A 57,671-nucleotide genomic window follows, 5' to 3' on the forward strand; every position below is an offset into this window, starting at 1 on the left:
TCAGGATATATCTAACCGGGGGGGAAATGAAAACCGGTGATACGGAAGACCGTCGCTACGCAGACAATTGCCTGAGCGACCAGAGCACCAATCCAGAAAGTCTGCTGTTTGAGAGGGGATGGAAGCTGTTCTTGAGAAACCTCAAACTGCTGCTGGCGAAGCTGCCAGGCTGGAATGGTCATCAAGAGGAACCAGGGCAGAAAGATGAGCCAGAGGCGAGCGGCTTCTCCCATGTTTTTGCCAGAGAGCCAGAGTAGTCCGAGCACAAGCAGGCAGGAGTATAACAGGGGATACACGGAGGTCGCGTGGTGTGATCCTGTGTTGAGATCTGGATCAGGACGCCGACACAGTGACTTGAGTACCAGCCAGATAACAGGTAGCCCGATTGACAGACTGATCTCCAGGGGATTTAGCAACAGCCACTTCCAGTATGTGCGGGGATATTCATCATAGAAGCCGGCATGGTTTTGGAGATTCAGAATCCAGACCCGAGGTAGATTGAGCTGAAACAGAACCGCACACAGGATCAGCGGGACAGCAAATCCCAATAGGCTCCAGCCTGCCGCTGCAAACAATCGTTTCCAGGGGAATTGATGTGGAGTTGTTTCTGCTCTCTGTTTCCATGCGGAGAGTAGTGAATAAAGAACGGCACACAGCGCAACAGGTAGAAAGGCGAGCGTGAGAAACAAACCACTCCAGATCAATAGTCCCGCCAGGATAAAGCAGGCTACAGACTTCCGACGCCAGGCGGCAACCCAGCAGTAAAGAAACGATATTGCCAGAACGGAATAAAGTGCATCTGACTTAGGTTGAAAGATCAGTGCTGCAGGTATCAGTGGCCAGAATGCAACAACCTGCCAGCTGATTCTGCGCGAACAGAATTCGTGGGCAAGTAGAAACAGGGGAATTACGGTCAGTGCAGAAGCGAGCAGGGTAATCAGGGTTGCCAGCCAGAGCACGGCCCGATCCCGGCTGGTCAGTGGATCAGGAGTGACCGCGGTCGTCTCAGCAATAATTTCACAGGCGATCTGAAAGGACGCAGGTTGCGATTCGATTAAAAGGGACTGTAGCCCTGGCCAGGTGTCACAGAGCCAGATCAACGATCGGTAGAACAGGGGCAGCCCGGGAGGGTGCGTCCCTTCGTGCAGTACGTCTCCTCCCTCCATTTTGGTTTCGTATTCAGAGAGGTAGGTGGCAACGTCTTTGATATTGGTATTTGCTTCTGTGAAGTATCCGGAAGATCCTTTGTAGTACAACACGAAAGGAGCCTTGGAGAGAGAGTATTCCGCCGGGGGGCTGTCCTGCAGGTAGAATGACCAGGTCAGGCTGGCGATGACCAACCCTGTGAGCCAGGCAATCAACTCGCCACGACGGCAGTTACTGATACGCGTATGGCCCCAGACAACCAGCAAGAGATATGCGGCGAGAATCAGGCCGGCGACTATGGCACCGAACAGGACGCTTGGTCCTGTGAAAGGGATTCGTTGCCAGCTCCATTCTCCGGGGATACCCAGTGAGATGGAATCAGAATAAAACAGACCCAGTGTAAGCAGAATGGCGATCAGAAACGGGATGAAGGATCGAACTCGCATTGATCAGCCAGATTGAAAACAGGGCGTCGACGAAAAGGGCTCCGTTGCCGCTGCCGGATTCAAACCGGCATTTCTGAAAGGGGATGTCAGCTGACGTGCAGCACAATACAGGTGATGTTATCTTTCGAGCCACCTTCCTGGGCCGACTTGACAATTTCTTCAGCCGCCTGTTGCGGGTCGTCATACTGACTGAGCAGTTCCTGCAGTTTCTCGTCGGGAATTCCGTCGGTAACACCATCCGAACAGAGAATGATGCGATCCTGTGGCTGCGGTGCCAGTTGCTGGGCCTGGGTTCCTGCACTGCCATCTTTGGTTCCCAGGTACCGATAGAGCACATTTTTATAACGGTGCGTTAATGCTTCTTCCGGGGTGATTGTGCCTGCATCGACCAGTGCCTGGGTCAGCGAATGGTCGGTAGTAAGCTGATGTAGCTTTCCTTCTCGGAGCAGATAAACTCGACTGTCACCAACTCCGCCGATAAAGAGTTCTCCGCCAACCTGAACCACGAAGACAATCGTTGTCCCCATGCTGCGACAATTGGGATCCAACTCGCCCAAAGCCATGATCTCACCATTGGCATGCGCGACAGCTTTATCGATCGACTGCACAACCTCTCCGGTGGGAGTGGAATTAAAGTCGATGAGTTCGTCCAGTCGTTTGGGAATCAACTCGACTGCTAACTGGCTGGCTTTCTCTCCGGCACACTGTCCGCCCATACCGTCGGCAACCAGAAAATAATTCCGCGATTCATCAATGAAGAAATTATCTTCATTGTTCTCCCGGAAATTTCCCGTGATACTGACTTTGCCGTAACGAATTTCAACCATTAATGGGCCTGTATGTGCGTCGATGAAAAATCAAAAAGTGGCTACTCAATTCCGATGTCCGTAGGGGACACATGTGCGATTTCTGATAGTATCATAACATCTTTTTATGACGATGGAAATTTTAATAATGCCGTATCTGCTGGTTTTTTAGTGTCTTATGAAGCATTTCAGGGGCAGACCGTTTGCACCAGATCCCGGACTCCCAGGGTCGTGGCACAGATGAAGAGTTCACCTGCTTCAAAACCGGCACTGGTGCCGACCAGCCTGTTCTGGCTCTCGACCAGGCGGTAGACACGTTTCTTTTCTGGGGGAAACTGCGACTGATAGGCGCGAATCGATTCCAGCTTCTGGTCCATGGTCTCGGAAATATCGACCACGAACTGCCCGCTGCCTTCCGGGTAATTCAGTGAGCCGAAACCAAGGGGGTACCAGACCTGCTTCTGAATGGTATGCGGCTCCGTGTGGCTGAAGTGCTCATTCCATTTTGTCAGACGCGAATAGAACACTGCAGCGTCCGTGATTTGCATCGCCTGCCAGTGATCAGGGGAGGCCATGGGGGTTTTACCTGCCAGGCCCAGAACGACTTTGGGACGGTATTTGCGAAACAGCGTTGCCAGCGCGACACGATTTTCAAAACTGTCAAACAACCGCCGGTTGGTCAGTTCCAGGGTTTCCCGGACATGAATTCCCAGAATCTCTGCAGCCTTTCGGGCTTCCTCGAGACGGTGTTCCGGCCCGGGACTGAGAGGAGTGGGTTCACCATCAGTCAGGTCGATAATGCCGACCCGGTATCCCTGCTGGACCAGTTTGGCCAGAGTACCGCCACAGGCTATTTCGACATCATCGGGGTGGGCACCTACGGCAATCACGTCCAGAGGTTCAGGCAGTTCTACGTTCATGGCGGTTATTCTTTATCACGTTCAAATATGATTGATGTTGACCGTTTATTTCTTTGCCCGCTATTTTTCTGGAAGGGGCGCCCTGTACAGAACTTGATTGTGAGAATGGTTTCAGACAGGGGCGAAAGTTCGAGCAGTGAAAACTATTCTTTGTGCTGGAGACAGATTCGTCAATGATGTCTGTCGGATTATCTCAGGAAACGGATCAATCGAGTTCCGGACAGATTTCGATGTGACTGCAAGATGAATTTCAGCTGAATCATCAGGATGCAGAGAACCGGCTGAGCTCACTGGTGACGAATGTTACTGTTCTGCGACCCGTTTTTCCGCTTCGATGATCACCTGTCTGGTCTCCTGAGGAGTGCTTGCCTCGCGCAGCAGATCGACAAAATCGGGAAGTTGCAGCATTCGTCCCAGTCGCGCCAGAACAGAGAGGTGTGTTGCTGTGTCGGAGCAGATCACCAGGAAAAAGATGTCTGTCAGTCCGCCTCTGTCTGAGCCAAAAGGGATTCCCGTGAGTGTTCTGCCATAAGCGATGACCGGTTCTCCGACGGCATCGGAGAGTGGATTACGGGGGTGGGGGATTGCAACACCGTTATCAAAGGCGGTCGGGTACGCTTCTTCACGTTCCTGGACAGCGGTCAGGACCGCTGACGGTTCCCAGATCTGCCAGGTTCGGCCGGCAATTTCAATCAGACTTTCCAGAACGGAGCGTTTGGTGCGGGCATCCAGGGGGACTTCCATCAACTCTTCAGGCATCAGGCTGCTGATCAAGTGCTCTGAATCCAATTGAGTCGTGGGGTGGGTCTGTTCTACACGTTCCAGCTCGGTGGTGGAGTAGCTCCGCATCTCCTGTTCCAGCCAGTGTGTGATTTCGGTCGAGTTGAACAGCCATTCTCCGTTAACCTTACGGCCGGGAATTCTGCCCCGGCTTACCAGTTTTTCCAACTCGCGTTTGTCACGACCTAGCTGTCTTGCTAGATCATCCAGGCTGTAAGATTCATGCTCCATCGCTGGTTACCATGTCTGTGAGGAGTTCCGAGACGGACTGATTCGGCGTATTTCTTCACCGCGTACCGGAGAGCGGGGAATTGCGTCAACTCATGAGACATTCTGCTTACCAACTTAAGCAGGGAGTATGCGGGGAGGAATATACTGGCTGGATTTTAGAAGTTGGTGTGCTGCATGTGCAGATCGTCTCTGTCAACCATGGTAAACCAACAGGGAGTCCGGAATCAATCTACAGACGCGATGATTCGCAGCAGTTCCGGGGAATGGAGGCCGAGTCAGTGTGTGACTATTCGTAGCGGGAAGACTCTGCCTGTGTGAGTTGTCGCACTCGACTCAACAGAGATTCGTAGTCGGATTGCCAGATTTCTTCGGACCAGATTTCCAGGTCGTAGAAACCTTTGTAGCCTGAATCATGGATCATCTCGAGCAACTGGTACTGCGGGAACTCGTCCGTCAGTTCTTCAGAGATGTCCCAGTCAGAAACTTGAACTGAGGCAATGAGTGGCATGATTTCGGAGAGTAACTGCTCAGGATTTTCTTCGTTGAGCAGCAATGCCGGTTCCAGTGCCAGGCCAACTGCAGGATGCCCACAAGCATCAATCAGTTCCAGGTTCGCGTGCAGAGAATTCAGAAATGTCCAGTGGCGGGACTGCGGGGATCGCATTGTTTTGAGTGCCAGCCGGGTCCCGGTGAGTGAAGCAACATCCCCCAGTCGTTTGAGAGCTTCCGTGGTCAAGTCACGGGCGTGATTGAGTGTGTGTCCCGCTCGAGGTCCACTGGCGATCTGGATGGCGGAGGCATTAACCTGACCACCGAAGCAGATCAGTTGGATCGCATCAGCAATGGCGTCTTCAAACGCATATTCATTGCAGCCTGTAAATCCTCCAGCAAGGGAAACTGTGGAGACTTTCATTCCGGAATCGATGACCAGTTCAGCTGCCTCTGCAGGTTCGAGGTCCAGAACTTTTCGATTCCACAATCCAATCGCAGGGATGCCTGCCGAAAGTAGACCGTTCAAACTTTCTTTGAACGACCAGTGGTAGGTAGTTATCTGGTTGATCGAAATACGCTCTGACAGCGAGAGTGTTGGGCTGGCATGATCTGGTTTTATTGAGGAAGCTGGAGTTGAGAACGAACTGACTTTTTGCTGTGAGAGAAGCTCTTTAGTCACTCGGTCACCTGCTGTCTGGAGAGTAGATCAGGTCTATATTTACAATCAGAAAAAAGATTCCGATTGTGAATAACAAAAGTATCTGCCAAGGCTGCCTGGCTGTTACGCTGTCAGATTTTTTTATTCTGCTGACATCGAAACTGATACGGCAGAGCGTATCATAAGTAATCGCAATTATTTTTCCATACTAAAAAATAGAAAACAAGAATTGCTATCAACCAATATTGTCTATCGCGACAGAAAGTCAACCGACATCAAACAAGGATTTAATGAGTTGAAAGAACTTTCTGTTTCTCTTCTGTTTGCCTGGGAAATATTTTTTCAGCGATTGAAATATTCATGAGTTTCCGATTGCATTAATATTTTTGCAAGTGATTCATGACTTTCCGAAACAGCAATCGCGGCAGGGATACAGCACACTGAGTGATTAGTTGTGATGTGGATTGATCATCAGTTTTACGCAGTGAAAATGATGACGTGCACCTGTAGCGGTGAGTTATGTAGACCGAGGCGCCGCATGCTCAACCGCTCAATTATTTTCTACTGATGGCTTATACTTTGCCCAGCAGTGGGCAATTGTGGGCGCACTGTGATCCCGGTTATTCTTTAAAGATGAAAAGCCACTTAGCGTTGTCAATTCAGTGTCAGTGAACGACAGAAGCAGGGGCTGGAATTCAGTCCCCTGCGATGCACATTCATTGCATTAAGTAGTGGTGATTTTGGTTTTGGGATCATCTGATACGTTGACCCACACATGAACGTGGGGGGCACCGCGATAATGCCAGACGAAGGAAGGGCCTTCCAGTCGCCAGATGTCCCAGGTTTCATCATTGCCGATATCTCCGGACTGATAGAAGGAGACTCGGCACTGGTCCAGCCCACCCTGGGTATCAATGCACTTGCGCACTTCCTGCTGGTCTGAGGTTCGAAACGGTTCCAATAACAGGCTGAGAACACTCTGCATTTCCTGTTTCTGGTCCTTAGTCATGTCGGCGATCTGCAGACCGGTGATCTGGTCGGCTGACTTTTTGAACTGCACTCGTGATTCCTGGGGAGCTTGAGGAATCAGTGCCTGTTTACGTTGTTTTCCATCCAGGATCTTGTAAACCTGATTGGCTTTGAGAGCCTGTTGCCAGAAAACATTTCCGGGATGATCCGGTTTTTCGTTGAAGTCCTCGGCAGCATGTCCATAGAAAATCGGGCCACCAAATGCCAAGTGCTCGGCGCTGTCACCATCACAGCGAACCGTTGAGTGTCGGCCGGTCATGACAAACTGGAACTGATCTGTACCAGGGGTTCCAAAAATGGCAATCGACTGTTCTTCACCGTAGCCTCCTTGATCATCCAGTAGCTGCTGACGGATATTTTTGTGCCAGCTGGGATCAAAGTGACCGAAGAAGATGGCTTCAATCAGCTCCTGCTGGTCTTTGTTATAGAAATCACTCGTGACATAAGGTTTGGTGATGTTCCAGTTGGCTTGGATTTTCTGGCGGAGCAGTCCTGATTTGCTCTTATGATCCCAGTCGAAACAGACTTTGGATTTCTGCGCCGGTGTGAGGCTTTCGTACAATTTTTTGACCAGTGGTTCTGGGGCAGTCGTTTTTGCTGGAGTATCCGCCTGGCCTGCCAGTAGATGCTCTGCACCCAGCAGTGGAGAGCCTGCCAGAGCGGCTCCCATGGTTCTGACGAAGTGCCGTCGAGAGATCTGCAGAAATTCGGGAGATTTATTATCAGCGGAGGAGCCAGGATTAAATTGCATAAGAGCACCAATCTTTTGTAAAGGGGAGAGGGTAGATTGTTCCGGTTCTAGGGACAGTTTATCAATCCCGGAACTTGACCGTCAAATAAAATTCACAGATCGCTGGGGATTGGAAGTTCGGTGCAGGCTTTGGTGGGCTGCCTGACAGACCCGTTATAATCGTTATAGAAGTTCCCGAATGTGGCGAAATGCATGGAATTGGTGCTGGTATCCCCCCCGGGCCATTGTTAGTCTGATGGTGTGGCTTTGTGTTCAGAGAATGGGAAGCAGGCCATTTTTGAAAACTGGCAGATGGAGCGCCGGCCATAATTGAATGTTGATGAATGTGGGCTTAGAATAATTGATTCTTTATCTACATTTCCATAATCAGGTTCTTTTAACAGTCAAGTCGGGCAAAATCAGCGTGTTGTATTTCCATCATCGATCTCGGGAGAAGTGGAGACGGGAGACTGTCTGCGCCAGGCCAGGTGTCTTGATCAGAAGATGGTCCTCACTCTTGTTGCCCATGATGGCACTCTGTTTTCTCTCCAGCCCTGAAGCAGTATGGGCACAGTCTTCTACACCGGCTGAAGCACCGACTGAAAACGAGAAAAAGACTCCTGAACCTGAAACGAAAAAAGCTCCACCCGCTCCCAAGACTTTGCCTGGGCCTGAGAAACTGCTCAATGGCGGTGATTTCTGGGATCACTGGAAATTCGTCAGTGAAGAATCGAAGGAAACTGATCCGAACGTGACCTGGAAAGTGGTGAGTGGCGGGCAGGATCAACCCAGCGTTTTAACGTGTACCGGGAAGCCTTACGGTTATATTCGCACCCAGAAGACATACGAAAATTTTCAGTTCAGCATGGAGTGGATGTATCCGGGTGACCCAAACGCTAACAGTGGCATCCTGCTTTTCACGGCAGAGCCTGATAAGGTCTGGCCCAAAGCATTTCAGGTACAGTTGCATCGACCGGAAGCTGGTTTCGTGTTTCCTACTCCCGGAAGTGGTGCGAAATCTGCCAACAAGCTGTCGCCGACCACTCCGCTGGATCTGCCTGTCGGAAAATGGCACAAGTGTGTGCTGACCTGTCGCTCCGGAAGTATTTCGGTGATGATCAACGGCATCAAGCTGGGAGAGGTCACAGGTTGCGACCCCAGCAAAGGGGCTATCGCACTGCAGAGTGAAGGTTCCGAAATTCACTTTCGCAATCTGGTCGTGGAAGAACTGGCTCCTGCCCCGGCACCGGAGTCTCCCGCCAAGCCAAAGAAAAACGGCGAATCCTGAAAAGCGAAATTCAGGGTTTTGGTTGTCTCAGTACCAGCGTCGGGCAGGGGGCATGTCTCAGGACCCGCTCAGCTACAGATCCCAGTGCCAGCCGGGTAATCCCTGTATAGCCATGTGAGGGGATGACAATCAGTTCCATTCCCTTTTCTTTCGCGTAGTCAGCGATTTTAATGCCAGGGTCTCCGATCAGGGTTTCGAAGGTGATACCTTCAATCTGATGCTTCGCGAATTCTTCTTTTGCCAGTTTGTTGACGTGATCAGTTCGTTTTTCATCGGTCAGTCCGCCGAACAGCACACCTGGGGAAACCAGGTCCAGCGGGATCATCACATGCACGACGGTCACCATTGCCGGGTCTTCTGCAATTTCAATGGCTTTCTTGATGGCTTCCAGAGAGGTTTCTGAGAAATCGATGGGAACCAGAATTTTTTTGCCATGAAAGTAGCTCATGATGTCATGCTTTCCTGAATGGGAGAGAGTGAAAACAAACGACTGTAATAATTATATGTAATCGACGTCAGAGGCAACAGCACTGTTCGAGATTTACGACAGGTCAACTACTGGCCTGCTCATCGAATTCCCCAGTCTTGTAACGGCTCCAGTATTTATCCAGTTCCTGTTTGACCCTGTTAGAGAGCAGCAGCACACCCAGGATGTTGGGGAAAGCCATGCCCAGGATCATCAGGTCACCGAAGTCAAGTACGTTGGTCGCCGAGACGATGGAACCCAGGACTACAAAGACCAGGAACAGAATTCGATAAGCCATGGATACTTTCTGGCTGTCGCCGAACAGAAAGGCCCAGCATCTTTCTCCATAGTAAGACCAGGAGATCATTGTTGAATACGCAAAGAGAATCACTGAGACAGAGAGCACATATTTAAAATACGGGATCTGTGAGTCCATTGCTTCTGCTGTCAGGGCAGCACCTTCATTGGACGCGATCAGGTCTGCATATTGCGGATCGTTATAAGCACCGGTGATGATAATAACCAGTGCGGTCATTGTGCAGATCACGATGGTGTCGATGAAGGGGCCCAATGAGGCTACGATTCCCTCACGGACGGGATATTCGGTTTTGGCGGCTGAGTGAGCAATGGCTGCCGACCCGACGCCAGCTTCGTTGGAGAAGGCTGCACGCTGAAAGCCGATGATCAGCACGCCCATGATTCCGCCATACAGCGCGTCCGGGTTAAAGGCACCTTCAATGATGGCCATGAATGAGGCCGGGACTTTCTGGATATTCAGGATAATGATCGCCATTCCGGCCAGCACATAAATACCGCACATAAAGGGGACGATCTTTTCCGTGGTTCGCGCAATGCTGCGAATGCCACCGATAATTACAATCCCGACGAAGACTGCCATTAACAGGCCGTACACCCAGCTGTTTTCTTTCAGTAAGGGAAAGGTCTCTGCTACAGCACCCAGAGATAGTTTAACCTGAAAGGCATTTCCCCCTGCCAGTGAGCCGCCGATGCACATGACGGCAAACAGGATGGACAGGAAACCTCCGAGACCTTTTAAAAAGGCATTTCCGGGGAACTGTTGAGTTAATCCGGTAGACAGATAGCACATCGGCCCCCCCATCACGCGACCGTCAGGATTAATGCGTCGATAGATCTGGGCGAGAGTACATTCTGCGAATTTCGAAGTCATACCCAGCAGGCCGGCGAGCATCATCCAGAACATGGCACCGGGGCCACCCGTGCTGATCGCCACAGCCACCCCGGCTATATTTCCCAGGCCCACGGTGGCAGACAGGGCGGCGGTTAAAGCCTGGAAGTGAGTGACTTCGCCTTCGTCTTCAGGGTTATCATATTTCCCCAGGACTAGCAGAATTGCATGTTTGAAGGCGCGGATATTAATGAAGTTCATTCGTAATGTGAAATATGTGGCACCGATCACCAGCCAGAGTACTGCCAGCGGGACTCCCGTTCCCTTTTCGATTTGCGTCGGTGTGATGGGGACAGGATAAAAAATGATTTTCGCCAGAATACCGTTGAACTTTCCGAATAGCTCATCCACTTTTTGTTCAACCAGGGCAAACCCACCTGTGGCAGGTTTGTCGGCTTCGGCTTCGGCTTGTTCCAGAGCGGCTTCCAGTGATTCAGTTTGCTGCTCCGCTTTGGCTGGCTGCTTGGCGGGAGAGTCATCCTGTGCCTGGCCTGGGGAGGCTAACCATCCACAGAAGATCAGGATTAAAGCTGTCATTAACAGGGGGCGCAAGATCACGGGGGCAGGTAGCCTTTGGTATTTCATTTTCAGTCGGTTCCCATTTGCAGGTAACATTGGTCGGCGATTGACTCCGATTTCATCCGTTGTCTGTCTTCAGGTACAGTTCCCAGCGACAGAGTCTGCGTGGTGTTACAGCATTTCTTGAGAAAATGAGTTCAGGATGGTAGTAAAGTGGGTCTGGTGTAGGACCAGGTTTGAGTGGTCCTGAAAAGCGCTACTCCGAATCAGGCGACCCTGATTGTTGTATGATACTATCAAATATAGATTTACGTTCCAAGACGATTCTGGAAAAACGAGCGAATTCCAGGGCGATTTTGAAACTGAATCTCAATTGATCAATTTTGACAATATTGGTTGTCAAAAATAATAAATCTGCCTAGGATGCTGGTATAAAGAATGAATCAAACGGGTGCTGACCCTCCGGCATAATCTGGAACAGGGAGCCCTGGAAAGTTTTCTCGAAACTGTTACCCCTTATTACTTTATGAGAGCACGACCAATGCGCGTTTCAATTGATGAAAATGATCGTAGCTTTCTGCTGGGGCTTAATCGTCTCAAGTCTGCCACTATTCAAGAGATTTGTGATCAGGAAGGCGTGACGGCAACGGCAGTCCGTCAACGGCTTGTGCGTTTACAGGGATTAGACCTGATTGCACGCACCCAGGTGAAAGAGGGACGAGGACGTCCCCATTACACCTATTCCGTGACCAGTCTGGGCATGCGGCTGTTGGGCGATAACTACGCTGAGCTGGCCAACATCCTCTGGGATGAGCTCAAGGGGATCGAGAACGAAGAATTACGCTGCCGACTGGCTTCACGTATTCAGACAGCACTGGTGCAGCAGTATGGAAAACACGTGGATGCACCTTCCCTGCATGGGCGGATGGAGCAGTTGAAGCAGGCTCTGGAAGAACGCGGGTTTGTTGTGGAACTGGATCATACCGGTCCATTACCGATTCTCCGGGAACATAACTGTCCCTACCACGATATTGCCAGTGCAGACGCTTCGATTTGTGAACTGGAACAAAGAGTCTTTGAACGCGTGCTCGGCACCAAGATGCATCTCTCCGAATGCTGTCTGGACGGGCATCATTGCTGTGAATTTGAAGCACAGACAAGTTAATTGAACACAATTCCGTTTTATGAGGTTTCCGAATTCGAGTCGAATTCTGAATGACAGGATGAATTACGAAAAATGAGTTTGTTGAAAATTACCGACCTGCATGTCTCAGTCAGTGGTACACCGATCCTCAAGGGGGTCAACCTGGAAATCAAACAGGGTGAGATTCACGCTTTGATGGGGCCTAACGGTTCCGGTAAAAGTACGCTGGCCTATGCAATGGCTGGTCATCCGAGTTACGAAATTACTCAGGGTAAAATCGAAATCGATGGCACGGATATTTCGGAGCTCGATCCGAATGAACGTGCTCGCCTCGGGCTGTTTCTGGCCTTTCAGTATCCTGTTGTGATTCCAGGAGTCAAAGTCGCCGACTTCCTGCGGCATGCGATGTCAAACGTTCGAGATCCGGAACGGAAAGAAGGCGAAAAGCTGATTCCGATGCGTGAGTTCCGTAAGGAACTGCGTGAGCAGATGAACGATCTGGGCATGGATCTCGAGATGGCTCGCCGATACCTGAATGAAGGTTTTTCGGGTGGTGAAAAGAAGCGGATGGAAATTCTGCAGCTGGCCCTGCTCAAACCCAAGTTCGCTGTACTGGATGAAACTGACAGTGGTCTGGACAGCGATGCGGTAAAAGTCGTGAGTGAAGGCCTGAGTCGTCTCTCCGGTCCGGAGATGGGCGTCTTGATCATTACGCACCACGAGCGGCTTCTGGAATTCAACGAACCACAGTTTACACATGTGATGCTGGCAGGTCGGATTGTGGAAACCGGCGATGCCCGGCTGGCTGCTGAGCTTCACGAACACGGCTATGCGAGTATTCGCGAACGTCATCCCGAAGCAGCTGCAGAGGAAGTTTCTGAAACCGTTGAGCCTGTCTAGTTGGCTGGCAGAGTTTTAGTGGCAGATAAAAAAGCGATCGAGTTTAAAACTAAACATCCTCAACATTGAGAGATGTATCCGTTAATACAAAGTGGGAGAAGTTGAAATGGCAACCAGGTTGGATACCAATTCGGAAAATGAAAGCGTTGATATTGGTGAATACCAATACGGGTTTCATGATCCCACCGACAAATATGTATTTACCGGCAAAAAAGGTTTGAATGCGGAAGTCGTCGCCCAGATTTCCGAGATGAAAAACGAACCGGCCTGGATGCGGGAATTTCGTTTGAAGTCATTTGAGATTTTCGAACAGAAACCGACTCCCGAGTGGGGTGGGAATTTATCCGAACTGAATTACCAGGACATTCATTATTTCGTTCGCGCCTCGGAAGGGCAGGGACGCAGCTGGGATGAAGTGCCTGATGACATTCGGAAAACTTATGACCGCCTGGGGATCCCCGAAGCGGAAAAGAAATTCCTCTCTGGAGTCAAAGCACAGTATGAATCCGAGGTGGTATATGGAAGCCTCCAGGAAGACCTGGCTAAGCAGGGCGTGATCTTTACCGATACCGATTCGGCCCTGCGTGATCATCCCGAGCTGTTGAAAGAATATTTCGGAACCATCATTCCACCCAATGACAATAAGTATGCTGCTTTGAATTCGGCTGTCTGGTCAGGTGGTTCATTCGTGTATGTGCCGCCCGGAGTTCACATCGAATTTCCTCTGCAGGCCTACTTCCGGATTAACTCGGAAAACATGGGGCAGTTTGAGCGGACACTGGTAATCGTCGATGAAGGGGCTTCCTGCCACTACGTCGAAGGTTGTACCGCTCCGACTTACAGCTCGGAAAGTCTGCACTCTGCTGTTGTGGAAATCATCGTGAAAAAAGGCGGACGCTTCCGCTATACCACGATTCAGAACTGGTCGAACAACGTCTATAACCTGGTGACCAAGCGGGCATTTGCCTATGAAGATTCGCTGATGGAGTGGGTCGACGGTAACCTTGGTTCTAAATTGACTATGAAATATCCCGCCATCTATCTGATGGGGGAAGGTGCCCGTGGAGAGACTCTCTCTATTGCCTTTGCCGGCAAGGGGCAGCATCAGGACGCTGGTGCGAAAATGGTCCACTGTGCTCCGAATACGTCCAGCCGCATTATTTCCAAGAGTATTTCCAAGGATGGCGGCCGATCCAGCTATCGTGGTCTGGTGAAGGTTGATCCTAAAGCGGATCACTGTAAATCCAACGTGGTCTGCGATGCCCTGCTGCTCGATCCGGAAAGCCGTAGTGATACATATCCCTACATTGAGATCGAAGACAATGATGTGGCAATCGAGCACGAGGCCAGTGTTTCCAAGATTGGTGAAGAACAGCTGTTCTACCTCATGAGCCGCGGCTTAACCGAGGCGGAAGCATCATCCATGATCGTCACTGGATTCATTGAGCCCCTCGTTAAAGAATTGCCCATGGAATATGCAGTCGAAATGAACCGACTGATTGAATTACAGATGGAAGGTTCGATTGGTTAATTCCCGAGGTCAGACTCAGGAGTTCAGTTCCATTATTCAAGTCATCAACTGGTTTACAGCGAGCATGGCCCGTGGCCGAATTGACTCGCACTGATTCCGATATTGAAAGTAATACAGAGAGTACAATGAGCACTCCGTCCGTGAATACGTCTGCTGAAATTCCCGCCGGTTTTGGTGAAGCAGCATTTGAAGCATTTCTGGCCACGCGTGACGAGCCGGCCTGGGTTACCGAATCCCGGCGTCAGGCATTTCAGCGTTACCGCGAGCTTCTGGAAACGGAACTCGATCCGGAAGAGTGGCGACGGGTTGATTTACGTGCCCTGCGTCCAGACCGGTTTCAACTGTGTACAGCACAGGCTGAACAGTCAGCTGCACCGGAAACGGAAACACTGCTCACCGGACAGGCTGATTTTGCTGGTCATGTGAAGCACACAGACGGGCAGTTGATCTCCAGCGAAATGTCGGAAGAACTGGCAGCCAAAGGAGTGATTTTTGGCGACCTCGCGACAGTGGTTCGCGAACATGGCGAATTGATTCAGCCCTATTTTATGACCCGGGCTGTTGACAGTCAGCGTGATCGCTTTTCCGCATGGCACGCTGCATTCTGGACTGGTGGAACCGTTCTGTATGTGCCTCGTAATGTGGTTGTGGATGCTCCGCTTCACAGTCTGATCACTCTTCAGGCTGACAAGGCGGCTGACCTGAGTCACACGCTGGTCATTTTGGAAGAGGGGGCCTCCGCAACTCTGTTGGAAGAAACCACTTCCGTGAGCGATGATCTGCTCGGGCTGCATGTGGGGGCCGTTGAACTGCTTCTCGCCAAAGAGGCACGCCTGCGATACGTCCAGTTGCAGAATTGGAATCATAAGGTGTGGCATGTTGCCCATCAGGCGGGGCGAGTCGAAAACAACGGCTTCCTGCAGTGGACCGTCGGAGGAATTGGTGCCAAGCTGGCTCACATCCATCAGGATGTCGTTTTGGATGGCCGTGGCTCTGAAGCTGAAGTCAATGGTGTGACCTTCTCGACTGATAATCAGATCCATTCGTTCTACACGCAACAGTCACATAATGCAGCTGAAACACGTTCTGACCTGCTGTATAAGCAGGTTCTGCGGGATCAGGCCCGTTCCATCTGGCGTGGGATGATCCGTGTCGAAAAAGAAGGCCAGCAGACAAACGGCTATCAACGTAACGATTCTCTCATGCTTTCGCCCACCTGTCGGGCCGATGCGATTCCAGGGCTGGAGATCGAGGCAGATGATGTACGATGTACACATGGTGCGACGGCCGGGCGCGTTGATGAAGAGCAGATCTTCTATTGTATGTCACGAGGCATGTCCGAGTATGAGGCCATGCATATGATCGTGGAAGGGTTTTTCCAGACCGTATTCGATCGAATCCCTGTCGAGGCCGTCCGTGAGACGCTGAATCAGGCGATTATCAAAAAATTGGGTTTTGGTCGGTAAATTTTCACTGGATACAGACAATAGAGTAATAGACAAATGCTCGACTTTGAAGAAATCGCATCCATTGACGATTTTCAGGATGCTGACCGTCTGGAAGTATTCGTTGAAGATACTCCCGTGCTACTGATTCGTGCGGGGGACCAGTACTTCGCGATTGAAGATGTGTGTACGCATGATGGTCAGCCATTGACTGATGGGTGTATTGAAGAGGGGGCGATCGTTTGTCCCCGCCATGGTGCTCGGTTTGATTTACAGACCGGTAAAGCACTCTGTATGCCTGCCACCAAGCCCGTACGTACATTTGTGGTAGAAGTTAGAGATCGTAAGATCTTTGCTAGAACTAACTAAAGACTTCTTGTGCGTATTTTGTCGGGCTTTTTCAGGTCGTATTCAATTAAAGCAAGAACTAATGCCTCTTTGAGGCTGTATTCTAATAATCATATTATTAAGCAGAATTACTGAGTTTTCTTTACAAGCTTGCAAGGTTCTGTTTGGTATCAGGTAAATTTAAAAAGTGATCGAAACAGGGCGTCATCACTTCCAAGAGGAGAAGCAGAACCATGTCCGATGAATCCAGAGACGAGACTGGAGAAAAGAAAGAAGAGAATCAGCTACCGGTATTCTCTGCATTCAAAGGGGTAGGCGGCGATGATGCGCTGGTTGAAGCGTTGAAGCAGGTCATTGATCCCGAATTAAACATCAATATCGTGGATCTGGGACTCGTTTATGAAATTCTTCGGTCGGAAGAAGATCCGTCCAAGGTCACCGTTTCCATGACGTTAACCAGTCCTGCTTGTCCTGCCGGTCCACAGATTATCACGCAGGCCAAGATGGCGCTGGAGAGAGTGGATGATGTGAATGAAGCAACCATCCAGCTGACAATGACTCCCCCCTGGTCGCCTGATTTGATGACCGACGACGCACGAGATGAACTGGGGATTTTCTAGACGCGATGTTTGACGAGGAATGGCTGAATGCTCGCCAGCCATTCCGGTTGCATGTCTGAACGAAGCCGTCGCTCGTTTGGAAATATCCGTGTTCAGCTCATTTTCTTGATCAGGAGTTCTCTGACAACTTTTGCATCAGCTCCTTTGATTTCCCGCATTACCTGGCCAATCAACGCTCCGACCGCAGCCTGTTTGCCGCTCTGGAAGTCGGCGACTGCTTTCTCGTTTTTCGCGACAACAGTCTCGACGATCGCTTCCAGTTCTCCGGTGTCTGAAACCAGGCCCAGGCCTTTTTCGTCAATTACTGCTTGAATTCGCTCAACGCTTGAGGCGTCTTCTTCCAGCAGGACCTGAAATACGGTGCGGGCACTTTTGATTGTGATCTCACTGGCTTCAACTTTCTGGAGTAAGGCTGCCAGCACTTCAGGACGGATAGGAAAGTCAGCGATCTGACAGCTCCGCTCGTTTAATTCCCGCTGAACGTCCTGGGTGACCCAGTTCGCTGCCTGTTTACCATTGTCACATCCCTGGGCTACCGTCTCAAAATAGTCTGCAAAAGCAATCCCCTGATCGATGATAACTGCAGCGTCGTAGGTAGAAAGCCCATAGTCGGCTTGGAACCGGTTTCTGCGGTTCGCGGGGCGTTCACAAAGTTCGTTCATGACCTCTTCGCGTTCCGCATCGGTTACCGTAACCGGGGCCAGGTCCGGATCCGGGAAGTAGCGATAGTCAGCGACGTCTTCCTTGCTTCGTTGGCCCAGTGTAATACCTCGGTCCGCATCCCAACCTCGGGTCTCTTTAAATACCTCTTTTAGAGTCAGACCGGTCTTCTGCCATTCTTCCCACTGGCGTTTGACTTCGTACTCGATCGCCTGTTCGACCCCTCGGAAGCTGTTGAGGTTTTTGATTTCGACAATCGTTGTGGCGATCGCATCGCCGTTTTCCTGGTGGATGTGCAGGTTCACGTTGGCATCACAGCGCAGGCTCCCTTCCTGCATATTACAGTCGGAGACGTCAATGTAAGTCAGGAGCAGTTTCAGTTCTTCCAGGTATTTACGCGCTTCCTGTGCCGAGCGCAGATCGGGCTCGGAAACGATCTCCACCAGGGGGGTGCCACACCGGTTGAGGTCGACTTTGCTGTCCTGGCCCCGTCCTGATTCGTCGTGACTGTTTTTTCCGGCATCTTCTTCGAGGTGGGCACGGATGATGCCCACTTTTTTCGTTTCACGCGTTTCCGGATCGATTTCGATTTCCAGCCAGCCATTCTGGCTCATGGGGAGGTCGTACTGGCTGATCTGATAGGCTTTGGGTAGGTCTGGATAATAATACTGTTTACGGTCCCATTTGGTGAAGGACGGAATTTCACAGTTGATGGCCAGACCGGTTTTCATGCCTAAGCGAAATGCTTCACGGTTCAGCACTGGTAGTGCGCCGGGTAATCCCAGGCAGACAGGGCAGGTCTGTGTGTTCGGCTGATCCGGGTTAAACTTCGTGGAGCAACCGCAGAAAAGTTTGGTTTTGGTCTGTAACTGCACGTGGACTTCAAGACCGATAATCACCGTATAGTCCATGATGTCACGCTACCCTTTATATCAATGTCTGAGAAATTCAAAATTCGTATAGTCTGGTTTGCCAGGATTCGTTGAGGATCAGGCTGGTCGTCGCTGGTGCCAGTCTGTTTCCCGTTCGAACATACGGGCAGCTCGCAGGAGGCGTTCTTCTTCCAGTGGCGGTGCGAGCAGTTGCAGTCCAATCGGTAGCTGATCCTGGCTCATGCCTGCGGGAATTGAAATGCCGGGAACTCCTGACAGGTTGGCACTGGTGGTGAAAATGTCGGCCAGATACATCGCCAGCGGGTCATCGATCAGTTCGCCAATCTTGAAGGCGGGAGTGGGAGTGACCGGCGTGGCAATAATGTCAACATTCTGGAACGCCTGTTCGAAGTCATTGCGGATCAGGCGTCTGACTTTGAGTGCCTTGAGGTAATAGGCATCGTAGTAGCCTGATGAAAGGGCATAAGTCCCCAGCATGATCCGGCGTTTCACTTCGTCGCCAAATGCTTCTCCCCGACTGGCGGCATACATGTCGACCATGTCTTCAAACTGATCAGCGCGACGCCCGTAGTGCACCCCGTCATAGCGGGCGAGGTTACTTGAGGCTTCTGAAGGGGCAATAATGTAATAGGTGGCAACGCAGTATTTCGCGTGTGGCAGTTCAATCGGAATCAGTTCCGCGCCCAGAGATTTGTAAACATCCAGGGCTGCCTGAGTGGCTGCTTTAACCTCTTCGTTCAGGCCCTCGACATGCTGATCTTCCAGGTAGCCGACTTTGAGGTTTTCCAGTGGCTGTTCCAGGTTTGTCGTATACTCGGGGACGGGGGAGTCCAGGCTGGTAGTGTCCCGCTGATCTTTTCCTGCAATGACTTCCAGCAGCAGGGCGGCGTCAGTGACGTCTCGTGAAAAGGGGCCGATCTGATCGAGTGAGCTGGCGAATGCGACCAGACCATAACGGGAGACGCGGCCATATGTTGGCTTCAATCCTACAACACCACAAAAGCTGGCTGGTTGACGAATTGAACCACCGGTGTCGCTGCCCAGCGATAGAGGACTGAACCCGGCAGCAACTGCAGCAGCAGAACCACCGCTGGATCCCCCGGCAGCGTGGGCTGTATTCCAGGGGTTGGCGGTTGTTTTAAAAGCGGAATTTTCGGTCGAAGAACCCATGGCGAATTCATCGAGGTTGGTTTTGCCAATCAGAATGGCGTCAGCAGCTTTGAGTTGCTCGACGATGTGAGCATCATAGGGAGGCTGAAACTGTTCCAGCATCCGACTGGCACACGTTGTGGCGCTCCCCTTTGAGCAGATGTTGTCTTTAACTGCGACCGGGATCCCAGCCAGCTTACCCAGCGGTTCACCTGCCTGGCGTTTGCGGTCCACTTCACGAGCTGCATTCAAAGCGGCTTCCTGCTGGATCGAAAGGAATGCATTGATGTCACCATCGCGCTGGGAAATCGCTTCCAGGCAGGCGGCGGTGATCGCTTCGCTCGTGAGTTCTCCCGCGTTCATTTTTGACAGCAGATCGCTGGCAGTGGCTGACGTGATTGACATGGGATGTTCGGTCTCCCTGTAAGTTGGAAAGGCCCGACTTGTCAGCAAGTCGGGCCTGGAGATGATTGCTTTGATGTACTCAATGTTCAAGCCGCCGGCCGATTACAGGATCGCGGGTACGAGGAAATATTTTCCATCGGTCTGGGGAGCATTGGACAGCGCCTGTTCCCGGGGCAGGCTTTCGCGAAGCTCGTCTTCCCGAAAGACATTGGAGATCTCGATTGCATGCGCCATCGGCTCGACAGACGATGTATCCAGCTCATCCAGCATGGCGATGTATTTCAGGACGGACCCCATCTGTGTTCCCAAGGCCTCTAGCTCTGTTTCGGAGAGTTTCAGGCGGGAAAGGCTCGCCACTTTTTCAACTTCTTCACGGGTGAGTTGCGTGCTCATCGTGTGTGGCTTTCAGCAGAAGGGCCTGTTAGGTGCTAGGCAGGCTGAATGGCTTACGAGCGACGGCTTTGGTCACTTTGCCAGAGCGGATGCACTGAGTGCAGACCCGCTGTGTCTGTACGCTGCCACCCACCTGAACCCGGATTTTCTGCAGGTTCGGACGGAATACGCGCTTCGAGACACCGGTTGTCTGACGACCGTTACCGCCCAGGTACTTATATTTACCACGCTGGCGAACGCGATTACCGATTACGGGAGTTTTGCCACAGGCATCACACTTTTGACCCATTTGTACACTCTTTGTCTATCTAGTGGGTTCTGAAATTATTCAGCTCGAGCTGATTTCAATTGACGTAAAGCGACCGTAGACGAATAGATTCGGCCATTTGAAGAACCCAATAGTATATTTGCCCGGTCTGAGAATGCAACCGATGCTGCTGACTTATCGTTTACTGCACAGGGAAAAATTGAAAAATGTGTCCCCAAAATGATTCTGGAGAATTGAAAATTGTACTATTGGGGACAGTTTTTTTGAAATTCGTCCTCATCGCATTCGTGGCCAGCAGGAATTGAAAAGGTGTTAAGTCTCAATATGAAAGGGTATTACGGAAAATGTGAAAAAGAATCTCTGTGATTGGCACGCGAATCGCAATTGTCTTTATGGCATGAGACATGAGTCGCTTGTGGACAGGTAGACTTTGACTCAGGTAAACCAAACTATGACAACCAGATTCAGTTTAAATAATAAGTAAGGAGTGATGATCATGCTGGTTTTGACACGGAAGTTGGCTGAAGGAATCCGAATTGGTGACGACATCCTGGTGAAAGTGATTCGGACGGGAAAAGGTTCCATCAAAATCGGCATCGATGCACCCGACGACATGCGTGTGGTTCGGGCAGAACTGCTTGACGAGGAAATAGAGATTGAGAGCAAGCCGGTCGTCAAAAGCCTGGGAAAGCATCAGGACAGCGACGGCCTGTCTGAGACCAATACCCTGGGGACGCTGTCTGTCGTCGAGGCAGCTCGTCTGGTTTGTTAATCCATGAACAGATCGCTGCTGACATGGCGTCGCCCAGGGGGGGATTTTTACCAGGGTGGTTGTGTTCCGAGGAGTAAAGGCAGCTCTGACGAGCAGTAGCGATGCGGTGAGGAAGAGATGTACGACGAAGCAGGGGACTGTAGTGACAGGAGTGGCTAGGATGGGTTGTTAACGTGAAGTGACAAGTTATTCCGGTTGACTGCAGCTCTTTGCGGGCAGGAAATGATCGAATCCTGATGGTTTTCTGTGTTGTCATTAATTACCGGGTGTTCCAATCTGATGGTCAGTGTGTATGTGGGGTAGGTTGACTGTCATTTGAAGAACACCCGGTAATTTTTTGCGCGCCGGGAAATTGAGAACAGCTGTCTGGCGGACGCTCCCTGCCAATCGCGATTGACGATTGGCATCTCAAGTGATCATAATCAAATAGAGGGGTTGAGATGCGCTGTAGAACTCATTCACCACAGAACTGAGATTAGAAAAGGCGGATTCCGCGATGCCCGTTCACGTAGACTATCTGGTGCTGGGCTTAGGGGGCATGGGGAGCAGTGCCCTGTATCATTTAGCGCGTCGGGGCTTGAGGGTGCTCGGGGTCGAGCAGTTTGGTATCGCCCATGACCGGGGCAGCTCGCACGGTGAAACGCGTATTATTCGCAAAGCATATTTCGAGCATCCCGATTACATCCCCCTGCTGCAGCGGGCTTATACTCTGTGGGAAGATCTGGAGCAGGAATCCGGAAAGTCACTGTTGAATCTGTGTGGGTTGATGGTCGCCGGGCCTCCTGAAGGCGATGTCATAAAGGGAGTGCATCTCGCGGAAGACAGACACGGCGTCCAGGTGGAAACACTGGAGACGGCCGAGGCACGGAGACGCTTCCCCGGCTTTCAGCTTCCAGAGGGCTTCGAAGTCACATTTGAACCCGAGGCTGGTTTCCTGCACGTGGAAGAATGTGTGCAGGCTCACATGGATTGTGCACTCAACCATGGTGCGCAGATCGTATTGCACGAGCCAATTGAATCGTTACTTGTGACTGAAACGGAAATCGAAATTCAGACCGCTAATCAGCACTGGGTGGCCGAAGGCGTAATCGTCACTGCGGGAGCCTGGGCAGGTGAATGCCTCAAGGAATTGCAGCTTCCACTGGAAGTCGCCCGCAAGGTCCTGTTTTGGAATCCGGTTCAAAGCCCGGTTTACAATTTGGATCAGGGGGGATGCGGTTTCCTCTGCCAGATGCCCTTTGGTGAGTTTTATGGGTTCCCTTCACTGGATGGGAAAACGGTTAAGCTGGCGGAGCATACCGGTGGTGACCTGGTAACTGATCCGACCAACGTGAATCGAGAGCTTCTAGAGTCGGACTCCACTTCGATAGGCCGTTTTGTGGACGAAGTGATGTCAGGGCTGAGTCCTGAACCCGAGCGGCACGCCGTCTGTATGTATACACGTTCTGCAGACCGACACTTTATTATCGATCAGCATCCTCAGAACCAGCGACTGGTGTATGGAGCAGGTTTCTCAGGGCACGGTTTTAAATTCGCCTCGGTGATGGGCGAAATCCTGGCCGACCTGGTGACTGAGGGCAAAACCAGCCACCCGATCGATTTTCTGAGAGCGGATCGATTCCAGGGGGCCGGTAACTAGTCAGCTGGACTGGCGGGAAGGATGTGTCCCATCTTATCCCGTTTGGTCTGCAGGTAGAATTCACGATCTTTGTGTGGTGGCGCTACAATCGGCACCTGTTCTACCACTTCCAGGTTGAATCCGGTGTAGACATCGGAATCGGTCTTCTTGGGATTATTCGTCAGCAGCCGGACTTTGGTCAGTCCCAGATCTTTGAGGATCTGCACACCTACCGTGAAGTCGCGGCTGTCTGCTTTGAAGCCGAGTTTGATATTGGCTTCAACGGTGTCATAGCCCTCATCCTGCAGCACGTAGGCTTTCAGTTTCGGGATTAATCCAATGCCACGGCCCTCCTGCGGGAGATAGACCACAGCACCGGTTTTTTCGCGACAGATTGCGTCCATTGCCATGTGCAACTGGTCGCCGCAGTCGCAGCGAAGCGAATCCAGCAGGTCCCCGGTAAAGCACGAAGAATGCATGCGGATCAGGGGGGCTTCCACGGATGAGAGATCTCCCCAGACCAGCGCCACAGGTTGCTGACCTTCGTGTTCGACCGAGTATCCAATAACCTGGACGGTGCCGTAATTCTTAGTGTTTATGGGGACTTCGACTTCGCGGTGGACCAGCTTTTCGCTGATGTAGCGATGTCGGATCACCTCGGCGGTGGAAATGATGGGGATATCAAACTCTTCAGAAATCTCTTTGAGTTCCTCGGCATCCGCCATACCGAACCCCTTTTGGCTCAATATTTCAATCAGCACACCAACCGGTTTCATGCCTGCCATCTGTAAGAGATCGCCGGTAGCTTCAGTGTGACCGGCTCGACGTAAAATTCCGCCCTGTTTGGCAAGCAGGGGGTGAATGTGCCCCGGGCGAACGAAATCGCTGGCCTGAGCGTTCTCATCGCTGAGTGCCTTGATCGTAATGGCACGGCACTCGGCACTGACTCCGGTGCCACTGTCCTTGTGGTCGATGGGAATCAGAAACTGGGTCTGGTTGGGGGCAGTATTTTCTTCAGGGCCGACAATCGGGTTTAACTGTAGACGGTTTGCAACCTCTTCGGGCAGCGAAACGCAAAGCTCACCACTCCCGTATCGCAGCAGGAACTGCACGATTTGAGGGGTAATTGCCTCAGCGGCGACTATGAAATCTCCTTCGTTTTCCCGCTCGCTGGAGTCCGTCACAATGACCGGTTTGCCTGCCTGCAACTGTTTGAAGACATGCTGGATTTTGGGAAGCGGGGAATCTTGTTTAGGAGAATCAGACATGGGAGTGCTTCAATGCCGCCGGTAATTGAAAAAATATGGAATCTTAAAAAATTCTCCTGCGGAAAGGTCCGACAGTAAAATCTTATGCTAGCTTTATTCTATAGAAGTGTGTTTGACTGGCAATCATAGAAATCCGCTTTTTGTCAGAACGCTTTGATTCAAACTGAAAACGGGAGTTTCGCCCCTGTTTTAAAGAGGGGAGACTTTGGTCTGGATCTGCCATCCGGGAGATTTCAACTGGTTATACCAGTCATGACGCTTCCAGTTGTGTCAGGGTTCAGTTTGACTTGTTTCAGATTTGAGTGTGTTCATATGTTCGTAAATATATGAGAAGCGGTTTTAAAATGTTGACAATTCAATCAACTTTGATACATTGAAGTATTAGGAAAACTCTGTTAAGAAATTAGAGTGCTCCTGCCCACAACGATTAGCCAGACGGTGAGGACTGTCTGGTGAACTTACCTACAAAAGCTTACCTGACCAAAACCAACCAAAGCGTTTGCCATAATCAATCGTAATTGAGAGTAGCGTCTGCCTGAGATCTCGCAAACTGGATTGCCGACAGACCTCATCAAAGAACAACTCAGTCACACAGGAGTTTGACGTATGGACTTCCGAATTCAAGGCTCTCGGACCCCTCAGATCCTTATGCTCAGCGGCGTGCTGGCCCTGTTGCTTGCCAGTGGAGCAGGTATTACAGAAGTTCGCGCTGCCACCGCAGAAAAAGCAAAAGTGGATTTCAAGGAACTCCAGATCGGTCCGCATGCAGGTGGTTTTGAAAAACTGCAACTGCGGGGGCCGGACTCACGTCAGCAGGTCATCGTGACCGGCGTGCTGCCGACTGGCAAACTGCTGGATGTGACTCGTGACGTCACCTTCAAAATTGCCAACCCGGAAATGGCAACGATTTCCAGTGACGGGTATCTCACTCCGCTGAAAGATGGAGAGACCAGTCTGATTGCGACATCGAAAGATGGCAAGACCGCTTCGATTCCTGTTGCCATCAGCGGCATCGCGACTCCAGACGCCATCAACTTCAAAAACCAGGTTGTGCCCATCTTTACCAAATTGACCTGTAACAGTGGTGGCTGCCATGGTAAGGCCAGTGGTCAAAATGGTTTCAAACTGTCATTGCTCGGTTTTTATCCTGAAGATGATTATGAGTTCCTCGTTAAAGAAGGCCGTGGCCGTCGTCTGTTTCCAACATCTCCAGCAGAAAGCCTGCTATTGATGAAGGGGACTGGTGTGACTCCTCATGGTGGCGGAAAGCTGATCAAGCAGGATTCTTACGAATATCGACTGCTCTACCGTTGGATTGAGCAGGGAATGCCTTACGGGAATGAAAGTGACCGGAGCGTTGCTTCAATCAAATGCTATCCTCCTACCCGCACCATGGGACAGGAAGAAGAACAGCAGATTTCCGTCATCGCGACTTACTCAGATGGTTCTACAGAAGACGTGACCCGGATGGCTCTGTTTGAAGCCAACGATACAGAAATGGCCGAAGTCAACAAAACCGGTCTGGTCAAAACATTGAAGCTCTCTGGTGAGGTTGCCATCATGGCGCGCTACCAGGGTCAGGTCTCTACCTTCCGTGCTACGATTCCCTTGGGTATCGAGGTGGCAAATCTTCCAGAAAAGAAGAATCTGATCGACGAAGCCGTATTTGGTAAACTGAAAGAACTGGGTATTCCACCTTCACCAGTTGCCGATGATGCGACCTTCATGCGTCGCGTGTATATCGATATCACAGGTGGCACTCCGAGTGAAGAAGAAGTCAAGAGCTTCCTGGCCGACAAAGATCCTGCCAAGCGGGATAAGCTGATCGATAAATTGATCGACAGCCCTGCCTATGCGGATTACTTTGCCAACAAGTGGAATATGGTTCTGCGGAATAAAAAACTGCAGCCCGTTGATATTGCTGGTACGAACGCCTTCTATCAGTGGATCTGGGACAGCCTTTACGAAAACAAGCCGTACAACGAATTCGTCGGTGACATTCTCTCCGCTTCTGGTGAGTTCCGTCAGAATCCGGCTGTCGTCTGGTATCGTGAAGTAAACACAGTTGAAGAACAGGTTGAAGACACCGCCCAGTTATTCCTGGGGCTGCGAATTCAATGTGCCCGTTGTCATCACCATCCCTTCGAAAAATGGAGCCAGGATGACTACTATGGTCTGGCCGCCTTCTTCAGTCGGGTGGGAAGCAAAGATCCGACCATCGGTTCAATCGGCACCCGTGGATTCCGCGACAAACGCGTTTACCACAAAGAAGGGGTTGCGACCGCCAAGAATATCCGTTCTGGTGAAAGCCTGAAGCCAACCGCGCTGGGAATGCGGCCCATGGAAATCAGTCCGGAACGTGATCCCCGTGTCGCTCTGGTACAATGGCTTTCACGGACGGATAATCCGTTCTTCGCGAAAGCACTGGTTAACCGCTACTGGAAACATTTCTTCGGTCGCGGCATTGTGGAGCCTGAAGATGACATGCGGGCCACAAACCCACCTGCAAACCCCGAACTGCTGGACGGTCTGGCCAAACACTTTGTTGAGAGTGGTTTTGACCTGAAAGAACTGGTACGTCAGATTTGTCGTTCCAATGCTTACCAGCTCAGTTCTCTGCCCAACGAGTATAACCTGAAAGACAAGCAGAACTTCTCCCGCTATTATCCTAAGCGACTCACAGCAGAAGTGCTGTATGACGTCTTCCATCAGGTAACGAACTCTTCGCAGCGATTCTCTGGTCTGCCCGCTGAAACTAAGGCGATTCAGATTACCGATGCGACATCTGCTCCTTACTTCCTTAAGGTATTTGGTCAGCCACAGGCAGATACTGCCTGCGAGTGCGAACGTTCTCAAAGTGCCAACCTGGCTCAGAGTCTGCACCTGCTGAATAGTAAGGAAGTCCAGGACAAAATCACCGGTGCTTCCGGTCGGGCTGCCATGCTCGCCAAGGATACGAAACGTACCGATGAAGAAAAGGTCAATGAATTGTATCGCTGGGTTTATGCCCGTGCTCCCAAGGATGAAGAAATGAAATTTGCTCTGTCCTACATCGCACGGCATAAAGAGAAACCACAGATCGCCTACGAAGATATTATCTGGGCGCTGATCAACACTAAAGAATTTCTGTTTAACCACTAAATTGGAATTCTGATAAATCTCTCTGAAATTTAAGCTGGCAGCCATTTTAGGTTTAGACAGGGGCTGTCAGCTTTTTTAGAATAAACTTCAGTAATCCCAGACTAACGGAATCCACTCCCGCTGGTATGGGTACCCTCCTGATATCCTCCCGAAACTTCCATCCAGAAAATTGGTAGCAGTATCATGACGCATACGCGATTTTTTGACGGACGTCGTTTAGTTGCGAAGCTCGTTTGTTTTCTTGCTGCAGGGATTGGAACGTTTTCCTTAATCAATCCACCCGCCGCAGAGGCACAGTTACCCCAGACAACTATCTATGCACTCTTTCCATCGGGAGGGCAGAAAGGCCAGACCGTTGAAGTGCGGGTGACCGATGGTAAGGATCTGGACGAACTGGACAGCCTTTGGTTCAGTCATCCCGGTATCAACGCCGTTGCTAAAACTCAGGACAGTAATGGGAAGAAGGTTCCCGTTGCTAATACCTTCCTGGTGACGATTGGCAAAGATGTACCTGCGGGCGTCTATGATGTGCGGGCACACGGACTGTTTGGTATCAGTAACCCACGGTCATTCGTCGTAGGGGATCTTCCCGAAAAAGCAGAAGCCGAACCCAATAATACACCGGCACAACCAACGGCGATGGCCATGGATTCGGTCATCAACGCGACTCTGCAAAGTGCAACCGATGTCGATTACTTCTCTTTTCCCGGTAAAAAGGGAGAGAAGGTTTCCGTCAACTGTCGAGCAGCACGCATTGATTCTCCAATGGTGGCGCTTGTGGAAGTCTATGGGCCCGATCAGCGGCGTCTGGTCAGCGAACGTGATACGTTTCGTCACGACCCCTATATCAACCTGACTCTGCCTCAGGATGGAACTTATCTGGTGAAAGTGCATGACCTGACTTACTCAGGTGGAACCCAGTATATTTATCGTCTGGGAGTTCATAAAAAACCGCACATCGAATTCATTATGCCTCCTTCAGGTACGCCGGGAGCCACAGAGCAGTTCACTTTGTATGGTTATAACCTGCCAGGCGGAAAACTCTCGGACTGGAGTATTGATGATGAACCACTTCAGGAAGTGCAGGTATCAGTCGCGCTGCCCGCGAAAGCCACTACTCTCGATATGGGAGAACAGGGCTTTCCACATGAAGTCAGTGCCGATGGTTTCTCGTATGTCTGGAATTCACCTGCCGGAAGCTCTAACCCCGTGACAATCTATTTTGCTGATGGCAAAATTATTCGGGATGAACAGACCAAAGAGGAAACTCTGACTCTTCCCGGTGAATTTGTGGGGCAGTTCGAAGCTAAGAATGACACAGACGCCTTCCGATTTCAGGGAAAAGCAAAGCAGAAATATTCGATTGAAGTCTTCGGTCAGCGAAACGGAATCGTCATGGATCCGGTGATTGTCGTTGACCAGGTAATCAAAGATAAAGACGGCAAAGAGACTTTCAAGCGGATTGCGAACGTTGGAGCCACCAGCGTCTTTCCTGATCTGGGAGACAAACTGTTCGACACACGCACGGACGATCCTTATTACCTGTTTACTGCACCTGCAGATGGGGAGTACCGGGTCACTCTGCGGGACCTGCAGTTCGAGACACGCGGCCATCCCCGGATGGTGTATCGGGCAGTCATTCGCGAACCCAAGCCGGACTTCCGTCTGGCGGCGTTGCCCCTGTATCCCCAGGCAGTAAATACAGGTGGTTCTCCTGCCGGGATCACCTTACGCAAAGGGGATTCATTCAAGATCGACATCATGGCGCTCAAGCAGGATGGGTTCAACGAGACGATTGAACTTTCTGTGAAGGGACTGCCTGCCGGAGTCTCCTGCAAGGCTGCTACGATTGGTCCTGGAGATAATACTGCGGAAATGATTCTTACCGCAGAGGAATCTGCCAAGCCTTGGTCTGGACCGATTGAAATCGTGGGGACTGCAACTGGCGCTGATTCCAAAAAGCTGGAACGTGTTGCTAGAGCTGCTACAGTTCTGCGACCCGTTGCCACCAATATTCGTGCGGAGGCCCGCATTGCCCGCTCACTGGTGCTGTCCGTGATTGATGAAGTCGCCCCCTATCAGGTGGTCGCCGATGTTGCTGAAGTCAAAGCAAATCAGGGACGTCAGATCCTGGTACCCGTCAAAGTTCTGAAGCGGACCGGTTTTGATGAAGCTGTCGCCCTGGCATGGAATGGAGTTCCTAAGAACAGCAACATCACAACGCAAAACAAAACGATCGCCAAAGGCAAGCAGGACGAACTCTTCCAGGTATTCGTCAAAGAAAATGCGAAACCCGGGGTTTATACCACCTACCTGCAATCGACAGTCGACGTTTCTTATCGGCGGAATCCCGCTCAGGTTGATGAAGCCAAAAAAGAGCAGGCCGAAGCAGACAAGAAACTGAAAGACGCGCAAGCTGCTTTGGCTGCTGCGAAGAAAAAACGGGATGAAATCGCCAAGGCCTCTGACAAAACAGCAGAACAGAAAAAGACAGAGCAGGCCAAGGTTGATGAAGAAATCAAAACCGCGGATGCACAAGTGAAAGCCGCTGATGCTGCGAAGAAAGCCGCTGATAAGAAGGTGGCGGATGCCGAAAAAGCTGCCGCACCTAAGAAGATTAAAGTCTACGCACCTTCGACACCGCTTGTGATTCGAGTACAGCCTGCACCAGTGACACTGAGCCTGAATGTGCCGGGTGGGGGAGCTCTTAAGAAAGGAGCTTCCATCGATGTCAAAGCAACGATCAAGCGTATCAACGATTTTAAAGGACCGGTCGAACTGACCCTGCCTCTTCCACCGGGAGTAGCCGGAGTCACCGCAGAGACTGTGCAGATACCAGCCGATAAAACGGAAGTCACCATTCCAATTAAGGCTGCTGCAGATGCCACTGAAGGCGATCTGGCGAATATGGTTGTGCGTGCTAAAGCTGACTTCTCAGGAGAAGCTCTGGTTGACGCACCCATTAAGCTGAAAGTGACCAAGTAAGAAATTCAAACTTATAGAGATTCCAATAGAGACAGTTGTTTGTTTACAGCTGTTGAAACAGTGATATCAGAGGGGCATGTTATGCGGAACCGGTTTGCCAGTTTAGGTATGATGTTGGCTGCAGTCTTTGTTGCCACCAGTGTGGCAGTGGCGGAAGAAAAGCCGATCAAACCAGAAAAAGTCGATTTAGGGCGTCCCGTCAGCTTTGAAAAGGACGTCTTTCCCATTCTGGATGCAAACTGCATCGCCTGTCATAACGTTGCCAAAAAAGAGGGCTCACTCGTTCTGGAAAACGTTGAAGACCTGATCAAAGGGGGCGACAGTGGTGCTTCCGTCGTTCCCGGTAAGCCGGACGACAGCTATCTCTATCAGGTTGCTTCCCGCACCGAAGAGAGCTTCATGCCGCCGCTGCCAAACAAAGTTGGTGCCAAGGCATTGACTCCTAAAGAAGTCTGGATTCTGCGTCAGTGGATTCTGGAAGGGGCTAAATCCAGCGGCAAGTCGGCTGATGCCGGAGTTGCCTGGCAGTCACTGCCCCCGGGATTGAACTCAATTTACAGTACCGCACTCTCACCCTGGGCCCGTTATGCAGCCGTAGGTCGGGCAAACCGAATTGCCATTTACGATCTGGCTGCTGGCAGTGAAGTCGGCGTCCTGAATGATCCGGCACTGTTGAAACTGCAGAAAGACGGTAAACCCTTCTATCCGCAGGGAGCCGCTCATCGTGACTTTGTTCATTCACTGGCATTTAACAACGATGGCAGCCTGCTCGCCTCAGGTGGGTATCGCGTTGTCAAGCTCTGGAAAAAATCACTGGGGAATGTGGTCAAAAAAGTAGATCTGCCTGCTGCTGTGACCGGGATTGCTCTCAATGCGGACCGCAGCGTTCTGGCAGTTGCAACCGCTGACAATACAGTTTCACTCTGGAAACTGCCTGAAGGAACGAAGCTGGTCGATCTCAAAGGGCACACAGGAGCCGTTCAGGGACTGGCTTTCACTCCTGATCGTTCTAAAGTTGTGACCTCTTCGGCTGATCAGAGCCTGCGGGTCTGGAATGCAGCCGATGGAAAACAGATCTCAACCATGAAAACACCTGCGGTAATCAGCGCCCTGACCGTCAGTAAAGACGGTTCACAGGTGATTGCCGGTAGTGCCAATAACAGCATTTACGTCTGGCCTATGACGATTCCTGCTCCCAAAGAAGGGGAGAAGGCTCCGGAAACACCGGCTCCCCTGTTTGAACTCAAAGGGCATGCAAAACCTGTCTCCTCAGTGAAACTGGTCCTGCCCGCTGGTACACAACTCGTTTCTGGTAGCGAAGACGGTACGGTGCGTGTCTGGGATCTGGCTGGTAAGAAGCAGATTCGTTCTATCAGCCATGGTGCTCCTGTAACTGATGTTGATATCAGTCCAGATGGGAAAAACCTTGTTTCTGTCTCAGTCAACGGTACCGGTAAAATCTGGCAGTTGAGTGATGGCAAAATGCTGAAAGAGTTCCGTGGAGACTTGAGTAAGGAACGTCAACTGGTACTGGCAACCGAAACACAGACCGTTACCAAACAGCAAGTGGCCCTGGCAGATGCCGCCGTCAAGGCAGCTGACAAGAATGTTAAGGACCGTGAAGCAGAGTTGAAAAAACGGAATGAAGAACTGGATGCTGCGAAAAAAGCACTTCCGGAAGCCAAAAAGAAATCCGATGAAGCTGCCCAGAAATTGAAAGCGGCTCAGGATGAACTGGCCAAGCTGATTGCTGATCATAAGAAGAAAGGTGAAGACGCTGTCAAAGCTGCGGCCGCTCAGAAGGTTGCTGCGGATAAAGCAGTTGCTGATGCAGAAGCCAAATTGAAAACGACTAATGAGCAGAATCAGCAGGCGATTGCCGCTGTTCAGAAAGAAGTCGATGCTGCCAAGAAGGCCCTGGATGCCGCTAATGCGATTAAACCCGATCCAGCGGATAAAGAAGGCGAGCAGAAAAAGAAGGACGCCGTCGCAAAAGCTCAGGCAGACTTCGACGCAGTTCAGAAAAAGCTGACAGCTGCTCAGCAGAAAAAGACCAACGATGAAAAGACCGTGACACAGGCAATCCAGACAGCCAAACAGGCTGTGCCAAAAGCAGATGCCGCGGTTGCTGCTGCGAAGAAACTGGCTGAGTCCAAGCCGGATACCAAAGCAGCCGATAAAAAAGTTGCTGATGCCGATGCTGCAGCCAAGAAAGAGGCTGAAGCAGTTACTGCAGCAGAAAAGAAGATTACCTCTGCAGAACGCTCGGTCAAAGTAGCTGAAAGCACTCTGACCAAAATTAAAGGTCAGCTTACGGAACGGACTAATGAAAAGACCGCCCTGGATGAAACAGCCAAGAAAGTCGATGCTGCCCTCGAAGAAGCGAAAAAACAGGCTGCTGTGCTGACGCCGATCAAGTCTGTCGCATTCTCTGAAGATGGGAAGCAGGTCGTCACCGGCGATGACAGCCAGCAGGTTCGACTGTGGAGTGTCGAGTCAGGTAAAGAGCTGGATACTCTCGCTGGTCACACTGGAGCGATTTCTGCTGTTGCTTACACAACACGGACCACTGTCGCTTCCGGGAGTGCTGATAAGAGCATTCTGATCCAGAGCATTCAACCTGTCTGGTCTCTGATTGCTCAGCTGGGAGCCGATCCCAAAGATCCCAGCAAAGTAGGCGCTTCCCCCATTTCCAATCGCGCACTCTGTCTGGATTTCAGCCCGGATGGCAAACTGCTGGCCGTCGGTGGGGGAGATCCGTCACGAAGTGGTGAGGTCATCCTGTTTGATGTCGCCTCCGGCAATGTGGTGAAAAAACTGGGAGATGCTCATAGTGATACTGTTTTGGGAATCCGCTTCTCCCGTTCTGGAAAGCAGATACTTACTGGGGCTGCTGATAAGTTTGTCAAAATCTTTGATGTCGCATCCGGGAAATTCGTGAAATCATTCGAAGGTCATACCCACCATGTGCTGGACGTGGCCTGGAAAGCGGATGAATCCACAATCGTGAGTGCGGGTGCAGATAACGTGATCAAAGTCTGGAATATCGAGACCGGCGAACAGAAGCGTACGATTTCAGGTTATTCCAAGCAGGTCACCTCAATCGCATTTATGGGACTGGGTGACAACATCATCAGCGGTGGCGGAGATAAGACCGTGCGAATGCACACCTCATCGAATGGCAAAAATTTCCGTAACCTCAGTGGATCCACCGATTACGTTTACAGCGTCGCATCCAGCCGGGATGAAACGGTTGCGATTGCCGGTGGTGAAGATGGCGTACTACGGGTCTGGGATGCTAAAACGGGTAAACTGCTCCACAGCTTTAATCCGCCTCCCGTTCCTCAGGAACAGCAGGCCAGTGCCGGCAAATAATACTCAGCCTGACTGAATTCACTGCTTTTTCCAGGCGGTTCCGCGATACTCATCGTGGGACCGCCTTTTTTATGCAATTTGGTTGATAGATCGGGGCGGAAATCACCGCCTGATTGCACTGTCTCAGCGGACTGAGTATATTCGCAAGCTGGTTAGAATTATCTTTAGAAACAGCAGGAACTATTACATCATGCCTGATCAACTGAGCAAGCGTATTTTCGCCGAATTAGAGAGTCTCGTTCTGATCGACCCTCATACCCATATTAATCCCCATGCAGCCGCCTCAACCACGCTGGCCGATATCATGGGATATCACTATTACACCGAACTGGCCCACTCTGCCGGACTTCCCAAGGAGCAGATTGAAGAGCCGGGACTGGATCCGAAAGAAAAAGTCGGTCGACTGGTCAAGCAACTGGTGGATCTGGACAATACCATTCAGCTCAGCTGGTTAATGGACATCTGCAGTGAATTCTTCGGTTTTGAAGAAGAAGCGATCACTGAAGACAACTGGGAAAAACTATACGACACTGCTGCTGAGAAGATGGCACAGCCAGACTGGGAACAGCAGGTTCTCAAGCAAAGTGGTCTTGAGCAGGTCTTCCTGACGAACGATTTCGACGATCCGTTAGAGGGTTTCGATACGAATCTGTATATCCCCTGTCTGCGGACAGATGATCTGGTGTTTCACTTAGGTAAAAGCGAAACACGCGAACGCCTGGCAAAAGCCACAAACCTGGATATCGGTTGCGCCCACACACTCCGCGATGCGATCGCCAAACTGTTTGAACATTTCACATCCCGGGGCGCCCGTGCCTGTGCGATCTCACTGCCTCCCGATTTCTCTCCGACAGCAGTCATGCCCGAAGAAGCGGATGCCGTCGTTCGCTCGCTGTATGCAGGTAATGAACTGAGCTGTGATGAATCGAAGCTGGTCAGCCAGTATGTTTTCTGGACGCTTGCTGAATATTGTGCCGTCCACAGCCTGCCTTTCGATCTGATGATCGGCGTCAATCGCCGGGTTTATGAAGCCGGCGTTTACCAGGGACAGGATCTGTACGACAAACGGACTTCACTGATTCAGTACAAAGAACTGTTCAATGCCTTCCCCAATGTGACATTCCCGGTATCGGTGCTGACCAGTACCAGCAACCAGGAACTGGTCAGTTACAGCTGGATTTTCCCGAACGTAGTCATCAACGGACACTGGTGGTATTCAAACACACCGGCGTTCATTACGTTTGACTGTAAGAGCCGACTGGAAGCCGTTCCCAAAACCAAGCAGATTGGCTATTACAGCGATATGTACAAGCTGGAATTCGCACTTCCCAAATTCCGCATGTATCGCCGCGTTCTCGCGAATGTACTGGCCAGTGATTTTGTGATCGGCCGCGGCTGGTCAGAAGAGCGGGCCATCGAACTCGGAAAACTGGTTCTGAGAGGTAACGTCGAGACCATTTTTGGTCGTTAATCGGCCAGTAGGGAATCAGACGGTGATTGCATCGAGGGCTGGATCATTTTAAAATAAGGATCATATCCCTTTTTTATCATATCATTTATCGTGTCATCACAAGGGCTTCATTTATGGCGACTCTAGTCATGCTACAGGCGGGCCAGGCGGTCTCTTATTCCCTTTCGGGTGATGAGATGGTGATTGGCAGGCATCCTGACTGCCAGATCCAGCTTGATTCCAATATGGTTTCCCGCCGACATGCTCAGGTTGTCGGTGATGGCGATCAGTTTTTCGTTGAAGACCTGGGCAGTGGAAACGGGACTTTCGTTAACGGTAAAAAGATTGACGGAAGGACCCTGCTGGCACACGAGGATCGTCTGAAAGTCGGTCCGATTCTATTCCGCTTCGAATCAGATAACAAAGCGGGCGCGAAAAAGTCCTCGGCCATGATGCAGGTCGACAGCGGCTTTGATATCGGTTTTGCCACTGATGAAGATGGTGGCGCCGGTGCCACCATTATGGGGGCGGTATCCGGAGTCGGCGGATTCGGGGGGCTCGATGTGCGTCCCGAGGCCAAGCTGAAGGCGGTCATTGAGATCAGCCGCAGCCTGGCAGGAACTGTGGATCTGGAAAAACTGCTGCCGCAGATCCTGACCACCCTGTTTCATATTTTCCCAGCTGCCGACCGGGGCTGTATCCTGCTCAAGGATGAAGAGTCAGGAGAGATGGTTCCCCGTGCGTTCAAGCATCGCCGCGAAGGCGAAGATGCAACTGTCAAGCTGAGTCGGACGATTGTAAATAAAGTACTTGAGGAGAAAACAGGTATCCTGTCGGCCGATGCAGCCAGCGATTCCCAGTTTGACGCCAGTGAGTCTATTTCGAATCTGTCGATTCGCTCCATGATGTGTGTACCCATGCTGGGGCTGTCGGAAGAGCCGATCGGGATTATCAACATTGATACGCAGAATCCGCTGCAGCAGTTTCAGGAAGAAGATCTGGACCTGCTGATGTCAGTTGCTGGTCAGGCAGCATTATCTTATGAAGGTGCCCGGCTGATGAACTCCTATCTGGAGAAACAGAAGCAGGACAACGAGATGAACATCGCTCGCGGGGTACAGCAGGGGTTGTTGCCCAGTTCGGTGCCGGAAGTGGACGGGTATGAGTTCTTCGCGTCCTATCATTCCGCACAGGCCGTAGGTGGTGACTATTATGACATCTTCGAGCTTCCGGATGGGAAGATCGGGCTCTCCTTCGGTGATGTCGCTGGTAAAGGGGTCCCCGGGGCAATGATCATGGCTCGTATGTCGAGCTGCGTGCAGCACACAATGCGCTTTCTGCATGAAGTCGGACCTGCGGTGGAAGCAATTAACGACCACATGTGCGACAGTGCTGTCGAGGGACGTTTTGTGACCTACGTACTCGCAATTCTAGATCCCCAGACGCATCACATTTCGCTGGTCAACGCAGGGCATATGTCCCCCATGATTCTGAAGCCGGATGGTTCGATTGATGAGTTTCCGGAAGACAGTATCGGCGTCCCGATTGGTGTGATGGAAGGCTTTCCGTTTGAAGTGGTCGAACGGGATCTGGCACCAGGCGAGATTGTGGTCCTGTTTACTGACGGCGTAGATGAAGCGATGAATCCGGAAGGGGAATTATACACCCTGGACCGGATGCGGGAGTTCATAAAGGCCAATCGTGAAAAGAATGCTGCTGAACTGGGGCAGGCACTGCTGGCTGATGTCCGCCGGCATGCGAATGGTCGCCCCCAGAATGACGATATTACTATCATGACTTTCGGGCGTGTTTCCTGAAAGTGAAATTTCCAGTCACCCTGTCTATGGCCTCATCATGTCCGCCAGTCTGTTTTTGCAAAATAACGGCAGTTCGTCCAGGCTGGAGATAACGGGCGAGCAGATGACGCTTGGTCGTCATCCGGATTGTGATATCTGTCTCAAGTCAAATACGGTTTCGCGTTATCATGCGAGAATTTCCGTGCTTGATGAGGAACGCTTCGAACTGGAAGATCTGGGAAGTGGTAACGGCACGTTTGTGAACAACCAGCCGGTTAACGATCCAGTGCTGTTACATTCCGGAGATCAGATCTCGATAGGTCCCTTTCTGCTGGAATTCTCCAGTGATGCCGAGTACGAAGCCGAGCAGCATGAGGGGCTCTTGACCGCTTACGGTTTGATACCTTCATTAAAAAATGTCTCCGTGAAGCCCCCGGCAGTCGATAAGAGTACGATCCTGCGTTCCAGCGGTTCAAATGACGATTTTGATCAATACCAGATCAAACCAGAAATCAAGCTGAAGGCGATCCTGGAAATCAGCCGTACGATTGCGACGGCCTCTGACCTGGATATGATGGCCGAACGGGTACTTGAGGGGTTGTTTCATATTTTTCCGGCAGCGGATCGGGGCTGTATTCTACTGCATGACAGAAGCAATCAACGGTTTTTGCCAAAAGCGGTTCGCCATCGCAGAGATGACGATCAGGAAGCGCTGCAGCTCAGCCGCACAGTGCTCAAAACGGTCATCGATAATAAAACCGGGGTGCTTTCTGCCGATGCGGCGAATGATGAACGCTTTGAAAAAAGCGAATCCGTTTCAACACTCACGATTCGCTCGATTCTGTGTGCCCCGATGCTGGGATTAGACGGGAGTGTGATTGGAATCATCAACCTCGATACTCAGCTGGCAGGTCAGATGTTTTCCAATGATGACCTGGAGCTCCTGATGGTCATCGCCAGCCAGACGGCTCTCTCTTATGAGAGTGCCCGGTTGATGATCTCGCATGTAGAAAAGCAGCGTTACGATAACGAAATGGAAATTGCGGCCCGTGTCCAGAAAGGACTGCTGCCAGCCAAGATTCCCGAAGTTCCCGGCTATGAATTCTTCGTGTCATACGAAGCAGCACGGGCTGTCGGCGGTGACTACTACGACCTGATCCAGACCGAGGATGATCTCGTCTGGTTTGCATTGGGAGATGTGGCCGGTAAGGGAGTCCCGGCTTCGCTGGTAATGTCCCGCGTCTGCAGTGCGGTACGCAGCACTGTGGAGTTTGTGCCAGATGTTGCCGATGCGGTACACCGCGTAAATCATCATATTGATGAGGCGGCACATGATGGTCGCTTTATCACGTTTATTCTGGGTCAAATCAGGCTCAGCCGGGATCTGGTGACCTTCGTCAACGCAGGACATCTGGAGCCACTGTTGCTGCAGGCTGATGGGACTCTTCGCGAACTTTCAGCCGATCAGCCAAGTATTCCACTGGGTGTGATGGATGACTACGAATACGAGGCTTTGACCCATGTGCTGCAACCGGGAGAACAATTGATTCTGTATACCGACGGTGTCACAGAGGCGATGAATGAGGATCGAGAGCTCTTCGGAATCGAACGCCTCAAGTCTGCGATACTTGAGTCGGCAGCGAGTCCTGCTGAGCGAGGTCCTCAGATTCTACAGGCCGTAAAACAGTTTGTCGGTCAGCACGAACAGTATGACGATCTCACGCTGGTAATCATCGGCAAGTCTGCCGCGCAATAAAAAAGGTGGGAAGCGAATAAATCGCATCCCACCTGCAGGTTTGACCTTATATGATTTGTGATCAGAGCGAAATGTCTGTTGGTTCAGCAACCTTGCGATAGCCCATGCTGTGGAGGACTTCCAGTACTTCACTCCAGGTGGGGAACTGTCGACCACTGCGTCGTTTGTAATCATCCATGGCTTTCATGAAATCGATTTCCTGATCGCTGTAGTCGCGTTCGCAGGTGGTTGGATCGATCTGGCGGCGACGCTCAATTTTCCGCTGATCCACAACGCCATGCTTCTCATGAATGGTACCTTTGCTGCCGGAAGCTCTACGATTAACACGACGACGGTCAACAACCAGTTCAGAGGGGGGATCGAGTTGATTTACCATATTCAATTTCAGCTTTCTTTGAGGGAGTTCAATTACCTGAGGCTTTCACATACGCGCCAGTGTTGAGAACCAAGTCCGATACAAAAGGACTCCCAGTCATTCTCACACAATCCGTTCATATGCTTGGGGGAAGAATTTCTCCACGATTCCGAAATAGTTCTGGCCCGAGTCGGAAAGTGGAGCTAACTTACTCAATTATTCCCACCAAAATCCGGATTGGGAGATTTGTTTAAAATAATTAACACCGATAAGCATGATCGACCGTGCCGATTGAGTAGTCATCCCGATTATGAGGATTATCGGGCGGCTCCTGTCGTGCTTTGTTCAGAATTGTGTACAGAGTTGAGATTGCTCACCGTGTCGGTGAGAGTGATCCCAGACCGATGACGATCCGGACCTGTGTTTTCTGGAGTCCTGCCGCCAGAAAGACTCCATCGAATGACTCCAGCAGGCTTTTGAGCCCTGCCAGCTTGCTTTTTCCCTTGGCCAGGTCACTGTCCTGTTGTCTTGAGAGTTGTTCCGCCAGAAAATCGGAATTCTGTTCGATGAAAGTGCGAATCGAAGAAATGTTCAGGAAGCAAAGCTGTTTCTCTTCCTGGAAAAAAGTCTCCTTCCAGGATTGAAACAGGGGCAGCGCTGCAAGACTGTCCTCGGACTTCAAGGTGAAAAATTCGCGGACGAGATCCGGGGAACTGGCTAGGACCAGTTGTTGATCACTGATGCCGTAAGCGGGCTGGTAAGGTCCCAGGTGGTCGATCCAGCGTAGATGATATAAATCATGATCTTCCACCTTGAGAATCGCTGGTTCATCCTTGTGCTTCGCATCCGTATTGTGCTGGACAAGCACGCTGTTCATCAGGAAGTGGGCTACATTTTCGAGAGCCAGATGATATCTGGATTTTTCTGATGAGGATGATGCATTCTCAGGAGGAGAGAGCTGCATGGCGATCAGACCGTCGAATGAGATCGCATCGAAGGAAAGTTGCTGGCGAGGAACCGAATAAAACAGGACGTTAGGTCCCAGGGCACTGGCAATATCGGTAATCGGATCCAGCCCACCCAGCAGGCCAACACTGGCCGCATGAATTTTTTTCCACTTTTCCGGGTGTTTCTGGGCATAGAAATCGACAAACTTTTGCGTCAACAATTGCAAATTCAGCTGGCCAGCCATCACCGCCAGGGCCTTCTGTGGAATCAGCGTGTAGGGATCCGGAGTGCTGGCTGAAGTCTGCAGAATATTGAGCAGCGGCAGATCGATCACTTCGGAATTGAACAGAATCACGGTCTCCAGGGCGAGTGTGTTTTTCAGATGCAGACCTGCGATCAGTGCACCGGTTTTCTGCCACCAGTTAACAATTCCCTGTTCGACTTCATTGCGCGGAGGTTTGATAAATTCATCCCAGGCCCGTGGGTTCAGGAAGGCGGAACCTGTGACATCATCAGCGAGCACTGCACGCGCTCGCTGGTACATCTTGAGATTGTAGAGGCAGTTCTGCTCCTTAAGAGGTTTCCCCTCCTGCAAAGCGGCAAAGAGTGCGACACTGGAGTGGAGCAGGTTTTCATTTTCAGAGAGAATCAGAGTTTGTTCCAGAAACGTATAATGGATCCCAGGAGATGCCTTCTCGGCATCCGCCGTTTGTTGGCTGGCAGTAAAGCAGGGAATATCAAGATGAGTTGATTCCGACACTTTAACGCCTGTCTTTTGAAACCAGTCTGCAAACAGAGCACGGGTTGCAGCGGGATCCTTAACATCGGTTAATAGCAATATGGAGGGATTCTGATCCGGGCCGTTATTAAATACTGCCAGGCCAACCGATTCTCCGAAGAGATCCCGTAGCAGGGGAAGTAACGGGCGTTGAGTCAATGTTTCCAGCTGAGTGAGGCCCTGTTTCAGGTTTTTCACATCCTGGCTGCGAAGCCAGTGCTGGAAGACATCTGTCTCACGAAAGCGAGATGCGAGCTGGGAATGCAGGAACTGCTTTATATGTTGATCCAGCTGTGTGGCTTCAAGATACAGCCCTGCTTTCTGATCGACGAGTTGACTGAGCGGCCGGGAGGCGAAGGCTGTACGGTCGGAAAGACAACAGAGTAGACTCAGGAGGAGGGCTGGCACGAACCGAAGTGTGTCCAAGCGTCTGCAATTGACTGATGGATTTGGTTTCATGAACTGTATTCCTGATGAAACTCTGCGCGAATTGAAAAGTATCAAATTTTCGTTGATGACTCGGGGACGGAATGAATTATAAAGTTCCAGGCATGATTGAACTGATCTTTAATGGGTTGCATTTCTGAATTGAGATCATCAACCCAGTTCGGTTCAGAAGGAAGTGTATCTACAGACTGCGGGGCCGACCGTGAAACCGGGACCAGGGTGACAGCCTCCGACATCGCTCCGGCTGTACTTTGGGCAAGTCCCCACGAAGCAGCGCCTGCATTTTTCAGCAGCTGATTCAGATCATGCGGAGCAGTGGGCTTTTTAGCTGCAGGCTCGGGAATCGGAGGGCTGGTAGCTACCGGGAGGCCGGATTCCTTTTCTGATCGATTGGTGAAAAACGGAATCACAATCGCCAATAGCAAACCGGCGGCTGCCAGACTGGTCCAGATCCAGGGAGTAGAAAGACGATGAGGACGGGCGACTCTATCTGTAGTCACAGAAGGCAGGTCGCTATTACCCGATGTGTCAGTCAACTGGGCCAGCACCGCATCAACCAGGTCAATCTCAGGCATGGTCTGTTCCCATGCAGGGAGTGCCTGTTCCAGGATGAGAAAATCTTCCCAGAGCCGCTGATGTTCCGGGGAAAGTGCGGACTGTTTTTCGAGTTGGGAACGTTGATTGAAGCGCTGTGATTCGATCATGGATTCCAATTTCGATTGATATTCAACGAGATTCATGTCTGACCTCTGGTACAATTCCACGTTGCCTTAAGGTAGATGCCAGTTCCTGACGAGATCGATGCAGCCAGGTTTTGATGGTCCCTTCCGGACGTTCCAGCACTTCTCCAATCTCCTGACAACTCAAATTTTCCTGGTGAAACAGAATAAAGCAGGTACGGTGGTCTTCCCGCAGCTGACTGATGGCATTCTGAAGTTCTTCTCCCAGGTCCTGCAGCTCTTCAGACGACTGACTGACGGCCAGTTCCGATGCAAATTCAGCAGGGACAGGTCGACGGGACCGTTGGCTGAGGAACGTCCGACAACGATTGGCAGCGATTGTCAGTAACCAGGGTTTTAAAGTCCTGGCAGGATCCCACTGATGCAGGCTGCGAAAAGCGCGGACGAAGACTTCCTGAGCGACATCCTCCGCGTCCTGACGATGCCCCAGCATCCGATAGCACAAGCCAAAGATGGAACTCTGAAACCGTGCTACGAACGCGCGCATCTCCGCCCTATTACCTTCCAGGCAACTTTGGACCAGTGCCGCATCTTCTTCGTTCACGGAAAAATCCCGTTTTGGCTTGCACAACAACAGAACTCGGAATCAGAACTTCATTCGATTTCACTAACTATACCAGCTTTCTACTGCGGGAGTTTCAGAGGAGACTAAAAATTCGGTCCTGTTTTCGTCAGAAGACCAGACTAAGCAAATAGAAATTTTAGAATGCTAATGGGGGGATGGGTACATGTGAATACAAGTGGTGTGCCTCTGATTCTTAAGGTGCTACTATTCTAGATTTATCGATCTGATTAACCTGATTTTGTTCAGATAGTCGAATGTGCGGGTTCGTGTGAGGTCTAAATCCCTATCTGAGAAACCTTTAAATCTGAAAGTTGACAACCTTCGATAAGCATCCGAAACTTATTATATTACATTTAATAATTGGTTCTAAATTAACTGTTTATTATTAAATGTGTTGTTTTTATTAACCTGTATTTTAAGGATGTTCAAAATGAGGCACTTGAGAACCTTCACCGGAAAACGTGGATTTACGTTGATTGAGTTACTGGTGGTCATCGCGATTATTGCCATTCTGATTGCGCTGTTGTTACCAGCCGTGCAGCAGGCTCGTGAGGCAGCCCGACGGAGTACATGTAAGAACAATGTGAAGCAGATCAGCCTGGCGCTGCATAATTATGAGAGCGCTCATCGAGTCTTTCCCTATGCACATCGTGGTGGAAACGGCTGGTACCCCCAGGCCTGTCATCAGCGAGATACCTGGTTTCATCGTCTTCTCCCTTACGTTGATCAGGCCCCGATGTATAATCAGTACGAAGGGGACTGTGCGAATCTGTCTGCCAGTGTGAGTAATCATGTGCATAACATTTCGAGCAGTCAGGCTTTTGTAAGAACTGCTTTGCCGGCCTTCATGTGCCCTTCGGATATCGGACCTGCGTTTGCAGAAAATTCGGGCGTTCGTTGGGGCGGGAATTATATGGCCTGTATCGGAGGGTCAAGCAATCTTTCGACTGGATCAGATAATGGGATGTTTGGTTACGAGACCAAAACGAAGATCCGAGATGTGACCGATGGTACCTCGAATACGATGATGCTCAGTGAAGGTGTGCAGCGTGTTGCAGTCCCCAGCGGTTTTTCCTGGGGATGCCCGGGCTGCTACTGGATTGGTGGGGCGCATGGCGAAGTGACTTTCACTGCATATGAGACACCCAATACCAAGGTGCCCGATCAGAATTATCTTTGTAAGTCAACCACGGATGTGAATGCACCATGTGTAACGAACCAGTCGAACCGACGGAACTATGCACGTAGTCAACACGTGGGGGGAGTGCACGTCGGAATGGCTGACGGAGCAGTTCGCTTTGTCTCAAATAATATTGATCTGGGGACTTTCCGAGCGCTGGCTACCCGTTCTGGCGATGAAGTCATTGGAGAATTTTAAGCGTTTCAAGTCAAAATGAAATCTGCCCGTCCCGACACAGATTGTGCGGTGCGGGCAGAACTTACAGGAATGAGTCAATGAAAACAGTTGCGTATTATCTGATGTTGGCCTGTACTGCAGGTGTGCTTGCTGGATGTGGCGGTGGTGAGTCAGGACCGACTAATTATCCTGTCTCAGGTAAAGTAACCGTGGATGGAGAACCTCTGGCAGAAGGGGATATTATTTTCCGCGATGCAGAAGGGAAAGCGACCAGTGGTGCTGGCAAGATTGAAGAGGGGACGTTCTCATTTGAAACAGTTGCGGGTAAAAAAGCGGTTGTGATTACCGCGACTCGCGAGATTCCCGGTAAGACCGTCGCTGGTGGCGCTCCCGGGGAGCCGGCAGTACCTGCCGTGGAGCAGTATCTGCCTGCGGAGTATAATGAGAAGACCACACTGGAAGCTGAAGTCAGCGAGTCCGGACCAAATGAATTTACTTTCGAATTGAAGACTAAAGGAGAGTAACCTCTCCTGTCATAATAGAGGCAAGTGTCACCACTGTCTAAGCTTTAGTTGAACGTAAAAAAAGCCGCACCTGCCTGGTGTGGCTTTTTTATTGATACTTGCTCAGAGCGAATCTGATTCGGGAGATCAGTTATTTCTGAATGCATTCCCGAGCGAGGATGCGAGCCTGCTTGAAAGCATGTTTGATGGTATAGGCGCGTGCCTCGACCTGCTCTTCGGTATAATATTTACCGTGATCACTGGCAGGGAGTCCTGCAAGTGACAGGGTCAACGGCAGTAGATCGAGAAATTCACGATAACGACGCTGGATATCATTGCTGGCACTGGCTGAGTCATTCACTGAAAGTATCTCCCTTTAGATTTCGTCCTGGTTCGCATAGTCTTATAAACCTGCTTGATGATTATGATTTTCCCAAACAGGAATCATAAAAGCAATGGGCAGCTTGCAGAATGGCGTATTCTCAAGCGGAAACCAAGGCCACTATACCTATAAAAAAATAGAGATGAGAACTGGAACTCAGTATCTCATCTCTGTTTTGTATGTATTCTGGCTAAAACTCAGAGCATTCTACTCTTTGTTTTTCAGTCCGGTTTCCTCAGGTTTGGGCAGAGTCACTGGAGGGAGATCAGGAACTCCTGACCGCCCTTGTTCTCCCTGTTGGTCCTGGGGCTGTTGAGGCGGTTGTTGTGGGTAACCCTGGGGAGGCATCTGATATTGTTGCGGGTATGCCGGCATGGGTTGTTGAGGATACCCCTGCTGCGGGTAATACTGAGGTGGCATCGGATACGGATAAGGCATCTGCTGGGGGGGATAGCCGTAAGGTTGCTGTGGGTAACCCTGCTGCTGAGCAGCCTGGTCATAGGCCTGCTGTGCCTGTTGCTGCTGTTCCGCAGTCAGGATCTGGGTGTCCCCTTCATAGACCCCGGGAGCATCCGGTGCATCGTCCGCAGGTGCTGGTTCACTTTCTGTAGACTCAGCTTTCGCCTCTTCGGTTTCCTCTTTGTGGACGGGAATATCAAATACTGTATCGGAGCCGGTGAGGATATCACTTCCCGGAGCTGCTCCCGCTGGAGCCTCTTTCGCATCCGGACTGTGTGAGATTACAATTTCAAAGTCCAGCTTGCCTACCTGGATTTTGTCTCCATGTGACAGTTGAACTTCGCCTTTGATGCGTTTGCCGTTGACCAGTGTCCCGTTGGTGCTGCCGAAATCTCGCAATCGTACGCTGTATTCATCGACAGTAAAGACGCAATGGTGACGACTGACCATATCACTGTTAGGTCGTAAATGGCAATCTTCTTCACGCCCAATGAGGAATTTTTTACCCTTAATGGGAATCTGTTTGCCATCATGGCGACCGCCAATGACTTTCAGAGAAAGCTGTAACATAAATCATTCACTCCGTGGGTGCCCGCAGAACGTGTTAATGTTCTGGATTGTGGAATGGCGATAACACGCACCATTCTAACTCAGGTGACTTGTTTTCATTTTGACAGAAGAAAGGAGACAGGAATCGAAAATGAACAAGAAACAGAAATGAGTGAAAAACTTCTCGTCAATAAATGGAAGGAGCAAATAACAATGCCCTTTTGGCCCGCATTGTGTGGTTTGTCTCACTTCATCGTAAGCAAAGATCCACTACTTCTTTCCGTAACACACAATTTTTAAACTGCTGAAAGAAAATAAAATAAGAGCTTTATATATGTAACGCTATCAGGGATTTGACGGTATGTCAACAAGTATCAATCCTGCATCCAACACGTAAATAATTTATTAATAACGTATCGATTTTGCTTGATTTTAGTAACTGCTGAATTCTCAACCGCTAAACCTGTTTTTTGCGGCTGGTCCAGCTGTCTTGTGAATATTTTTCTTTTTCCAGTGTACGGGCTCGCAGGGATTCTTCGTCAGTCAGGTTTCCAGACTGGAGTGGTAATTTTAATGCTGTCGAAATTGCCTGTGAGAAGTCTGTGGTGAGCGAGTTGAGGAATTCTTCACTGTAGCGACTGGCTTGCTCAACCAGATTCAACAGGCCGGGAAAATCGGGAGCGTACTCTGAAGTCAACAGGAGCAGGCTGCCATGCTGAACGATGGCTCCGCGCCGGCGTCGCTGCGCACTCCCCAGTATTTTCTGACCCTGGTAGACCAGATCCCTTTCATCTCCACGTCCAAAACAGAGAAAGGGTTCTGAGGCGGAACGGAAGGAAACTCCTCGGAATTCTACATTCAGACCGTGTGCCGCCAGTACGTCGATCAGAGGCTGGTGGATGGCGACATATAGCTCTGGTGGTGACTTCGCAAGAGGGTGGTTGGCGGGTACTGTAAATGAGTAGGTCAGCTCATGGTGATGTAAAATCGCACCCCCACCTGAAAGGCGACGGACACGGGGGAGTCCTTCCCAGGGCCCCTGTTGGGCGTCGCCGTCATTCTGCTGAAAGTAACCCAGAGAAATCGTTGCCTGATCCCAGCGGTACCAGCGGAGCGAACAGACCTGGTCTGACACGGCTGATTCCAGCAGGGATTCATCCACAGCCATATTCCAGCTTCCCGGCTGGGGAGCTGGTTCATTCAGCAGTCGACAGTGATCTGGAAGATGAGAAGCTGTCATGCCGGGAAGCAGTTCATATCAGGAATTCAACAAGCGGGTCGTTTTGTTATTCAGACTCGCAGCATTGGAGGATCGGATTACGCGCCGCAACCACTTCGTCTGGTCGACTGACGTCTGTAGAGTGCGGAGCCTGATGCAGGAACTCAGGATCTTCCTGGAGGATTTTAACAATCGTCTCAGCGAAGGCATCCAGAGTCTCTTTGGATTCGGTTTCGGTCGGCTCAACCATGATGGCTTCCGGCACTACCAGTGGGAAGTAGACTGTGGGGGCATGGAATCCAAAATCGAGCAGCCGCTTGGCGATATCCATGGCTGTGACACCGTTGGCTGCTTTGCTCTTTGATGCGGAGGCCACGAACTCATGCATACACAGATCGCCATTGGGAACAGGCAGCACGTCTTTGAGCAGGGCCTTGAGGTAGTTCGCATTCAAGACCGCATTTTCAGAAACCGCTTTTAACCCCGCTGCACCCAGTGTGCGCAGATAGCAGTAGCCCCGTACCAGGATCCCGATGTTGCCGCAAAAGGAGCGAACACGGCCGATTGATTTGGGTGGGGTAACAAGCTGGTATGCTTCCCCTTCCTCAGTGGAAGTGGTGTGGCCGATGACGGGGCCGGGCAGGAAGTCAGCCAGGAAATCACGAACGGCGATCGGGCCGGAACCCGGTCCACCTGCTCCGTGAGGACCAGTGAAGGTTTTATGCACATTGAAATGCATCATGTCGCCGCCGAAGTCTCCCGGACGGGTATAGCCCAGGATCGCGTTCATGTTGGCACCATCAATGTAGACCAGGCCACCTACGTCGTGAACCATCTGAGCGATCTGTTTAATGTCTTTCTCGAACAGTCCTAGTGTGTTGGGGTTGGTGACCATGAAAACAGCGGTCTGATCATCCAGATGCGATTTCAGATCTTCCAGATCGACCAGTCCCTCTTTACTGCTGGCCAGCTGGACGCAGTCAAAGCCTGCGATAGCGGCACTGGCCGGGTTGGTGCCGTGAGCACTGTTGGGGAACAGAACCTTGGTCCGTTTTTCCCCTTTGTCCTCAAAGTAGGCTTTCGCTGTCAGCAGGGCAGTGAATTCTCCCTGGGCACCAGCGGCCGGCTGCAGGGAAACCGCTGGCAATCCTGAGATTTCTGCCAGCATTTCCTGCATTTCATAAAGCAGACCGAGCATGCCCTGCAGGTCAGCCTGATTCTGGTAGGGATGCAGGTCGACGATTCCGGACAGACTGGAAAGCCGTTCGTGGCGCTTGGGGTTGTATTTCATCGTACAACTGCCCAGCGGATAAAAGTGAGTATCCACACACATGTTTAAGGTGGAGAGATTGACAAAGTGCCGAATCACGTCAGATTCGGTGACTTCAGGCAACCCTGTGGGTTCGGTGGCCAGCGCCTGCGCGGGGATCAGCTCCTCAAGCGGTTTGACTGGAACATCTGCAGCAGGAAACTGTGCACCACGACGTCCGGGCTGTGAGAGAGCAAATAATGATTGAGTGGCCAGTTTGTTTCGCATGGTAGTAGTTATCGCTTCGAAATAATTGACGATTGAAACGGTGAACGCGGAGTTGAGCGTCGCGTTTATGCCTTGAGTGCGGTCACCAGGCGATCAATTTCTTCCCGGGTGCGCTGTTCTGTGATCGCTACGAGTACGGCTGTCTGATAGCTTTCTGGATTATTTTCAAAGGTAAAGCGGGAAAGCTCCGGTCCCAGATCGAAGCCTGCCTGACGCGATTTTCGCAGCAGATAGTCAGCTCCTTCGGAACAGCTGACGGCGAACTCTTTGAAGAAGGGACGCTCAGGAAAGAGCAGCTCAATGCCCTCAACACTCGAGAGTTGGTCTGCTGCGTAGTGAGCTTTCTGGCAGGAAAGTTCAGCGACTTCCCGGATGCCCTGTTTACCCAGCAGGGAGAGATAGACGGCAGCCCGGATTGCAATCAGCCCCTGGTTACTGCAGATGTTACTGGTTGCTTTGTCGCGACGAATATGCTGCTCGCGTGCCTGGAGATTTAAAACATAGCAGCGTTTACCGTTACGGTCGACAGTCTGGCCGATCAGGCGACCAGGCATGCGGCGGACGAATTTCTCACTGCAGGAGAACAGGCCCAGGTAGGGGCCACCAAACTGCAGAGGGGTGCCCAGCGACTGACCTTCGGCAATCGCGATATCGGCTCCATAGTCGCCAGGACGACTCAGGATTCCAAGGCTGATTGGATCGTAGGAAACTACAGAGAGTGCCCCGGAGCGATGTGCAATTTCGGTCAGTTCAGCAGCTTCTTCCAGAGTACCGAAGAAGTTGGGATGTTGAATGACCAGGCAAGCGGTCTGATCATCCATGGCTGCGTCGACGTCGGCCGGATCGACAGAACCGTCTTTGCAGGGAACGATCACCACTTCGCAGTTGAGGTGTTTCAGATAGGTTTCCACGACCTGTCGATATTCCGGGTGCAATGATCCAAGCAGGACAACCCGATTGTGTCGATTCGTGACCCGCATTGCCATGAAGGCGGCTTCACTGACACAGGTTCCCCCCTCATACAGGCTCGCATTGGAAACATCCATGCCGGTGAGCTGGCAGATGAGAGACTGGAATTCGAAGAAGGTCTGCAGGCTTCCCTGACTGGCTTCCGCCTGATAGGGAGTGTAAGCGGTGTAAAATTCACCCCGACGGGCAATTTCATCGACGGCTGCCGGCACAAAATGGTCATAGGCTCCACCGCCCAGCATGCAGACGCGATCCCCGGGGCCGACATTCTGACTGGCCAGATTAGAGAAATGCTTCTGCAGTTCCATTTCTGTCAGAGCAGGGGGGAGATCCAGGGGGCGATCCAGTCGCAGGTCTGAGGGAATGGTCGAGAACAGGGCTTCCAGTGAGTCGACGCCGATGGTCTGCAGCATCTGTTGCTGCTGTTCTGGTGTATTGAAGAGATAAGACACGGTTCACTCAATCATAAATGTAGAGGGTGATGATGGCTGAAGCTTCAGCCCGAGGGTTTATAGTAGCGCTGGATATATTGGTAATCTGTTTTTTCCATTTTGCCACGAAATCATGGCCCAAAAGGCAGGCTGTCTATTTCAGCCTGCCGCAGTGGAATGCAGGAAGTTCGCCGGTGGCGGAGCAACTCTCAGTGCGCTTCGGATTCGCAGAATTTTTTGTATTCGTCTGCGTCCATGAATTGTTCGAGCTCAGCCGGGTTGGACATTTTGATTTTAGTAATCCAACCGGTGCCAAATGGATCGTCAGAAAGCGGAGCCTGGTCATCAACCAGTGATTCGTTGACTTCTGCAATTTCTCCACTGACGGGTGAGTAGAGGTCACTGACTGCTTTAACGCTCTCGACTTCGCCGAAAACTTTTCCCGCTTCGCAGGTTGAGCCGACTGCTGGCAGGTCAATATAGACCAGGTCGGTTAACTGATTGACGGCGAAATCCGTGATTCCTACTGTTGCCAGTTCGCCTTCAACGCCGACCCATTCGTGAGTTTTAGTAAATTTTAAATTGGCCTGATCCATGATCGTAAAACCCTCTGTGTAAGTTCTTTTTTCCAGAGATTGAACAGCGGAAATCTGGAAAAAAGAGGTCAAAAAATCCCTGATATATCTCTGTTGACGATACAGAGATTTGATCCATTTGAAAAGGATTCAGTGAGGGAAATTCTATGACTACTGAGGACTATCTTGCTAAGGCCGCGGAAGAGTTTCACAGGTGAAACCTGCTGCAGGATGGTGATTTCCTAAGGTCGGATGGACACAGGCGATGGGCGCAAACAGAACCGGTGAAAACCCTGTCGCTGCGCTGCCTAGGCTTCTTCGTGAGGGTGCATGGTCTCTTCTTCGACCTTGTGGAGTTTTTCCAGTCGACGTGCGTGCCGGCCCCCCTCAAATTCTTCCTTGAGCCAGATTTCTACCATGCGATTGACGAGCCGGTCTCCCAGCAGGTCGGCTGAAAGGCAAAGAACATTAGAATCGTTATGCAGGCGGCTCATTTGAGCGGTGATGTCGTCGTGACACGGTGTTGCCCGGACTCCCGGAAATTTGTTGGCTACGATGCACATGCCCATGCCGGTACCACAGATCAGAATTCCCCGATCTATGGACTTGTCACCGATGGCTTTTGCCACTTTCACTGCATAGTCAGGGTAGTCGACACACTCGCCATCTTCCGGGCCGTAATCGTAAGCGACATGCCCTAACTGGTTAAGGAGTGTGAGGATCTTGGCTTTGGTGGAGAATCCCCGGTGATCGCTGGCAACTGCAATTTTCATCGAAACTCTTTGATATTTGGATGATCAAAAAAAGAGAGCCCTCTGCACAGGCTCCATGCAGCACCAATTGGATTATGGCAGGCTGCTGAGCTCAGGACGCCTGGCTAACGGACTCGCTGGCCAGGCTGAGACTCTATTCACCATGCGTGAAATGAGCTCGCGGGTGCAGAGTTAACAGTATCTTCATAAAGGTAAGGTTAATGATTACTAATCTATTATAGCAAGCGAGTACCTGCTGCTGTTAGGTATATTTTGTCTTAAAAACGAGAACTCAGGCGGGTGGGAATTCAGTTCGCTCAATTTTCACTCAGGGAGATGGAGTTGAGTGACAATCGTCTTTAAACAGTTCTCAATTTCTTGTTTACAGTCTACGTAACACTGGTAGCCTCCACCGATCGGGTCTGAGATGTCTTTCCCATTGGGTGAGAGTAATCTGACTGTTTCTGCCAGATCGGGGCGTTCCGCGAGAATCGCGGATCGATGTCCTTGTGTCATCGTATAAAGATGATCGGACTGGTCAAGTAGGCGTTCGGTCAGTGGTTGACTTTCATGAGCCTGAATATCAATGCCCTGTTCAGCCAGGATCGAGACGCCTTCGGGGCTGGGAGGGGCTCCCATTGCAGCTGCGAGTCCCGCTGAGGCGACTATATAGCCACGATCCGACAGTTCATCTTCCTGGCAGCCCAGTTTATCAGAGAGAAGTTTTCGGAACAGGCCTTCAGCCATCGGACTTCTGCAGGTGTTTCCTGTGCAGACAAACAGGTAGATTTCGCTGGAAAGTCGCTTCAGTGTCGTGTCGGTGACGACGCCCGGTTGGAGAATGCTCCATTGGTTATCCTTGATTGAGACCAGGGTAGACTGATCTCCGAAGCGGGATGGGCCATCATCAATAACCAGGGCGATCTGGTCTCCGAACGCCTCAGTTACGGCGTCTGCTGTCTGAAAACGAGCGTCTTCGTTGAGTAAAACCAGTGGTGAGGGAGAGAGTCGCATGGTCTGAAAAATAATTTCATGTGCCGGGGCACGCAGTCGGATACGCTCTGCAGGGCAAATCTGCTGCTGTACTTCAGTAGGCAACTCAGAGAACAGCGTGTCAGGACCGGGGCGATCGAGTTCCAGTACGATCGGGCCGGGCCAGCAGCGTTTTGAGAGTTTGCGAGCAATCGGAGGCATTTCCGGGAGATAATCCTGTGCTTCATCAAAATCTTTGACACAGAGCACCAGCGGATCTTCATTTCCGGCAAGATGTTTAAGTTTTTGCATGCCATCCGGACTCAAAGCCTGTCCTGCAATCACATAAGCGGTTGCCGTTGGAAACGCAACTAATTCGCCATTAGCCAGGTGCTGGACTGCCAGATGGATCACATCACGGATATCGTCAGTCTGTTTTAAATTGATCCGTTCGGTCATTGAACAATTTAAGCCTTAGATTTTCTGCAGAAATTGTTTTGCGGCGCAATTCAACGGTCAAAAAAAGTAAGATTTTCGATCCCGCGACGAATCACGATTCAGGTCTAACTGCTTAGGAAATACTGATTTGAATCTGTCCCAATGCACTTGATCATAACCGGCGCAATTCGATTGATCAAGCTGCTGGAATAATTGACTCTCTTAAGGTATTATCATTAGGAAGTTTATAACGCTTGCGTAAAAAGTGTTCTTACGTGATTTTTAAGAAATCAGGAATACCTGACGCGTTGACCAGGGCCCCTTGTTAGGATGGGGGACTGTTTCAGTCCTGCATCTGCTCTAAACAGCATTCCTTCCGGTTTCACAAGCACAGTGCACTATGGCTCCATTAAGTTCTCCTCAAAAAAATAATCCAAAGCGGCAACGCCTCAAACAATCCATTCGCTCACTGATCGAATTTCGCGGCGCGTCCGAACTGGATCAGAACCAGTTTCAGTCGACCGCTCGGAAATTATATGATGGTCCGGCAGGGGCTGTGCTCTATCTGGCCAGTAAGCTGTCACTGCATGACCCCCTGGTAGGGCGGATTCTCAAAACTCGTCGTTTCGATGTGACCGAGTTTCGGAATATCCTGGATATTGGCGCTGGAGCCGGACAGATTCTGGGACATCTTCTGCGGGAAACGCATCCCGAAGCAAGATTAGTCGCCTGCGATCTCTCACACCAGATGTTGAAACGGGCACGAACCCGTATGGGGAGTCCACGTCCGGATTATCTTTCAGCAGATTTGACCTGTCTGCCATTTCAGGATGAATCTTTTGATTGCGTTACCTGTGGCTGGGTGCTCGAATATCTGAAGGATCCCCGTCATGGTCTCTCGGAAATTTACCGTGTACTGCAGCCAGGCGGCAGCCTGTTCCTGATGGCGACTGAAGACCGCTTTTCCGGCATGTTGAACAGTGCAACCTGGAAATGCCGGACTTACAATCGGATTGAGCTCCAGCAGGCCTTCGAAGAAACCGGGCTGCCCTGGAAAGAGCAGCATTGGTTTACACCGATCCATCAGTTCCTGAAGCTGGGTGGAATTATTGTCGAAGCGACTAAACCGCTGGAAGCTGTTGAAGAACTTACAGCAGATGCCGTTTCTACGACAACTCAGTCCTGATATCGGACCTGGCTCCAGTCTTTTGCCAGCTCACAGAGTGTTTTTAACGTCTCTGGATTGGCGCTACAGGCCGTGATACCGGGCAGACGCAGCATGTCTGCCCGTTCGTCGAGCCAGTGCTCGTGAAAGTTAACCGGCTCGCCATTGTGTACCCACACCGCATCGCCACCCAGAATGCGGGCGATGTGCAGTGAGACTGGAAAGTCGTAGACATTCGGGGTGTGGATCAGCGAACCGCCAAAGGCTCCAGTTGCCAGGTGGTCATAGATACTGCCCGGCATTTCATCCGGTGGGACTCCCTCCAGCCCGGTTTCCGTCACCAGTCTGGCGTTTGATGTATCTTTATCCTGGAAGCCGATCAGGTAGATGCGTGGTGAATCGGGGCGTGTCTGAGGATCAATGGCAGGCATCGCATCCAGCACTTCCCGGGCGGGACGGCTCAGGTCATCTGGACCACAGATCACTTTTTTGTGTACTGCTTCCACCCAGGTGCCCTGTTCTCCGGTTTCTGGAATATAAACCAGCGAATAATGGACTGTTTCACTATCACGCAGATGAACCATGACACAGTAACCGTTGGCTGTTTTATCGCGATACTGTTTCGTGCCATCAATCGGATCGATCGAGAGTACGTAGGGCGAGTCCTCTGAGAAGCGATTCAGGTCTCCGGTTTTCTCTTCGGCTTCGATGCGGCACTCACGAAAAATCGGATCGCGATCGCGTAAAGCAGCGACAATCAATTCCTGCAATGTCAGATCAGCCAGGGTCAGGGCATCAGTGAGGGCACTGCCGGATGATTTGTTCTCGACAGCAATATTGAAATTTCGCAGCCGTTTCGCGATCGCACCGGACCAGCGGAGGATCTCGGGAAGATGGGCCTGTAATGCGTCGAGCAGAGGATTGAGTTCCATGGTTTTGAATCTTTATTGTTAGCTGTTATAGAGATTAAATCGTAAATCAGGGCTGGCTTACACCTGCATTGTTTCGTTTCTGTTCCAGATATTCAATCACCAGTGCAGCCACATTCACATTTGTGGCTGATTGCAGTCCTCTCCAGCCTGGTACCGCATTGACTTCGAGCAGGTAACGGGTCTCAGGTGCCTCGACGGGAGTCAGCAGATCAACGCCCGCAAATTCGGCCTGGGTCAGTTCGCAGGCCCGCAACGCCAGTTGAACTTCAGACTCTGTAGGCGAGTAAGCTTCCGCTCGTCCCTGGCGGGAAATATTGGTTCGAAAATCAGTCTGATTATGTCTGCGGATTGCTCCGACGACAGAACCATTGAGAATGAGAATTCGCAGGTCGTAGCCCGGGTGGGGAATGTAACGTTGCAGATAGATGACAGCCTGTGTGCGTTCGAGTGTGCGGAATGAGCGATAAGCAAGATCCGGATCGCTGATCCGAAAGATGCCACGCCCTTCAGAACCGAACAGTGGTTTGACAACGACGTCTCCCCCCAGATCCTCGAAACGTTGCATTGCCGCTTCTGAGGATTCACAGACAGCGGTCGCAGGAACAGGCAGTCCTGCTGCCGACAGGCGAGAAGTTGTCAGATATTTATCGACTGCGCACTCTATGGCCCGGGGAGTGTTGAATACAGTCACGCCTGCCTGTTCCAGTCGGCCCAGCAGATCCATGCGAAAGATGACCTGTTCCAGCGAGCCGGGAGGCATCGTGCGAATAATCAGGGCATCAAACTGATTGAGATCAATCTGACACTCCTCTGCGTCATAGCTGCTGAACTGCTCTGTAGAAAGAACAGGGAGCCAGGCTGCGAGATCGTGGAATTCGAGAGTGCAGGACGAATGCCCGCGTGCTTCCGCAGCCTGCTGAAGTTCACGGCAGTACCAGCTTCCCTGATTTCCCAGAATGGCAATCCGCACGAAACTTGTTCCTGGCTAAACGGGATCGGAATCAGGTGACTTTATCAGAGTCCGAAGCTCTGCTTGAGCAAATCGGGATTCATCTCGCCGAACCGAAAGACATTACCGGTCTCCAGGTTCTGCAACGTGACAACAGCAGGACTGAAGAAACTCGGGTCGATTTCATAAAAGTCATGGTTGGCTTCAGCGAAGACATCCAGAAAAGGTTTGCCATAACAGGCTGCCGAACAGGAGGGGAGCGAAGGGCCAATCTCCTGCAGCGACTCATCGTCGCCGACCACCCAGAGTGTGACTGCACTGCCATATAGAATCGCATCATTAGTACGTCCGATGCCCGTCAGGTGATCTTTGGCGACAGGAGCCAATGGTGCGGTACCGAAGCCCGCCTGAACGCGATGTACGTCAAACTTGCTTTCAAACAGTTTATGCATGGCCGTCTCTACCGAGCGGGCAATCACCTGAATGTTACCGGCGATGCTCGACGTGGGAGCAACCAGGAGCATGATATTCTTCGGATCGACGCCCGTTGATTGTGCAATTTTTTCGACCACGTTGACGTCAGGCAGTGTATTGGACTCCAGGACACCGACCGTTTTCTCAGGCGACTCACCAAAGGCAAGAATCCGGTATAGATCTTCGACTTCGGCAGCAGCCCGCATCGGACCGGAGCCCATAGCGAAGAATTTACCTACATCAATTTTCCAGCCGGCATACTGACTCAGGAGACAGGATTCGACGGCATGATCAGTCTGCACCTGCAGGTAGGGGAGAGGCTGACCGTCGAGTTCACCAGAAACCAGTTTTACTTCGCCCAGGTCCGCCATACAGATCCTTGCCAGGAGCAGGCCCGCCTGTATTCCCGCCGGTGTCTCTATGCCGCAGTCAACGACAATGGCGCCGTTCTCCAGGGCATGCGGAAAGACTTTCAGTTCGCCGGACCTGGCCAGCAGCTGTTCTGTCAGCTGACACGCCCGTTCGTTTAAAACACCGCTCATGGTTTATTCAATTCATTCCACATTCAGGTTGGTATGGCAGGCACTCGGCAGAGTCGATTTTATCAGAGACAGCCGACTTCTTTCATAATTGTTTCGGTGCGCTCGATCAGTTCGGGAGTGCAGGCAGGGAACGGATGGAACAGTGTATCATTCTCAATGATGCCGCGGAGACGCAGTGCGGTTTTCATCGAGCCGATAATGTAGCCTACATTCATGGTTCCGTCGGGGCAAACGAAGACTTCAAACAATCTGACGATGGCTTCCTGAAGACGAACCGCTTCCTGGTGATTGCCTGCAGCAGCAGCTTCATAGAGTTGTACGAACAGTTCAGGACCTACGTTTGCCAGACCGGGAACAGTGCCGTCAGCTCCTGCCATCATGACGGCATGGACCAGCATCTCCGCACCGGTGAAGAGCTTCATTCCGCGAGGCTTGCTGGCAACAAGTCGATGAAAGCCGACGGCATCACCGCTGGAATCTTTGACCCCGATAATCGTGCCCTCTTTCCCCAGAGTCATGAGAGTGTCGAGTTCGATTTTTATTTTCGTCATGACAGGGATGTCATAAGCAAAAATCGGAATGTCGACTGCTTCCCGAATTGTGCGATAGTGGACGAGCATGTCTTTCTGGCTCGCCGGATAGTAATAAGGAGGGCAGACAACAACTGCATCCGCACCCTGCGCTTTGGCAACCTTGGCCTGCGCGATAATCTGTTCGGTTCCCGGGGCAATCACGCCCACCAGTAACGGGACGCTGCCGTCCACCACTTTGACCGCGATTTCGGTGGCCTCTTCCCGATCTGGTTCACAGAGCAGGGGGCCTTCACCTGAAGTGCCGAACAGGAACAGTCCATGCGCGCCCTGTTTCAGCATGAAACGGTAGACGGATTCTGCTGACGCTGCATCCAGCCTGCGTTCGGACGTCAGCGGTGTGATGACCGGAGGGAGCACTCCCTTCAGTTGAGTGGAAAGATCAATTGTCATGAGTTGTGTACCAAG

Annotated in this window: 47 protein-coding genes; 18 read left to right on the top strand and 29 right to left on the bottom strand. The window is 51.2% G+C overall.

Annotated features, from left to right (window positions below; translation table 11 throughout):
- Window positions 1-11 precede the first annotated feature (11 nt).
- From HG66A1_RS05480 to HG66A1_RS05505, 6 genes are all read right to left on the bottom strand, one after another.
- Window positions 12-1,592 carry a hypothetical protein gene (locus HG66A1_RS05480; RefSeq protein ID WP_145181214.1) on the bottom strand — a complete coding sequence of 527 codons (1,581 nt, stop codon included), beginning with the start codon at window positions 1,590-1,592 and terminating at the stop codon, window positions 12-14.
- 86 nt (window positions 1,593-1,678) lie between these two features.
- The gene (locus tag HG66A1_RS05485; protein ID WP_145181215.1) at window positions 1,679-2,419 is read right to left on the bottom strand and encodes a PP2C family protein-serine/threonine phosphatase; all 741 of its coding nucleotides are present in this window, start codon (window positions 2,417-2,419) and stop codon (window positions 1,679-1,681) included.
- Between the two features lie 167 nt (window positions 2,420-2,586).
- Window positions 2,587-3,318, bottom strand: a complete 732-nt coding sequence (locus tag HG66A1_RS05490) for a PIG-L family deacetylase (protein ID WP_145181216.1) — start codon at window positions 3,316-3,318, stop codon at window positions 2,587-2,589.
- A gap of 303 nt (window positions 3,319-3,621) precedes the next feature.
- The gene (locus HG66A1_RS05495) at window positions 3,622-4,329 is read right to left on the bottom strand and encodes a PTS sugar transporter subunit IIA (RefSeq protein ID WP_145181217.1); all 708 of its coding nucleotides are present in this window, start codon (window positions 4,327-4,329) and stop codon (window positions 3,622-3,624) included.
- A gap of 286 nt (window positions 4,330-4,615) precedes the next feature.
- Window positions 4,616-5,500 carry a sugar phosphate isomerase/epimerase family protein gene (locus HG66A1_RS05500; RefSeq protein ID WP_145181218.1) on the bottom strand — a complete coding sequence of 295 codons (885 nt, stop codon included), beginning with the start codon at window positions 5,498-5,500 and terminating at the stop codon, window positions 4,616-4,618.
- 703 nt (window positions 5,501-6,203) lie between these two features.
- Window positions 6,204-7,259 (bottom strand): DUF3500 domain-containing protein, encoded by a 1,056-nt coding sequence (locus HG66A1_RS05505; protein WP_145181219.1) that lies wholly within the window; start codon window positions 7,257-7,259, stop codon window positions 6,204-6,206.
- 505 nt (window positions 7,260-7,764) lie between these two features.
- Between HG66A1_RS05505 and HG66A1_RS05510 the strand changes: the two genes are divergently transcribed.
- Window positions 7,765-8,526 (top strand): DUF1080 domain-containing protein, encoded by a 762-nt coding sequence (locus HG66A1_RS05510; protein WP_232106850.1) that lies wholly within the window; start codon window positions 7,765-7,767, stop codon window positions 8,524-8,526.
- Between the two features lie 10 nt (window positions 8,527-8,536).
- Here HG66A1_RS05510 and HG66A1_RS05515 read toward each other — a convergent pair whose 3' ends face one another.
- Window positions 8,537-8,974 (bottom strand): universal stress protein, encoded by a 438-nt coding sequence (locus HG66A1_RS05515; RefSeq protein ID WP_145181221.1) that lies wholly within the window; start codon window positions 8,972-8,974, stop codon window positions 8,537-8,539.
- 103 nt (window positions 8,975-9,077) lie between these two features.
- Window positions 9,078-10,784 carry an alanine/glycine:cation symporter family protein gene (locus tag HG66A1_RS05520; protein WP_232106758.1) on the bottom strand — a complete coding sequence of 569 codons (1,707 nt, stop codon included), beginning with the start codon at window positions 10,782-10,784 and terminating at the stop codon, window positions 9,078-9,080.
- A gap of 475 nt (window positions 10,785-11,259) precedes the next feature.
- Here HG66A1_RS05520 and HG66A1_RS05525 point away from each other — a divergent pair, with 475 nt between their 5' ends.
- The 6 genes from HG66A1_RS05525 to HG66A1_RS05550 all read left to right on the top strand — a co-directional run bounded on the left by HG66A1_RS05525 (window position 11,260) and on the right by HG66A1_RS05550 (window position 16,706).
- Complete coding sequence (locus HG66A1_RS05525) at window positions 11,260-11,883, top strand: helix-turn-helix transcriptional regulator (RefSeq protein ID WP_145181222.1); 624 nt, start codon at window positions 11,260-11,262, stop codon at window positions 11,881-11,883.
- A gap of 72 nt (window positions 11,884-11,955) precedes the next feature.
- Window positions 11,956-12,762: a Fe-S cluster assembly ATPase SufC gene (sufC, locus tag HG66A1_RS05530; RefSeq protein WP_145181223.1), complete on the top strand. Its 807-nt coding sequence runs from the start codon at window positions 11,956-11,958 to the stop codon at window positions 12,760-12,762.
- A 106-nt stretch (window positions 12,763-12,868) separates the two neighbouring features.
- Window positions 12,869-14,293 (top strand): Fe-S cluster assembly protein SufB, encoded by a 1,425-nt coding sequence (sufB, locus tag HG66A1_RS05535; protein ID WP_145181224.1) that lies wholly within the window; start codon window positions 12,869-12,871, stop codon window positions 14,291-14,293.
- Window positions 14,294-14,418: 125 nt separating this feature from the next.
- Window positions 14,419-15,759, top strand: coding sequence for a Fe-S cluster assembly protein SufD (gene sufD, locus HG66A1_RS05540; protein ID WP_145181225.1), 1,341 nt, complete (start codon window positions 14,419-14,421; stop codon window positions 15,757-15,759).
- Window positions 15,760-15,795: 36 nt separating this feature from the next.
- On the top strand, window positions 15,796-16,107 hold the full coding sequence (locus tag HG66A1_RS05545; RefSeq protein ID WP_145181226.1) for a non-heme iron oxygenase ferredoxin subunit: 312 nt from the start codon (window positions 15,796-15,798) through the stop codon (window positions 16,105-16,107).
- Window positions 16,108-16,319: 212 nt separating this feature from the next.
- Entirely contained in the window at window positions 16,320-16,706 is a 387-nt protein-coding gene (locus HG66A1_RS05550) for a metal-sulfur cluster assembly factor (RefSeq protein WP_145037367.1), read from the top strand.
- Window positions 16,707-16,798: 92 nt separating this feature from the next.
- Here the strand turns inward: HG66A1_RS05550 and gatB are convergent, their stop codons facing one another.
- From gatB to rpmB, 4 genes are all read right to left on the bottom strand, one after another.
- Window positions 16,799-18,277 (bottom strand): Asp-tRNA(Asn)/Glu-tRNA(Gln) amidotransferase subunit GatB, encoded by a 1,479-nt coding sequence (gatB, locus tag HG66A1_RS05555; protein ID WP_145181227.1) that lies wholly within the window; start codon window positions 18,275-18,277, stop codon window positions 16,799-16,801.
- A 78-nt stretch (window positions 18,278-18,355) separates the two neighbouring features.
- On the bottom strand, window positions 18,356-19,813 hold the full coding sequence (gene gatA, locus HG66A1_RS05560; RefSeq protein ID WP_145181228.1) for an Asp-tRNA(Asn)/Glu-tRNA(Gln) amidotransferase subunit GatA: 1,458 nt from the start codon (window positions 19,811-19,813) through the stop codon (window positions 18,356-18,358).
- A gap of 102 nt (window positions 19,814-19,915) precedes the next feature.
- Window positions 19,916-20,206, bottom strand: coding sequence for an Asp-tRNA(Asn)/Glu-tRNA(Gln) amidotransferase subunit GatC (gatC, locus tag HG66A1_RS05565; protein WP_145037373.1), 291 nt, complete (start codon window positions 20,204-20,206; stop codon window positions 19,916-19,918).
- Window positions 20,207-20,234: 28 nt separating this feature from the next.
- A complete protein-coding gene (gene rpmB / locus HG66A1_RS05570) occupies window positions 20,235-20,495 on the bottom strand; it encodes a 50S ribosomal protein L28 (RefSeq protein WP_145181229.1) in 261 nt (86 codons plus the stop codon).
- A gap of 475 nt (window positions 20,496-20,970) precedes the next feature.
- On the opposite strand from rpmB, the gene HG66A1_RS05575 reads away from it, so the two are divergent.
- Complete coding sequence (locus HG66A1_RS05575; protein ID WP_145181230.1) at window positions 20,971-21,246, top strand: carbon storage regulator; 276 nt, start codon at window positions 20,971-20,973, stop codon at window positions 21,244-21,246.
- 496 nt (window positions 21,247-21,742) lie between these two features.
- A complete protein-coding gene (solA, locus tag HG66A1_RS05580; protein WP_145181231.1) occupies window positions 21,743-22,885 on the top strand; it encodes an N-methyl-L-tryptophan oxidase in 1,143 nt (380 codons plus the stop codon).
- Here the strand turns inward: solA and ribA are convergent.
- Complete coding sequence (gene ribA / locus HG66A1_RS05585) at window positions 22,882-24,132, bottom strand: GTP cyclohydrolase II (protein ID WP_197996993.1); 1,251 nt, start codon at window positions 24,130-24,132, stop codon at window positions 22,882-22,884. The genes solA and ribA overlap by 4 nt on opposite strands.
- 606 nt (window positions 24,133-24,738) lie before the next feature.
- Between ribA and HG66A1_RS05590 the strand changes: the two genes are divergently transcribed.
- The 6 genes from HG66A1_RS05590 to HG66A1_RS05615 all read left to right on the top strand — a co-directional run bounded on the left by HG66A1_RS05590 (window position 24,739) and on the right by HG66A1_RS05615 (window position 38,635).
- Complete coding sequence (locus tag HG66A1_RS05590; RefSeq protein ID WP_232106759.1) at window positions 24,739-27,273, top strand: DUF1549 domain-containing protein; 2,535 nt, start codon at window positions 24,739-24,741, stop codon at window positions 27,271-27,273.
- A gap of 183 nt (window positions 27,274-27,456) precedes the next feature.
- The gene (locus HG66A1_RS05595) at window positions 27,457-30,258 is read left to right on the top strand and encodes a hypothetical protein (protein WP_145181232.1); all 2,802 of its coding nucleotides are present in this window, start codon (window positions 27,457-27,459) and stop codon (window positions 30,256-30,258) included.
- A gap of 81 nt (window positions 30,259-30,339) precedes the next feature.
- Window positions 30,340-33,633, top strand: a complete 3,294-nt coding sequence (locus HG66A1_RS05600; protein WP_145181233.1) for a c-type cytochrome domain-containing protein — start codon at window positions 30,340-30,342, stop codon at window positions 33,631-33,633.
- 190 nt (window positions 33,634-33,823) lie between these two features.
- Window positions 33,824-35,104 (top strand): glucuronate isomerase, encoded by a 1,281-nt coding sequence (locus tag HG66A1_RS05605; protein WP_145181234.1) that lies wholly within the window; start codon window positions 33,824-33,826, stop codon window positions 35,102-35,104.
- A gap of 113 nt (window positions 35,105-35,217) precedes the next feature.
- Window positions 35,218-36,900, top strand: a complete 1,683-nt coding sequence (locus HG66A1_RS05610) for a SpoIIE family protein phosphatase (RefSeq protein ID WP_145181235.1) — start codon at window positions 35,218-35,220, stop codon at window positions 36,898-36,900.
- Window positions 36,901-36,937: 37 nt separating this feature from the next.
- Window positions 36,938-38,635, top strand: coding sequence for a SpoIIE family protein phosphatase (locus tag HG66A1_RS05615; protein WP_145181236.1), 1,698 nt, complete (start codon window positions 36,938-36,940; stop codon window positions 38,633-38,635).
- 61 nt (window positions 38,636-38,696) lie between these two features.
- Here HG66A1_RS05615 and HG66A1_RS05620 read toward each other — a convergent pair whose 3' ends face one another.
- The 4 genes from HG66A1_RS05620 to HG66A1_RS05635 form a co-directional block, all read right to left on the bottom strand.
- Window positions 38,697-39,011: a hypothetical protein gene (locus tag HG66A1_RS05620; protein WP_145181237.1), complete on the bottom strand. Its 315-nt coding sequence runs from the start codon at window positions 39,009-39,011 to the stop codon at window positions 38,697-38,699.
- Window positions 39,012-39,363: 352 nt separating this feature from the next.
- Window positions 39,364-41,124: a DUF3352 domain-containing protein gene (locus tag HG66A1_RS05625; RefSeq protein ID WP_197996994.1), complete on the bottom strand. Its 1,761-nt coding sequence runs from the start codon at window positions 41,122-41,124 to the stop codon at window positions 39,364-39,366.
- 92 nt (window positions 41,125-41,216) lie between these two features.
- Complete coding sequence (locus tag HG66A1_RS05630) at window positions 41,217-41,903, bottom strand: hypothetical protein (protein WP_145181239.1); 687 nt, start codon at window positions 41,901-41,903, stop codon at window positions 41,217-41,219.
- Complete coding sequence (locus tag HG66A1_RS05635) at window positions 41,890-42,447, bottom strand: RNA polymerase sigma factor (RefSeq protein ID WP_145181240.1); 558 nt, start codon at window positions 42,445-42,447, stop codon at window positions 41,890-41,892. The genes HG66A1_RS05630 and HG66A1_RS05635 overlap by 14 nt, the downstream gene beginning before the upstream one ends.
- A 451-nt stretch (window positions 42,448-42,898) precedes the next feature.
- Between HG66A1_RS05635 and HG66A1_RS05640 the strand changes: the two genes are divergently transcribed.
- Entirely contained in the window at window positions 42,899-43,846 is a 948-nt protein-coding gene (locus HG66A1_RS05640) for a DUF1559 domain-containing protein (RefSeq protein ID WP_145181241.1), read from the top strand.
- 77 nt (window positions 43,847-43,923) lie between these two features.
- Entirely contained in the window at window positions 43,924-44,349 is a 426-nt protein-coding gene (locus HG66A1_RS05645; RefSeq protein WP_145181242.1) for a hypothetical protein, read from the top strand.
- 130 nt (window positions 44,350-44,479) lie between these two features.
- Here HG66A1_RS05645 and HG66A1_RS05650 read toward each other — a convergent pair whose 3' ends face one another.
- The 8 genes from HG66A1_RS05650 to HG66A1_RS05685 all read right to left on the bottom strand — a co-directional run bounded on the left by HG66A1_RS05650 (window position 44,480) and on the right by HG66A1_RS05685 (window position 52,632).
- Window positions 44,480-44,689, bottom strand: a complete 210-nt coding sequence (locus HG66A1_RS05650; RefSeq protein ID WP_145037406.1) for a hypothetical protein — start codon at window positions 44,687-44,689, stop codon at window positions 44,480-44,482.
- A gap of 228 nt (window positions 44,690-44,917) precedes the next feature.
- Entirely contained in the window at window positions 44,918-45,739 is an 822-nt protein-coding gene (locus HG66A1_RS05655) for an FHA domain-containing protein (protein ID WP_145181243.1), read from the bottom strand.
- A gap of 436 nt (window positions 45,740-46,175) precedes the next feature.
- The gene (locus HG66A1_RS05660) at window positions 46,176-46,958 is read right to left on the bottom strand and encodes a biotin/lipoate A/B protein ligase family protein (RefSeq protein ID WP_145181244.1); all 783 of its coding nucleotides are present in this window, start codon (window positions 46,956-46,958) and stop codon (window positions 46,176-46,178) included.
- Window positions 46,959-47,004: 46 nt separating this feature from the next.
- On the bottom strand, window positions 47,005-48,474 hold the full coding sequence (gene gcvPB / locus HG66A1_RS05665; RefSeq protein ID WP_145181245.1) for an aminomethyl-transferring glycine dehydrogenase subunit GcvPB: 1,470 nt from the start codon (window positions 48,472-48,474) through the stop codon (window positions 47,005-47,007).
- 65 nt (window positions 48,475-48,539) lie between these two features.
- On the bottom strand, window positions 48,540-49,895 hold the full coding sequence (gcvPA, locus tag HG66A1_RS05670) for an aminomethyl-transferring glycine dehydrogenase subunit GcvPA (protein ID WP_145181246.1): 1,356 nt from the start codon (window positions 49,893-49,895) through the stop codon (window positions 48,540-48,542).
- Between the two features lie 188 nt (window positions 49,896-50,083).
- Window positions 50,084-50,470, bottom strand: coding sequence for a glycine cleavage system protein GcvH (gene gcvH / locus HG66A1_RS05675; RefSeq protein ID WP_145037415.1), 387 nt, complete (start codon window positions 50,468-50,470; stop codon window positions 50,084-50,086).
- Window positions 50,471-50,757: 287 nt separating this feature from the next.
- Window positions 50,758-51,222, bottom strand: coding sequence for a ribose 5-phosphate isomerase B (gene rpiB, locus HG66A1_RS05680; protein ID WP_145181247.1), 465 nt, complete (start codon window positions 51,220-51,222; stop codon window positions 50,758-50,760).
- Between the two features lie 303 nt (window positions 51,223-51,525).
- Entirely contained in the window at window positions 51,526-52,632 is a 1,107-nt protein-coding gene (locus tag HG66A1_RS05685) for a Sua5/YciO/YrdC/YwlC family protein (RefSeq protein ID WP_145181248.1), read from the bottom strand.
- A 379-nt stretch (window positions 52,633-53,011) separates the two neighbouring features.
- Between HG66A1_RS05685 and HG66A1_RS05690 the strand changes: the two genes are divergently transcribed.
- Window positions 53,012-53,797 (top strand): class I SAM-dependent methyltransferase, encoded by a 786-nt coding sequence (locus tag HG66A1_RS05690; protein WP_145181249.1) that lies wholly within the window; start codon window positions 53,012-53,014, stop codon window positions 53,795-53,797.
- Here the strand turns inward: HG66A1_RS05690 and HG66A1_RS05695 are convergent.
- The 4 genes from HG66A1_RS05695 to HG66A1_RS05710 all read right to left on the bottom strand — a co-directional run bounded on the left by HG66A1_RS05695 (window position 53,788) and on the right by HG66A1_RS05710 (window position 57,656).
- On the bottom strand, window positions 53,788-54,708 hold the full coding sequence (locus HG66A1_RS05695; protein ID WP_145181250.1) for an inositol monophosphatase family protein: 921 nt from the start codon (window positions 54,706-54,708) through the stop codon (window positions 53,788-53,790). The genes HG66A1_RS05690 and HG66A1_RS05695 overlap by 10 nt on opposite strands.
- 46 nt (window positions 54,709-54,754) lie before the next feature.
- Window positions 54,755-55,678 (bottom strand): RimK family alpha-L-glutamate ligase, encoded by a 924-nt coding sequence (locus tag HG66A1_RS05700; RefSeq protein ID WP_145181251.1) that lies wholly within the window; start codon window positions 55,676-55,678, stop codon window positions 54,755-54,757.
- Between the two features lie 44 nt (window positions 55,679-55,722).
- Window positions 55,723-56,673: a methenyltetrahydromethanopterin cyclohydrolase gene (gene mch / locus HG66A1_RS05705; RefSeq protein ID WP_145181252.1), complete on the bottom strand. Its 951-nt coding sequence runs from the start codon at window positions 56,671-56,673 to the stop codon at window positions 55,723-55,725.
- A 62-nt stretch (window positions 56,674-56,735) separates the two neighbouring features.
- Window positions 56,736-57,656 carry a dihydrodipicolinate synthase family protein gene (locus HG66A1_RS05710; RefSeq protein WP_145181253.1) on the bottom strand — a complete coding sequence of 307 codons (921 nt, stop codon included), beginning with the start codon at window positions 57,654-57,656 and terminating at the stop codon, window positions 56,736-56,738.
- Between the last annotated feature and the right edge of the window lie 15 nt (window positions 57,657-57,671).

The sequence above is a fragment of the Gimesia chilikensis genome (assembly GCF_007744075.1).
Lineage (GTDB): Bacteria > Planctomycetota > Planctomycetia > Planctomycetales > Planctomycetaceae > Gimesia > Gimesia chilikensis_A.

Coding starts and splice junctions, on each gene's coding strand:
- HG66A1_RS05480 (WP_145181214.1), bottom strand. CDS start 1,592: ATGCGAGTTCGATCCTTCATCCCGTTTCTGATCGCCATTCTGCTTACA.
- HG66A1_RS05485 (WP_145181215.1), bottom strand. CDS start 2,419: ATGGTTGAAATTCGTTACGGCAAAGTCAGTATCACGGGAAATTTCCGG.
- HG66A1_RS05490 (WP_145181216.1), bottom strand. CDS start 3,318: ATGAACGTAGAACTGCCTGAACCTCTGGACGTGATTGCCGTAGGTGCC.
- HG66A1_RS05495 (WP_145181217.1), bottom strand. CDS start 4,329: ATGGAGCATGAATCTTACAGCCTGGATGATCTAGCAAGACAGCTAGGT.
- HG66A1_RS05505 (WP_145181219.1), bottom strand. CDS start 7,259: ATGCAATTTAATCCTGGCTCCTCCGCTGATAATAAATCTCCCGAATTT.
- HG66A1_RS05510 (WP_232106850.1), top strand. CDS start 7,765: ATGATGGCACTCTGTTTTCTCTCCAGCCCTGAAGCAGTATGGGCACAG.
- HG66A1_RS05515 (WP_145181221.1), bottom strand. CDS start 8,974: ATGAGCTACTTTCATGGCAAAAAAATTCTGGTTCCCATCGATTTCTCA.
- HG66A1_RS05520 (WP_232106758.1), bottom strand. CDS start 10,784: ATGAAATACCAAAGGCTACCTGCCCCCGTGATCTTGCGCCCCCTGTTA.
- HG66A1_RS05525 (WP_145181222.1), top strand. CDS start 11,260: ATGCGCGTTTCAATTGATGAAAATGATCGTAGCTTTCTGCTGGGGCTT.
- sufC (WP_145181223.1), top strand. CDS start 11,956: ATGAGTTTGTTGAAAATTACCGACCTGCATGTCTCAGTCAGTGGTACA.
- sufB (WP_145181224.1), top strand. CDS start 12,869: ATGGCAACCAGGTTGGATACCAATTCGGAAAATGAAAGCGTTGATATT.
- sufD (WP_145181225.1), top strand. CDS start 14,419: ATGAGCACTCCGTCCGTGAATACGTCTGCTGAAATTCCCGCCGGTTTT.
- HG66A1_RS05545 (WP_145181226.1), top strand. CDS start 15,796: ATGCTCGACTTTGAAGAAATCGCATCCATTGACGATTTTCAGGATGCT.
- HG66A1_RS05550 (WP_145037367.1), top strand. CDS start 16,320: ATGTCCGATGAATCCAGAGACGAGACTGGAGAAAAGAAAGAAGAGAAT.
- gatB (WP_145181227.1), bottom strand. CDS start 18,277: ATGGACTATACGGTGATTATCGGTCTTGAAGTCCACGTGCAGTTACAG.
- gatA (WP_145181228.1), bottom strand. CDS start 19,813: ATGTCAATCACGTCAGCCACTGCCAGCGATCTGCTGTCAAAAATGAAC.
- gatC (WP_145037373.1), bottom strand. CDS start 20,206: ATGAGCACGCAACTCACCCGTGAAGAAGTTGAAAAAGTGGCGAGCCTT.
- rpmB (WP_145181229.1), bottom strand. CDS start 20,495: ATGGGTCAAAAGTGTGATGCCTGTGGCAAAACTCCCGTAATCGGTAAT.
- HG66A1_RS05575 (WP_145181230.1), top strand. CDS start 20,971: ATGCTGGTTTTGACACGGAAGTTGGCTGAAGGAATCCGAATTGGTGAC.
- solA (WP_145181231.1), top strand. CDS start 21,743: ATGCCCGTTCACGTAGACTATCTGGTGCTGGGCTTAGGGGGCATGGGG.
- ribA (WP_197996993.1), bottom strand. CDS start 24,132: ATGTCTGATTCTCCTAAACAAGATTCCCCGCTTCCCAAAATCCAGCAT.
- HG66A1_RS05590 (WP_232106759.1), top strand. CDS start 24,739: ATGGACTTCCGAATTCAAGGCTCTCGGACCCCTCAGATCCTTATGCTC.
- HG66A1_RS05595 (WP_145181232.1), top strand. CDS start 27,457: ATGACGCATACGCGATTTTTTGACGGACGTCGTTTAGTTGCGAAGCTC.
- HG66A1_RS05600 (WP_145181233.1), top strand. CDS start 30,340: ATGCGGAACCGGTTTGCCAGTTTAGGTATGATGTTGGCTGCAGTCTTT.
- HG66A1_RS05605 (WP_145181234.1), top strand. CDS start 33,824: ATGCCTGATCAACTGAGCAAGCGTATTTTCGCCGAATTAGAGAGTCTC.
- HG66A1_RS05610 (WP_145181235.1), top strand. CDS start 35,218: ATGGCGACTCTAGTCATGCTACAGGCGGGCCAGGCGGTCTCTTATTCC.
- HG66A1_RS05615 (WP_145181236.1), top strand. CDS start 36,938: ATGTCCGCCAGTCTGTTTTTGCAAAATAACGGCAGTTCGTCCAGGCTG.
- HG66A1_RS05620 (WP_145181237.1), bottom strand. CDS start 39,011: ATGGTAAATCAACTCGATCCCCCCTCTGAACTGGTTGTTGACCGTCGT.
- HG66A1_RS05630 (WP_145181239.1), bottom strand. CDS start 41,903: ATGAATCTCGTTGAATATCAATCGAAATTGGAATCCATGATCGAATCA.
- HG66A1_RS05640 (WP_145181241.1), top strand. CDS start 42,899: ATGAGGCACTTGAGAACCTTCACCGGAAAACGTGGATTTACGTTGATT.
- HG66A1_RS05645 (WP_145181242.1), top strand. CDS start 43,924: ATGAAAACAGTTGCGTATTATCTGATGTTGGCCTGTACTGCAGGTGTG.
- HG66A1_RS05655 (WP_145181243.1), bottom strand. CDS start 45,739: ATGTTACAGCTTTCTCTGAAAGTCATTGGCGGTCGCCATGATGGCAAA.
- HG66A1_RS05660 (WP_145181244.1), bottom strand. CDS start 46,958: ATGACAGCTTCTCATCTTCCAGATCACTGTCGACTGCTGAATGAACCA.
- gcvPB (WP_145181245.1), bottom strand. CDS start 48,474: ATGCGAAACAAACTGGCCACTCAATCATTATTTGCTCTCTCACAGCCC.
- gcvH (WP_145037415.1), bottom strand. CDS start 50,470: ATGGATCAGGCCAATTTAAAATTTACTAAAACTCACGAATGGGTCGGC.
- rpiB (WP_145181247.1), bottom strand. CDS start 51,222: ATGAAAATTGCAGTTGCCAGCGATCACCGGGGATTCTCCACCAAAGCC.
- HG66A1_RS05685 (WP_145181248.1), bottom strand. CDS start 52,632: ATGACCGAACGGATCAATTTAAAACAGACTGACGATATCCGTGATGTG.
- HG66A1_RS05690 (WP_145181249.1), top strand. CDS start 53,012: ATGGCTCCATTAAGTTCTCCTCAAAAAAATAATCCAAAGCGGCAACGC.
- HG66A1_RS05695 (WP_145181250.1), bottom strand. CDS start 54,708: ATGGAACTCAATCCTCTGCTCGACGCATTACAGGCCCATCTTCCCGAG.
- mch (WP_145181252.1), bottom strand. CDS start 56,673: ATGAGCGGTGTTTTAAACGAACGGGCGTGTCAGCTGACAGAACAGCTG.
- HG66A1_RS05710 (WP_145181253.1), bottom strand. CDS start 57,656: ATGACAATTGATCTTTCCACTCAACTGAAGGGAGTGCTCCCTCCGGTC.